General features: G+C 46.1%; 73 protein-coding genes (1 of these 73 only partly in view). 64 read left to right on the top strand and 9 right to left on the bottom strand.

Annotated elements, in window-relative coordinates; all coding sequences use genetic code 11:
• Positions 1-741 carry the 3' portion of an SDR family NAD(P)-dependent oxidoreductase gene (locus tag B4H10_RS06230; protein WP_292018441.1) on the top strand. 21 nt of this gene lie to the left of the window's left edge, so the window shows 741 of its 762 coding nt (coding positions 22-762); its start codon lies off the left edge, out of view; the stop codon is at positions 739-741.
• 37 nt (positions 742-778) lie between these two features.
• Here B4H10_RS06230 and B4H10_RS06225 read toward each other — a convergent pair whose 3' ends face one another.
• Positions 779-2,131, bottom strand: a complete 1,353-nt coding sequence (locus B4H10_RS06225) for an MFS transporter (protein ID WP_113855873.1) — start codon at positions 2,129-2,131, stop codon at positions 779-781.
• Positions 2,132-2,352: 221 nt separating this feature from the next.
• Here B4H10_RS06225 and B4H10_RS06220 point away from each other — a divergent pair, with 221 nt between their 5' ends.
• Positions 2,353-3,696: an esterase-like activity of phytase family protein gene (locus B4H10_RS06220; RefSeq protein ID WP_292018440.1), complete on the top strand. Its 1,344-nt coding sequence runs from the start codon at positions 2,353-2,355 to the stop codon at positions 3,694-3,696.
• A 115-nt stretch (positions 3,697-3,811) separates the two neighbouring features.
• Here the strand turns inward: B4H10_RS06220 and B4H10_RS06215 are convergent, their stop codons facing one another.
• Positions 3,812-4,915 (bottom strand): tyrosine-type recombinase/integrase, encoded by a 1,104-nt coding sequence (locus B4H10_RS06215; protein WP_292018439.1) that lies wholly within the window; start codon positions 4,913-4,915, stop codon positions 3,812-3,814.
• A 212-nt stretch (positions 4,916-5,127) separates the two neighbouring features.
• On the opposite strand from B4H10_RS06215, the gene B4H10_RS06210 reads away from it, so the two are divergent.
• The gene (locus B4H10_RS06210) at positions 5,128-6,057 is read left to right on the top strand and encodes a hypothetical protein (protein ID WP_292018438.1); all 930 of its coding nucleotides are present in this window, start codon (positions 5,128-5,130) and stop codon (positions 6,055-6,057) included.
• Between the two features lie 50 nt (positions 6,058-6,107).
• Here B4H10_RS06210 and B4H10_RS06205 read toward each other — a convergent pair whose 3' ends face one another.
• Genes B4H10_RS06205 through B4H10_RS06185 form a run of 5 tightly spaced genes read right to left on the bottom strand, consistent with a single transcriptional unit; the run spans position 6,108 to position 8,503 of the window.
• Entirely contained in the window at positions 6,108-6,482 is a 375-nt protein-coding gene (locus B4H10_RS06205) for a zinc ribbon domain-containing protein (protein ID WP_292018437.1), read from the bottom strand.
• Between the two features lie 24 nt (positions 6,483-6,506).
• Entirely contained in the window at positions 6,507-6,713 is a 207-nt protein-coding gene (locus tag B4H10_RS06200) for a hypothetical protein (protein WP_292018436.1), read from the bottom strand.
• 42 nt (positions 6,714-6,755) lie between these two features.
• Entirely contained in the window at positions 6,756-7,115 is a 360-nt protein-coding gene (locus B4H10_RS06195; RefSeq protein WP_292018435.1) for a hypothetical protein, read from the bottom strand.
• Between the two features lie 25 nt (positions 7,116-7,140).
• The gene (locus tag B4H10_RS06190) at positions 7,141-7,839 is read right to left on the bottom strand and encodes a hypothetical protein (protein WP_292018434.1); all 699 of its coding nucleotides are present in this window, start codon (positions 7,837-7,839) and stop codon (positions 7,141-7,143) included.
• Positions 7,840-7,852: 13 nt separating this feature from the next.
• Complete coding sequence (locus B4H10_RS06185) at positions 7,853-8,503, bottom strand: LexA family protein (protein WP_292018433.1); 651 nt, start codon at positions 8,501-8,503, stop codon at positions 7,853-7,855.
• A gap of 176 nt (positions 8,504-8,679) precedes the next feature.
• Here B4H10_RS06185 and B4H10_RS06180 point away from each other — a divergent pair, with 176 nt between their 5' ends.
• The 61 genes from B4H10_RS06180 (at position 8,680) to B4H10_RS05885 (ending at position 54,300) form a co-directional block, all read left to right on the top strand.
• Positions 8,680-8,895 (top strand): DUF739 family protein, encoded by a 216-nt coding sequence (locus B4H10_RS06180; protein WP_292018432.1) that lies wholly within the window; start codon positions 8,680-8,682, stop codon positions 8,893-8,895.
• A gap of 567 nt (positions 8,896-9,462) precedes the next feature.
• Positions 9,463-9,822, top strand: a complete 360-nt coding sequence (locus B4H10_RS06175) for a hypothetical protein (protein WP_113855883.1) — start codon at positions 9,463-9,465, stop codon at positions 9,820-9,822.
• Between the two features lie 12 nt (positions 9,823-9,834).
• Positions 9,835-10,050 (top strand): hypothetical protein, encoded by a 216-nt coding sequence (locus B4H10_RS06170; RefSeq protein ID WP_292018431.1) that lies wholly within the window; start codon positions 9,835-9,837, stop codon positions 10,048-10,050.
• Positions 10,051-10,062: 12 nt separating this feature from the next.
• Positions 10,063-10,296, top strand: coding sequence for a helix-turn-helix domain-containing protein (locus tag B4H10_RS06165; protein ID WP_292018430.1), 234 nt, complete (start codon positions 10,063-10,065; stop codon positions 10,294-10,296).
• A complete protein-coding gene (locus B4H10_RS06160; RefSeq protein ID WP_292018429.1) occupies positions 10,293-10,475 on the top strand; it encodes a hypothetical protein in 183 nt (60 codons plus the stop codon). Before B4H10_RS06165 ends, B4H10_RS06160 begins: the two co-directional genes overlap by 4 nt.
• Positions 10,476-10,544: 69 nt before the next feature.
• Positions 10,545-10,883 carry a DUF4406 domain-containing protein gene (locus B4H10_RS06155; RefSeq protein ID WP_292018428.1) on the top strand — a complete coding sequence of 113 codons (339 nt, stop codon included), beginning with the start codon at positions 10,545-10,547 and terminating at the stop codon, positions 10,881-10,883.
• A 135-nt stretch (positions 10,884-11,018) separates the two neighbouring features.
• A complete protein-coding gene (locus B4H10_RS06150) occupies positions 11,019-11,504 on the top strand; it encodes a siphovirus Gp157 family protein (protein ID WP_292018427.1) in 486 nt (161 codons plus the stop codon).
• On the top strand, positions 11,501-11,902 hold the full coding sequence (locus B4H10_RS11550) for a zinc-finger-containing protein (RefSeq protein ID WP_414674002.1): 402 nt from the start codon (positions 11,501-11,503) through the stop codon (positions 11,900-11,902). Before B4H10_RS06150 ends, B4H10_RS11550 begins: the two co-directional genes overlap by 4 nt.
• The gene (locus tag B4H10_RS06145; protein WP_292018426.1) at positions 11,903-12,529 is read left to right on the top strand and encodes a hypothetical protein; all 627 of its coding nucleotides are present in this window, start codon (positions 11,903-11,905) and stop codon (positions 12,527-12,529) included.
• A complete protein-coding gene (locus B4H10_RS06140) occupies positions 12,526-13,056 on the top strand; it encodes a hypothetical protein (RefSeq protein ID WP_292018425.1) in 531 nt (176 codons plus the stop codon). The genes B4H10_RS06145 and B4H10_RS06140 overlap by 4 nt, the downstream gene beginning before the upstream one ends.
• Positions 13,034-15,616: a DUF927 domain-containing protein gene (locus B4H10_RS06135; RefSeq protein WP_292018424.1), complete on the top strand. Its 2,583-nt coding sequence runs from the start codon at positions 13,034-13,036 to the stop codon at positions 15,614-15,616. Before B4H10_RS06140 ends, B4H10_RS06135 begins: the two co-directional genes overlap by 23 nt.
• A 279-nt stretch (positions 15,617-15,895) precedes the next feature.
• Positions 15,896-17,248, top strand: a complete 1,353-nt coding sequence (locus B4H10_RS06130) for a DEAD/DEAH box helicase (RefSeq protein WP_292018423.1) — start codon at positions 15,896-15,898, stop codon at positions 17,246-17,248.
• Positions 17,245-17,568 (top strand): VRR-NUC domain-containing protein, encoded by a 324-nt coding sequence (locus B4H10_RS06125; protein ID WP_292018422.1) that lies wholly within the window; start codon positions 17,245-17,247, stop codon positions 17,566-17,568. The genes B4H10_RS06130 and B4H10_RS06125 overlap by 4 nt, the downstream gene beginning before the upstream one ends.
• Positions 17,558-17,998, top strand: coding sequence for a hypothetical protein (locus B4H10_RS06120; protein ID WP_292018421.1), 441 nt, complete (start codon positions 17,558-17,560; stop codon positions 17,996-17,998). Before B4H10_RS06125 ends, B4H10_RS06120 begins: the two co-directional genes overlap by 11 nt.
• 268 nt (positions 17,999-18,266) lie before the next feature.
• Complete coding sequence (gene dut / locus B4H10_RS06115) at positions 18,267-18,710, top strand: dUTP diphosphatase (protein ID WP_292018420.1); 444 nt, start codon at positions 18,267-18,269, stop codon at positions 18,708-18,710.
• A 4-nt stretch (positions 18,711-18,714) separates the two neighbouring features.
• Positions 18,715-18,972: a hypothetical protein gene (locus tag B4H10_RS06110; RefSeq protein WP_292018419.1), complete on the top strand. Its 258-nt coding sequence runs from the start codon at positions 18,715-18,717 to the stop codon at positions 18,970-18,972.
• Positions 18,973-18,981: 9 nt separating this feature from the next.
• Positions 18,982-19,233, top strand: a complete 252-nt coding sequence (locus tag B4H10_RS06105) for a hypothetical protein (RefSeq protein ID WP_292018418.1) — start codon at positions 18,982-18,984, stop codon at positions 19,231-19,233.
• Positions 19,226-19,996, top strand: a complete 771-nt coding sequence (locus B4H10_RS06100) for an HNH endonuclease signature motif containing protein (protein WP_292018417.1) — start codon at positions 19,226-19,228, stop codon at positions 19,994-19,996. Before B4H10_RS06105 ends, B4H10_RS06100 begins: the two co-directional genes overlap by 8 nt.
• A 1,216-nt stretch (positions 19,997-21,212) precedes the next feature.
• Entirely contained in the window at positions 21,213-21,473 is a 261-nt protein-coding gene (locus tag B4H10_RS06095) for a hypothetical protein (RefSeq protein ID WP_292018416.1), read from the top strand.
• Position 21,474: 1 nt separating this feature from the next.
• Complete coding sequence (locus B4H10_RS06090) at positions 21,475-21,954, top strand: hypothetical protein (protein ID WP_292018415.1); 480 nt, start codon at positions 21,475-21,477, stop codon at positions 21,952-21,954.
• 1 nt (position 21,955) lies between these two features.
• Complete coding sequence (locus B4H10_RS06085) at positions 21,956-22,426, top strand: hypothetical protein (RefSeq protein WP_292018414.1); 471 nt, start codon at positions 21,956-21,958, stop codon at positions 22,424-22,426.
• A 12-nt stretch (positions 22,427-22,438) separates the two neighbouring features.
• Entirely contained in the window at positions 22,439-23,347 is a 909-nt protein-coding gene (locus B4H10_RS06080) for a DNA cytosine methyltransferase (protein ID WP_292018413.1), read from the top strand.
• Between the two features lie 22 nt (positions 23,348-23,369).
• Positions 23,370-23,633 carry a hypothetical protein gene (locus B4H10_RS06075; protein WP_292018412.1) on the top strand — a complete coding sequence of 88 codons (264 nt, stop codon included), beginning with the start codon at positions 23,370-23,372 and terminating at the stop codon, positions 23,631-23,633.
• A 2-nt stretch (positions 23,634-23,635) separates the two neighbouring features.
• Positions 23,636-23,977, top strand: a complete 342-nt coding sequence (locus tag B4H10_RS06070; protein ID WP_292018411.1) for a hypothetical protein — start codon at positions 23,636-23,638, stop codon at positions 23,975-23,977.
• A gap of 57 nt (positions 23,978-24,034) precedes the next feature.
• Positions 24,035-24,442: a hypothetical protein gene (locus tag B4H10_RS06065; protein WP_292018410.1), complete on the top strand. Its 408-nt coding sequence runs from the start codon at positions 24,035-24,037 to the stop codon at positions 24,440-24,442.
• Positions 24,439-24,660 carry a hypothetical protein gene (locus B4H10_RS06060; RefSeq protein ID WP_292018409.1) on the top strand — a complete coding sequence of 74 codons (222 nt, stop codon included), beginning with the start codon at positions 24,439-24,441 and terminating at the stop codon, positions 24,658-24,660. Before B4H10_RS06065 ends, B4H10_RS06060 begins: the two co-directional genes overlap by 4 nt.
• Before the next feature lie 15 nt (positions 24,661-24,675).
• The gene (locus B4H10_RS06055; protein ID WP_292018408.1) at positions 24,676-25,230 is read left to right on the top strand and encodes a hypothetical protein; all 555 of its coding nucleotides are present in this window, start codon (positions 24,676-24,678) and stop codon (positions 25,228-25,230) included.
• Positions 25,227-25,430: a hypothetical protein gene (locus tag B4H10_RS06050; protein ID WP_113855909.1), complete on the top strand. Its 204-nt coding sequence runs from the start codon at positions 25,227-25,229 to the stop codon at positions 25,428-25,430. Before B4H10_RS06055 ends, B4H10_RS06050 begins: the two co-directional genes overlap by 4 nt.
• Positions 25,427-25,618 (top strand): hypothetical protein, encoded by a 192-nt coding sequence (locus B4H10_RS06045; RefSeq protein ID WP_292018407.1) that lies wholly within the window; start codon positions 25,427-25,429, stop codon positions 25,616-25,618. Before B4H10_RS06050 ends, B4H10_RS06045 begins: the two co-directional genes overlap by 4 nt.
• Before the next feature lie 439 nt (positions 25,619-26,057).
• The gene (locus tag B4H10_RS06040) at positions 26,058-26,288 is read left to right on the top strand and encodes a DUF3310 domain-containing protein (protein ID WP_113855912.1); all 231 of its coding nucleotides are present in this window, start codon (positions 26,058-26,060) and stop codon (positions 26,286-26,288) included.
• Positions 26,285-26,719 carry a DUF1492 domain-containing protein gene (locus B4H10_RS06035; protein WP_292018406.1) on the top strand — a complete coding sequence of 145 codons (435 nt, stop codon included), beginning with the start codon at positions 26,285-26,287 and terminating at the stop codon, positions 26,717-26,719. The genes B4H10_RS06040 and B4H10_RS06035 overlap by 4 nt, the downstream gene beginning before the upstream one ends.
• A 126-nt stretch (positions 26,720-26,845) precedes the next feature.
• Positions 26,846-27,196: a hypothetical protein gene (locus B4H10_RS06030; protein ID WP_292018405.1), complete on the top strand. Its 351-nt coding sequence runs from the start codon at positions 26,846-26,848 to the stop codon at positions 27,194-27,196.
• Complete coding sequence (locus B4H10_RS06025; protein WP_292018404.1) at positions 27,196-27,906, top strand: HNH endonuclease; 711 nt, start codon at positions 27,196-27,198, stop codon at positions 27,904-27,906. The genes B4H10_RS06030 and B4H10_RS06025 overlap by 1 nt, the downstream gene beginning before the upstream one ends.
• Before the next feature lie 79 nt (positions 27,907-27,985).
• A complete protein-coding gene (locus B4H10_RS06020; RefSeq protein ID WP_292018403.1) occupies positions 27,986-28,300 on the top strand; it encodes a hypothetical protein in 315 nt (104 codons plus the stop codon).
• Positions 28,297-30,057 (top strand): terminase large subunit, encoded by a 1,761-nt coding sequence (locus B4H10_RS06015; protein WP_292018402.1) that lies wholly within the window; start codon positions 28,297-28,299, stop codon positions 30,055-30,057. Before B4H10_RS06020 ends, B4H10_RS06015 begins: the two co-directional genes overlap by 4 nt.
• Positions 30,051-31,313, top strand: a complete 1,263-nt coding sequence (locus tag B4H10_RS06010; protein ID WP_292018401.1) for a phage portal protein — start codon at positions 30,051-30,053, stop codon at positions 31,311-31,313. Before B4H10_RS06015 ends, B4H10_RS06010 begins: the two co-directional genes overlap by 7 nt.
• Positions 31,294-32,013: an HK97 family phage prohead protease gene (locus B4H10_RS06005; RefSeq protein ID WP_292018400.1), complete on the top strand. Its 720-nt coding sequence runs from the start codon at positions 31,294-31,296 to the stop codon at positions 32,011-32,013. The genes B4H10_RS06010 and B4H10_RS06005 overlap by 20 nt, the downstream gene beginning before the upstream one ends.
• Positions 32,003-33,286: a phage major capsid protein gene (locus B4H10_RS06000; protein WP_292018399.1), complete on the top strand. Its 1,284-nt coding sequence runs from the start codon at positions 32,003-32,005 to the stop codon at positions 33,284-33,286. The genes B4H10_RS06005 and B4H10_RS06000 overlap by 11 nt, the downstream gene beginning before the upstream one ends.
• Positions 33,287-33,303: 17 nt before the next feature.
• Entirely contained in the window at positions 33,304-33,597 is a 294-nt protein-coding gene (locus B4H10_RS05995) for a head-tail connector protein (RefSeq protein ID WP_292018398.1), read from the top strand.
• Positions 33,594-33,941 (top strand): phage head closure protein, encoded by a 348-nt coding sequence (locus tag B4H10_RS05990; RefSeq protein WP_292018397.1) that lies wholly within the window; start codon positions 33,594-33,596, stop codon positions 33,939-33,941. The genes B4H10_RS05995 and B4H10_RS05990 overlap by 4 nt, the downstream gene beginning before the upstream one ends.
• Positions 33,934-34,389, top strand: coding sequence for a hypothetical protein (locus B4H10_RS05985; protein ID WP_292018396.1), 456 nt, complete (start codon positions 33,934-33,936; stop codon positions 34,387-34,389). The genes B4H10_RS05990 and B4H10_RS05985 overlap by 8 nt, the downstream gene beginning before the upstream one ends.
• Positions 34,379-34,792, top strand: a complete 414-nt coding sequence (locus B4H10_RS05980) for a DUF3168 domain-containing protein (protein ID WP_292018395.1) — start codon at positions 34,379-34,381, stop codon at positions 34,790-34,792. Before B4H10_RS05985 ends, B4H10_RS05980 begins: the two co-directional genes overlap by 11 nt.
• A 10-nt stretch (positions 34,793-34,802) precedes the next feature.
• Entirely contained in the window at positions 34,803-35,534 is a 732-nt protein-coding gene (locus B4H10_RS05975; protein ID WP_292018394.1) for a phage tail tube protein, read from the top strand.
• 62 nt (positions 35,535-35,596) lie between these two features.
• Complete coding sequence (locus tag B4H10_RS05970; protein WP_113855926.1) at positions 35,597-35,974, top strand: hypothetical protein; 378 nt, start codon at positions 35,597-35,599, stop codon at positions 35,972-35,974.
• Complete coding sequence (locus B4H10_RS05965) at positions 35,899-36,297, top strand: hypothetical protein (RefSeq protein WP_162816251.1); 399 nt, start codon at positions 35,899-35,901, stop codon at positions 36,295-36,297. The genes B4H10_RS05970 and B4H10_RS05965 overlap by 76 nt, the downstream gene beginning before the upstream one ends.
• Positions 36,298-40,728 carry a transglycosylase SLT domain-containing protein gene (locus B4H10_RS05960; RefSeq protein WP_292018393.1) on the top strand — a complete coding sequence of 1,477 codons (4,431 nt, stop codon included), beginning with the start codon at positions 36,298-36,300 and terminating at the stop codon, positions 40,726-40,728.
• Positions 40,729-41,094 (top strand): hypothetical protein, encoded by a 366-nt coding sequence (locus B4H10_RS05955; protein ID WP_292018392.1) that lies wholly within the window; start codon positions 40,729-40,731, stop codon positions 41,092-41,094.
• Positions 41,095-41,097: 3 nt separating this feature from the next.
• Entirely contained in the window at positions 41,098-41,691 is a 594-nt protein-coding gene (locus tag B4H10_RS05950; protein WP_292018391.1) for a hypothetical protein, read from the top strand.
• The gene (locus tag B4H10_RS05945) at positions 41,684-42,085 is read left to right on the top strand and encodes a C40 family peptidase (protein ID WP_292018390.1); all 402 of its coding nucleotides are present in this window, start codon (positions 41,684-41,686) and stop codon (positions 42,083-42,085) included. Before B4H10_RS05950 ends, B4H10_RS05945 begins: the two co-directional genes overlap by 8 nt.
• A 95-nt stretch (positions 42,086-42,180) precedes the next feature.
• Entirely contained in the window at positions 42,181-46,374 is a 4,194-nt protein-coding gene (gene gpJ, locus B4H10_RS05940) for a TipJ family phage tail tip protein (protein ID WP_292018389.1), read from the top strand.
• Positions 46,375-46,521: 147 nt separating this feature from the next.
• A complete protein-coding gene (locus B4H10_RS05935; protein ID WP_292018388.1) occupies positions 46,522-46,803 on the top strand; it encodes a hypothetical protein in 282 nt (93 codons plus the stop codon).
• 4 nt (positions 46,804-46,807) lie between these two features.
• Positions 46,808-48,781, top strand: a complete 1,974-nt coding sequence (locus B4H10_RS05930; protein ID WP_292018387.1) for a hypothetical protein — start codon at positions 46,808-46,810, stop codon at positions 48,779-48,781.
• A 12-nt stretch (positions 48,782-48,793) separates the two neighbouring features.
• The gene (locus tag B4H10_RS05925; protein ID WP_292018386.1) at positions 48,794-49,924 is read left to right on the top strand and encodes a radical SAM/SPASM domain-containing protein; all 1,131 of its coding nucleotides are present in this window, start codon (positions 48,794-48,796) and stop codon (positions 49,922-49,924) included.
• 343 nt (positions 49,925-50,267) lie between these two features.
• A complete protein-coding gene (locus tag B4H10_RS05920) occupies positions 50,268-50,771 on the top strand; it encodes a hypothetical protein (RefSeq protein WP_292018385.1) in 504 nt (167 codons plus the stop codon).
• A gap of 437 nt (positions 50,772-51,208) precedes the next feature.
• Positions 51,209-51,718: a hypothetical protein gene (locus B4H10_RS05915; RefSeq protein WP_292018384.1), complete on the top strand. Its 510-nt coding sequence runs from the start codon at positions 51,209-51,211 to the stop codon at positions 51,716-51,718.
• A 234-nt stretch (positions 51,719-51,952) separates the two neighbouring features.
• Complete coding sequence (locus tag B4H10_RS05910; protein ID WP_292018383.1) at positions 51,953-52,114, top strand: hypothetical protein; 162 nt, start codon at positions 51,953-51,955, stop codon at positions 52,112-52,114.
• A 50-nt stretch (positions 52,115-52,164) separates the two neighbouring features.
• Entirely contained in the window at positions 52,165-52,404 is a 240-nt protein-coding gene (locus tag B4H10_RS05905) for a hypothetical protein (RefSeq protein ID WP_292018382.1), read from the top strand.
• A 10-nt stretch (positions 52,405-52,414) separates the two neighbouring features.
• A complete protein-coding gene (locus tag B4H10_RS05900) occupies positions 52,415-52,741 on the top strand; it encodes a hypothetical protein (RefSeq protein WP_292018381.1) in 327 nt (108 codons plus the stop codon).
• Positions 52,738-53,298, top strand: coding sequence for an N-acetylmuramoyl-L-alanine amidase family protein (locus B4H10_RS05895; protein WP_292018380.1), 561 nt, complete (start codon positions 52,738-52,740; stop codon positions 53,296-53,298). Before B4H10_RS05900 ends, B4H10_RS05895 begins: the two co-directional genes overlap by 4 nt.
• A complete protein-coding gene (locus B4H10_RS05890; RefSeq protein WP_292018379.1) occupies positions 53,276-53,869 on the top strand; it encodes a hypothetical protein in 594 nt (197 codons plus the stop codon). Before B4H10_RS05895 ends, B4H10_RS05890 begins: the two co-directional genes overlap by 23 nt.
• Before the next feature lie 149 nt (positions 53,870-54,018).
• A complete protein-coding gene (locus B4H10_RS05885) occupies positions 54,019-54,300 on the top strand; it encodes a hypothetical protein (RefSeq protein ID WP_292018378.1) in 282 nt (93 codons plus the stop codon).
• A gap of 1,016 nt (positions 54,301-55,316) precedes the next feature.
• Here B4H10_RS05885 and B4H10_RS05880 read toward each other — a convergent pair.
• On the bottom strand, positions 55,317-55,889 hold the full coding sequence (locus tag B4H10_RS05880) for a flavin reductase family protein (protein ID WP_036378875.1): 573 nt from the start codon (positions 55,887-55,889) through the stop codon (positions 55,317-55,319).
• Positions 55,890-55,910: 21 nt separating this feature from the next.
• Entirely contained in the window at positions 55,911-56,459 is a 549-nt protein-coding gene (locus B4H10_RS05875) for a flavodoxin family protein (protein ID WP_292018377.1), read from the bottom strand.
• Between the last annotated feature and the right edge of the window lie 136 nt (positions 56,460-56,595).

Here is a 56,595-nt window from a genome sequence, read left to right as displayed (position 1 = left end):
GGAGCTTCCAGTGGTCTCGGCAGGGAATATGTACGGCTTCTTGATGAACAGTCTGTCGATGAAATCTGGCTCATCAGCCGCCATCAGGAAAAACTGGAAGAGACGGCACATGCATTGAAAACAAAATCCCGCATTTTACCGCTGGACTTGCAGAAACCGGCATCGTATACGTCTTTTGCTACAGCTCTCAGGCAGGAACAGCCCGTCATTTCGTATTTCATCCATGCTGCCGGATATGGCCGTATGGGCCGGGCTGCTGCTATGACAGAAGCAGATACATCCGGTATGATTGCCGTACACTGCCAGGCCGCTGTCTCCCTGACGAAGGCGGTCATTCCCTATTGCCAGCGGGGCAGTCACATTGTTGAAATCTGTTCCTGTGCCGCTTTCCAGCCATTGCCATATCTGGCCGTATACGCTGCCTGCAAGGCCTTTCTTCTCCGGTACAGCCGGGCATTGGCAGAAGAACTGAAACCATCGGGGATTCTGGTCTCGGCAGTCTGCCCATACTGGGTCAAAGATACGGCTTTTATTGCGACGGCAAAGAAGACCGACCAAGAAAACCGGTTTACGTACTACCTATTTGCCGGAGACAAGAAGACTATCGCCCGCCGTTCTTTCCGTCAAATCCGTCAGGGACGTGTCGTCATTACTCCTGACTTGATTTCTACACTTCATCGCATCAGCTCCGGTATCCTGCCGCAATCCTTTTTCATCTGGATTAGCCGCTTTTTCCGCTGAAAATAGATATCCTGTGTGTCTGTAAAGCCGGATATTGTCAGGTTTTATTGCGTATGGCAGAGGGGATGATGCCAATGGCGCAGAGAATGGTAAAAATCAAAAATGCCAGCTGGATATGGGCTGTAAGCCATGATACCGTACCATTCTGGTTCTGCGAAAGAATCAGTGTAATAATGGCAACACTCAGGACCTGCCCGATGAGCCGGACCGTTCCGACGACGGATGAGGCAGCACCGTAATACTGGGGTGTAACGGAACCCATGATGGCATTGTTATTGGGGGCCGTGAAGAGGGAAAAACCGATACCGATGATAACCAGGGCGGCAATAATACAGATAAACAACGGATGGGTGACAGTATAGGTCAGTGTGGCAAGACCAGCTGTGATGAACACCATGCCGGATGAAGCCAGGACAGACGGGCTGATTTTATCGGAAAGTGTACCTGTCACCGGAGACAACACCGCCATGAAAACAGGCTGCATCAGCAAGATGAGTCCCGTATCGCGGGCATTCATGCCCATGACACGCTGCAGGTAAATGGACAAGAGAAAACTGATGCCAAAGGTTGCACAATAATTGAGCATGGCAGCCAGGCTGGAAAAGGAAAAGACACGGTTGCCGGAAAAAATACGTACAGGCAGAACCGGGCTGGCCGTATGCCATTCACGATACAGGAATACGCCGAATGCCAATAGTCCTGCTGTCAGCAGATATTTCCCAACGTCCCAGACGGCTAGTTCAGAAAGGCCGGTCATGACGGCTACCATAGCCAGTGCATACAAAAGACTGCCTGTACCGTCCAGACTGCCGCCAGCGTTGACGATCCATTCTTCTTTCATATAGCGCAGCGATAAAAGATAGACAATGGCACATACGAGGGCAATAAAATAAAAAATAGCCTGCCAGTTCAAATAATACGAAAAAAAGCCGCCCAGGACAGGGCCAAAAGACAGGCCGCTATATACAGCCGCTATGGTAAATCCCATAGCACGGCCCCGGCGCTGAGGATTGGTAACGAGTGAAATGATTGCCATATTGGTAGCAAAAATACAGGCGCTGGCCAGCCCCTGCAGGACGCGTATGACGAGCAATGCCATAATGGATGAAACGAAAAATACCGATAGAGAAGAACAGCAGAAGAGAAGGACGCCGATTAAGAATATGCGCCGTTTGCCCCACCGGTCTGCCATTTTGCTGACGGGCATAATCGTGATAGTGGAGACGATGAGAAACGTTTCAATGACCCAGCTCAGGGCCATTTCACTGGCTCCGTATGCAGTTCCAATGTCAGGGAGAGCTGTCGTAAGAGCACTGCTGGTGAACGGATTGATGAACGAAACCATCATCATGAGAATTAAAATCTTATTTTCATAGGAAATGCGTTCCATGCCATTATCCTTTCTGCATACATTGATAATGCTACGATTACACGGCTAAGCCGGTTTGTTGACGTATTTTATCATACGCTTTATTCCATATTCTGACAAGAAAATTTCCCTATGTATCACTAAATATATGAAATAATTTACCAAACACATCGCTGGTCTTGACAGATTGTTTACATCAGCCTGATATAGTGAATGCAGATATACAGGAGGTGTAATTTCATATGAATAAAAAATGGAAACGCTGGATAGCTCTAGGATTGGCCGTGTCTTGTCTGGGAAGTGCTGCCGTGCTGGCTGAGGGAGTCCAGACTAAATCGTATATTGTACATGCCGATTCCTATCAGCTGCCCTATAAAGGCAACGAAAAAGCCTTCAAGCATCACATTAATCCGGGATACGGGTCGGCATTGGCCCTGAAGGATATCAAAACCGATGGAACCATCGAATTTTATGCAATTACAGACCGGGGCCCTAATGGAGACATCCCGACATACATAAAAAATGGTAAAAAAGTAAGTGGAAAATTTTTCCCAACCCCCGATTTTGCCCCGTCTATCGGAGTCATTACCGTACGTCCCGGACAGAATCGTGCCGATATAACAGAATCTATCCCGCTGAAGGTACAGGGGAAAGCGATTACAGGCAAACCGGTACCGAAAGGAATGATTGGTTCTACAAAGGAAATCGCCCTCAATTTCAAAATGAAGGATTTGGGAACCGATATCAACGGTCTGGATACGGAAGGACTGGCCATAGATAAAGACGGTAATTTCTGGATCAGCGACGAATACGGCCCTTTTATCGTCAAAGCCGATAAGAATGGCAATATAGTGGAAAAATTTGCTCCTGGTGCCGGACTGCCCAGCATCCTTGCCAGCCGCGTTCCCAATAGAGGCAGTGAAGGCCTGACCATTGATGAACAAGGACATATCTTTGCTTTGATTCAGAGTCCGCTGAATGTAGATGGCAAAACGGGCAAAACATCTAAATATACACGTATTGTAGAACTCGACCCGGTAACTAAAGAAACGAAAATGTACGCTTACCCTGTCGATTCAGGCTATAAAAACACAGGAGCCGCCAAATTAGGCGATATCACCTCCATCGGTCACGGCCAGTTCCTGATGATTGAACAGGGGAAACAACATGGTGTCATGCAAAACCTGATTTATAAAGTGGATCTCAATGGTGCCACGCCCGTAGCAAATAATGGCGATCTGGAATATGGACGCCTCGACGGAAAACTGATACCAGCCAGGAAAGAACTCGTTTTAGACCTGCGTGCCAACGGCTGGAATATCGAAAAAGCCGAAGGCCTGGCACTATTGCCGGACCGCAGGACCATAGCCGTCGTAAACGACAATGACTTTGGTATGGACATTTCCGTACAGGACCCCAAAGCCCCGTCAGCCGATGTATCAGACTATACCTATGACAGCGACAAAAAAGTCATGATATATAATAAAGACAAAACAGTCCATAAAGTAAAACTCAGCCTTAAGAAAAATGCACCGTCTGAACAAGAAAGTCAGATTTGGTTTTTCACATTGCCTAAATCATTATAGAGAGAAGGTATTACTTCCGATAACGTTAATGAAACGGATAACCCGCATAAACACTGGGCTCGCGGGACTTTTTCCGCTATTTTTTCCGCTATAAATCTGAAATAGCGGAAATACCTTAAAGTATACTGTCCATTACGGAGAGAGCCTCTTTTTCGCGCTTGTCGGTTATCGTATCGTAGACATTGGCCGTGGTATAGATAGATGAGTGTCCCAGCCGCTTGCTGACGTAATCCAGCGCAAGACCATTTTCTATCAGCATCGTTGCGTGCGTATGCCGGAATGAATGGAAACTAAGCCCGCCGAACGTCTGCCGGCACCAAAGATTAAAATACCGGAGATTATTACTTGTAAGCGGCTTCCCGCAGGCTTCCGTGCAAATAAAATCCGTGCGATCATAATATTTCCCATACTGGAAACTATTTTTCTCCTGCCAGAGTTTCTGGGCCTGCAGTTCATCGGCCAGTTTCTTGCCGAACGTAATGACCCGGATAGATGATTCTGTTTTCGGCGACTGAATACAGGTTCCTGATTTATCGTATTTATTTCCCACGACTTCAATGGTCCGGGACGCAAGGTCTACGTGCTTCCAGGTAAGGGCAAGGCACTCACCAAGTCTCATGCCGGTACAATAGGACAGCATGCAGGGCATATGGAGCTGATTCCCGCGGGGGAACCGCTCGAATATTTTTCGGATCTGTGTCGGTGAGAATATTTTTACAGCGGCAATTTTAGGTTCATACCGCGGAAGCCGTACGTTATCCATGGGGTTGATCGTGATGTACCGCCGATTTGCTACGCACCAGCGCAGTGATGCACGAAGTACGGCCATGATGGCTTTCAGCGTCCCGCAGGAATATTGATTTCTGAGACCCGTAATGTAATCCTGGAGCATGGGCGTTGTAAGGTCCTTCAGCCGGATCCGCGCAAATGTCGGGGCCAGATGGTTCCGGATGATACTGCCGTATGTATCGGCTGTATTTGGCTTGCGATTAATTTCGACCTCCTTTTCCATCCATTCACTAAGAAAATCGGGAAATAACATATCGCTCGGCTCGAAAAACTTCCCCGTCCGGTCGATTTCCTGCATGGCAGCGCGGTACGCTTTAGCAGCCTCTGTCCGGGTGAATCCTCCGAAATGTTCGTGCTTATGATATTTGCCCAGGTTGTCTTTTTCGTTGATGGTGTAATACCAACGGCCGTTTATTTGACGTAGAAACATAAAAAAATCAGCCTCCTTATAGCTATAGCGGATAGCGGGCTGATTGTGGTATACTATACCTGTAAATCAGCCCTGACTGGTGGTGGATTTACTGCGTGCGAGGATGGCGCCCCGCACATCCCCTGTTATCGTGTCGCGAACGGTAACAGGGTTTTTTTAGTTATTTCTTGACAAAAGATGATATAATAAAATTAAGAGAGGAGGGATTGGCAATGAGTAAAAATATAGCTAAGGCAAGGATTGCTTATGATGGTCCAGCATTAGAGCAGGGAACTATAGATGTTCGAGAACTTGCCCCCTCCTTATTGGCATTCGCCGATTTAGTTGACAACGTAAATAAAGTTCTTGGAGGAGAACAAAAAATACAAGTCCTATTGAATCAGGATAGCATACAAAAAGGTTCTTTTGATATCACAACCATTTTACAATATTCCCTTATACAGCAGGTACAGTTGTTTGTTTCGACAGCAGATCAAAATGGCCTTAGCAGTATTATGACGGTACTTGGATGGGGAGCCATTGGTGAGGGGATTGTTGCTGGAATATTTACTTTTATAAAAAAAATACAGGGACGTAAAATTAAAGCAGTTGAAGAACAAGGAAATAAAGTAACTGTAACGTTAAGTGACGGGAAGACCATTGTTACTAGTCAAAATACATTTAATGTATATCTCAATATTAATTGCCGGCAATCTATTGATCGTGTTTTAGCGCCTTTACAGACCGAAGGAATTGATACGTTTGAATTACGAGATCCCAAGCAATCAACAAATAAACAGGCAATCGAGTCTATAGATAAAACAGATGTACCTTATTTCAAAGCCCCGCCGGCAAACTCAGCAGAATATATAGAAACGTTTCCAGAACAAGAAATGACTGTAAAAATAACGTCTGTTACTTTTGAAAAAGGAAATAAGTGGAAACTAACAGATGGGAATAATACGTTTTGGGCAACTATTAAAGATGAAAAATTTTTAGATGATGTTGATAAAGGGAACATTGCTTTTAAAAACGGGGACATGCTTCGTATTAGATATCACATCCAACAAATACAGAAAGGGAAAACGCTGTCTACTGAATATACAGTTACAAAAATTTTAGAAGTAAAAGAACGACCCGAACAAATAAAATTAGATATTTAGTCGTTATGCTTTCCGCCGTATAAATTACGGCGGATTTTTTTATTAATAATTTAGTGGATTAAGTTATGACAGCGCGGGCATTGCTCCGTTCCTTTTTCGACCATCATGCCACAAGTAGGACATTTTATCATGTTGTCTGTGTTTTGTGGTTCCGATTTTGGAAGTTCCCGGCGGCAATGAGGGCAGACAACAGCCCCGGCCTTCACCGGTTCCTTGCAATATGGGCATTCGATATAGCCAGCGTTTTTCAATTCTTTTTCTTTCTGTTCGTTCGTCTTACCAATAATCAGGGAGTGGGGAATAGCTATAATGAGCAGACACACACCGTATATATACCACAATACGAAACTACGCCCTTTATTGCTTGCGATGAACGCGGGAATCAGCGCAAGACCTAATAATATAAGAATCATATCAATTGTCATACTATACACCTCGATTCGCAATATTTATTTATCGTCGGTTTTTCCTAAAATCAACGCCGTGTAATGAATAAATGATTCTGATTCATCGCTGTCCGCACGTATTCCTGATATTGGCTTATATTGTATTTCAACTTTATACTCATCGTTTTGCATTGAATTTAAATTAGTTATGATTTCGTCAGTAAAATTTTTTTCGTTTAGTTCGTCAATAAAGACTATTTTTCTAATCATTTAAAATCTTCCTCCTTCTAATGTATTAGGGATTTTTTATTATTAAAAGATAAGATTAAATAAAGTATTCCATAGCGTTCCAGGAACGGCCTGTATATACATCAGGTCAGGAACCGTACGCATTCCTCGATACTGGCCGTTACTGTCATAGATAGCGACTTCCGGAAATTGGATGGTAGCGGCGGAACTAGAAACAAGCGCCTGCCCGATAAAAGAATGCCCATCCGCGTAGACGACTCGTACATAGACCTGGGCGAAGTCGTCCATTTTGTTTACGTGGTTATTGTCTACATACATAGATACATATTCATTGCTACCGACCCAGTACCACTGGTCCGCCGACACCGGCATGCAGACCGCAAAGATGATACATAATAATATGAGTATTTTCTTTAGTTTCATTGAAAATCAGCGTCCTTTGAAAGCATCAATGTATTTGATAAAAATTATTTTCTGCTGTTATTGCTTTTTCAATGGCATCTTTGGTTATTTCATATGATTTAATATTTCCGAACCCATCAACGAATTTAATTGTATAAGGAGCATTTAAAATAATATTTTTATGAAATGCATAAAACATTGGAGCATAACTATTTGGCATCAGTAATCTCAACGATTGTTGCATCAATGCCGGTCTTATTGTTTCATTATTTTTAACAATAACCAGACGTTGCGTTGGGACTTGTACTGCTATATCGCCACCCAGCAATGATGATCCCATCGGAACCCAGGTAACTATATAAGCCATATCGTTGCTGTTTATTACAGATTGGCTAAAATCAAATGGAACAGACAACAATCTGGAATTTGCAGAATAGGCGATATACTTTACCATCATTGATGACGTCATAAGCCCAACATAATTTCTGTCATGACCCTTTATAAGGCGATGGCAATAATTTTCGGGAGCTTCTATATTACCTGTATCTTTATGATATGCCCCTATTTGCCAAAAAGATGAATACGTTTCCGGATTGACATCTAAAAAATTTCCACTTACAGTATATTGAACCTGCGTTGCAGATGTTCCCGTCAATTCTGCGCGCAATTCATCTACCGGATTCGCCGCGAAAATAGTAGATGACATAAGCATTAAACACGAAATTGTCAATAATTGCTTTTTCATTTTTCTCATCCTTTTAATGTATTTCAGATTGTTTAATTACGGCTAATCCTAAAATACGGAAATCGTCACAATTTGTTTCGTTGAACTGCAACGGGGCGTATTTAGGATTTTCAGAAACGAGTGTAACACCATTATCTGTTTTGTAAAACCGTTTGATACAGACTTTACTGCGCTCGATTTCTACACATGCGACCTGACCATTTTCCACCTCCGGCTGTCGGCGCACAAACACAATATCACCATCGTTTATTCCTGCATTAATCATACTGTCACCACGGACCGTGATACAGAAATCTACACGGTATTTACTATCCGTTTCGACATAGTACGTATCCTGGCCATCCAGGTTTTCGAGCGGTTCGCCAGCCGCAGCATATCCGAGCATAGGGACACGTTTCAATGCCGGGCGGAACGCACCATCTGGAAGAGGAATATCGTTTTGTTTTTGTTCCATTGGAACATCATAACCCAATAACCAAGCAGGTGATACGTTAAGAGCATACGCTAACTTATATATATTATTTTGTTTAGCCTTCCACCTGCCAGAAATATATGAACTTAATGCTCCACGAGAAATACCAGTCTTTTCTGCAAGTTCTATTTGTTTCATACCTCTTAGATTCATTGCTTCTTTGAGTCTATAACTAAAATCATTGGTATCCATTATGTACCACCTCTTTTATATCTCTTGTAATTATTATACATTATATGTTCAGAAAACACAACAATTATTATAAAAAAAAGAAAAAAATGTTTAGAAAACTGATTTTTGTATATTGACATTTAACGTTCGCTGGAGTACTATATGTTTAGAAAACAAAACAAGGAGGTGAACAAACAATGAAATACAACTATTCTAAATTAATCGGCCGATTGGCCGAAATGGGAATTACAAGGGATGAATTTGCTTCAAAAATAGGCGTAAGCAGAACCGCGTTGTACAATAAAATGCAATCTGAAACAGAATTCACTCAAGACGAAATAAAAAAAAGTGTGGACGTATTAAATATCCCGTGGAACGACATTTCTTTATATTTTTTTACCCTAAAAGTTTAGAAATCAAAACATAATTTACTCGTATGGAGAAACCACTATGCACGATTTAGAAATCCGCATCATACGGTTCCTCGATAAGCAGGAGGAAACGTATGGCAGGGATATAGCCCAGATGTTCCTGTCGATTTATCTATGGGCGATATTATCCATTATTTCAATATGGATATTCTTGATAGTACAGTTTGCCAGTCTATAGCGTACAGTAACAGATTAGTTACGATTGTTCCCAAAATACTAACGAATAGCGGGACGACAAGCCTATATTTCCAATATAGCCAATGCCAATACCGGCGATGCCGGGCGAGATTAGTCGGATAGATTGTCTGGCAATCAGTCAGGTATCCATAGGAAACTAAATCGCGAATAATCGTTTCCAATTTTCCGGGATCGTAATCCCGATATAGTTCAACGAAACGGGAAGCAAAATAAACCTGGTCATCCCGATAACATTGCAAAATGGAAGTAAGGATTTTAGACTGCTCTTTATTAAGCGGGACAAATGGTCCGTAATCAGACATTTTCATACGCTATCACCTCAAACTAATTGTATCATACGGAGGCTATTTTATGGGAAATGTAGAAAAGCAGCTCTATCAGCTGTATCTCAAATCGCCGGATATCGGTAACAAAGACGCGGCCGCGGCGCTGGGATGGTCGGAGCAGATGCAGAATACGACAAAATCCCGGCTCAAGAAAAAGGGGCTGATTACCGTCACACCGCACAAAGTCATCTGCAACAAAAAGTTTCTTTTCGAGGATACGACAGAAGAGGACGCCATCAAACAGTCGGAGCGGTTCAAGCTGAAGCAGGAATACTATGAACAACTGCTTGATTTATGCATGGAGCGGCTGAAAACAAGGGAATTATCCGATTCAGCATTTACCGCCCTGGTACTCGAAATTCGTCAGATTCTGGCGCAGTTATAGGGAGGCGATATCATGACCACAAACGCACAGAAAATCATGGCACTGGCGCATTTTGAAAGCGCGCTGGCGGCAGGCGGCAAGCATTTCCAGTTAAGGCTCATCGACAATGATACCGTCGAGCTGACCGACCTGGAAGGCGGCGCAACGAAAAACATCAATATCGCACTGGATAACGTCCCGGCCATGCTCTATGACATCCTGAGACAGGGCGGAGACTGGATTATGTAAGGAGACGATATCATGGCGGAAAAAACGCAGAAACTAGAAGACCGGCTGTTATCGGTCAACGAGGCGGCTAAATGTCTGGGCATCGCCCCAGCACTGGTCGTCCGGATGGCCAAAGCCGATATCCTCCCGGCGCTCTTGTTCGGTAGGCGTCGGAAGTTCAGCACAGAAGCAATAAAAAAATTTTTCAAGGAATACGAAGGACGAGACGTTATAAAAGTCCTGAAAGAAAGGGAGGCGAAAGCATGAAGCGGCAGGAGATCACCATTGCAGAATGGATAAACAAAAAGCCCATTCCGGATATACCGGAATGGGTGAACCAGAAACAGGCCCGCGTACGGGCCGAACCGGAAGGCGATGACGCCAATGAAGGTGTTGGCTTTGCGGCGGTTATCGCCATTATGGCCATATTTGCCGGATTGTTGTAAAAAAAATCCGCCCGCTGGAAGCGGACGAATCAACCACTTATAGTATAGCACGAAACAGGAGGCTAGACAATGATTGTATATGTATCCCATCCATTCGGTGGAAAAGAATCCGCAAAGGAAGACGTCCGGCGCATCTGCCAGAACGACGCCGAAAACCTGCCGGATGTATTATTCATACCGGCGCTAACGATAACCTGCCGGGACTACGATCCGACAGAATACGCCCGGGATCTGGGACTACTGATTGAACTCGAATCCCGGTGCGACGCCGTACTGATGACAGGAAACTGGACGGCATCGGTCGGTTGCCGGGCAGAATACGAATATGCCGCCCGAAATGGCATCCCCGTTGCAGAAAACTGGCCAGAGCTACTTGCCATTTATTACGACTGGAGGAAACGTAAATGAAGAAGGAAATTCTGATAGAAGAAATTCTATCGTTGACTGAATTATTGAATAAATATACTGATGCAGAAGCCATACTATATATCGTATCTAGAATCGACGCAGTATCATACGAACTTGAAAAGGAGGTAAAAAAGAATGACGCTGTATGAAATCGACGAACAGATACGGAACTGTATCCGTATCGATGAAAAATCAGCCGTAGATACATTGACTGGGGAAGTAATTGACCTGAAACAATTGGACGAGCTTACGATGGAACGATCGCAGAAAATCAAGAATATCGCTCTGTGGTATAAAAATCTCGTTGCTGACGCAAGGGCGCTGAAAGACGAGGAAACCGCGTTTGCCATCCGCCGGAAGACAGCCGAAAACAAGGCGGAACAGCTGAAAAGCTATCTGCAGACCATCCTGAATGGCGAAAAAGTAAAAGACCTGCAGTTTGCTATCACGTGGCGTAAGTCCCAGGCTGTACAGATTGATGATGAAAAATGTATCCCTGCTGAGTTCCGAATCCCCCAGCCGGATAAAATCGATAAATCTGGCATCCGGAACGCCCTGAAAAACGGTGAATCCATTGCCGGGGCGGAACTGGTGGAACGGAATAATATACAGATTAAATGATTAATCTATATCCCCGTGTGTGTAATATATGTGGCGGCCCTGTAAGGCTGGTAGATTACAGCAGGGTTTATTCAGCCGATTACGCAAGGGAACACCCCGGAAAAGTATATTTATGTCAGCGGTGTCATGCATACGTCGGAACACATTTTCATTCCAACAAGGCATTAGGCATTCTGGCTGACAAGAAAATGCGCCGGGCGCGGATGTACTGCCACGAACTGTTTGACAGTTTCTGGCATGGTAAACGACATGCTCAAAAGAAACGAGTTAGGGCATACGAAGAGTTGGCCCGTCGTATGAACATCCCTGTTAAAGAATGCCATTTTGGGTATATGGATGTACCAACAATGCGTATTGCATACAAACACTTATTAATGATGAAGAAAGAAGGGTTCTGAATGGGTATACCGGTACTAATCCTTGGCCAGTCGGGAAGCGGGAAAACGGCCAGCCTGCGGAATTTCAGCGAGAACGAACTGGGCGTTTTCAACGTTGCCAGCAAGCCACTGCCATTCCGGAAACGGCTGCCATTAATTAATCATCCGTCATATCAGATTATCGAGGCGACGCTTAAGAAAAACAGCCTAAAAATATACGTCGTTGACGACAGTCAGTATCTGATGGCGTTCGGGCTGTTCGCCCGGGCGAAAGAAATCGGTTATCAGAAATTCACAGACTGCGCCCTGAATTTTTATAACCTGGTATCGACGGTCATTAACGAGACGTCAGATGATACGATCGTATATTTTCTACATCATATCGAACGTGCCGACGATGGCCATATCAAGGCTAAAACATCCGGAAAGATGCTGGACAACCAGCTGACGCTGGAGGGCCTGTTTTCCATCGTTTTGCTAGCGGAAACAGACGGCAAGGAGCATTATTTCCTCACTCAGTCCGACGGTACGACTACAGCGAAATCGCCGATGGATATGTTCAAGCCGAAAATCGAAAACGACCTCAAGATGGTTGATACTACCATCCGGCAGTATTACGGATTCACGAAAGGAGAAAAACAGAAATGAAACAAATCAATTGGAAAGACATCGATGAAGCACAGGAATTTGCCCGCCCAGGAGCGGGGGGATATGTATGCCGGATTGTAGACGTCGAAGACGTACCGGACAAGGAATATCTTCTTGTGTATCTGGACATCGCAGAAGGCGAATTCAAGGATTACGGGAAAAAATATGAAGAAAGCACTGGTCAGAGCTGGGGATACCAGCGCATGTACCGTTCTTACAAGGAAAAGGCGTTGAATTTCTTCGCTGCTTTTCTGGGAGACCTGGAACGGTCCAATCCCGGCAAGTTCACGAAGGCCGGATTTGATGGAGACGAACAGAAGCTTATCGGGCTTTCGCTTGGTGTTGTATTGGGGCAGGAAGAATACGAAAAACAAGATGGAAGTATCGGGGTGCGTACGGCTGTAAAACAGCTGACGACTCCCCAGAAAATCCATGACGGGGACTTTAAAATACCTGCCATGAAGAAACTGGATAGACCGGATACCCAGCAGCCGGAAGTCATCAATGATGCAGACCTTCCATTCTGACCGTTCTAGGCTGGAACTATCTGACATTTTACCGGTCCTAAACAACGTCAAACAAAAAGATAGCAATACCGCCGTTGCCGCCTGTCCGTTATGCGAGGCAGGCGACAGCCGCGGTCATCATTTGTATCTAAAAGACGATGGCAGTAAACTGCTGGCATACTGCCAGAAATGCAATGCCAAACTCCCGGACCTGCTTCCGGCATTCGAGTCTCTGGGAGCGCGGCATGACGGGCCGGTGGAACGGACGGTGACAGACGAAAAATCCTATGAATATAAAAACCCGGATGGCGAAACGGAATATTTTAAGCTCCGCCGGAAGTTTTCCGACGGAAGCAAAGTATTCGTATTTGCCTATCGGGACGAAACAGGCCGCATCATAAAGCGAAAACCGGATGGATGCGACAATCTGTACAATCTGGACAAAATGAACCGGGCTGGGGAAGCCGAGCCGCTGTATATCGTAGAAGGCGAAAAATGCGCCGACGCAATGACAGCGCATGGATTTCTTGCGACGACGGCTAATACGGGAGCGCAGAAACAGGTTAAATTGTCCGATACGGATATGGCCATGCTGAAGAAATTCCGTACAGTGTATCTCATCCCGGACAACGACGAAAAAGGCGCCGATTATGCCCATGCGTGGCCCGTTACCGTGCAGGTCATACCGATGACCGCCATATGGCCGGAATGCCCCAGAAAGGGCGATATAGCTGATTATTTCGACCATGGTGGCGATGCGGACGTTGTACGGAACTACCGGCCTGTTACGCTGGACGAGGATTATTTTTCCACGCTCAGTAAGAACGATCTCGTCAAGCCAGACGTCCTGAAACGGATATATGACATCAAAGACCAGTCCCAGCGGGAATGCATACTGGCTCTGGCCGCGAACCGGGCGCATGATCTTCAGATATCCCGGATTTTTTCCCGGGTATGGAAAACGTTCCTACAGGAAAATACCGCCCGGGGCATCACATCAGAAAATGTCACGAAATTCCCGGCTGGGTTCGGAATGACACTGAAAACGGGCGAATGGATTGCCAACGAACATGGCGTATTCCAGCTGTATGTGGACGAAAACAACCGGCCGATACGGAAAACGGCGTCGCCGGTTCCCATCGCCCCCACAGCTGTTTATGAGAATTATGAGGACGGGACGTTCCGATTCCGGATCGCGTTCTATATTGATGGAAAGTGGAAGCGCATCACCATGCCGGCATCGACCATCTCAAATGCCAGTAAAATCATCAATCTGGCAGACCAGGGTGTACCGGTAGGAACGGAAAACGCGAAACTCCTGTCATCCTATCTTATGAACGTCATTGCCCTGAATCCCGATAAGCTGAATCCTGTTCTATCATCGGGACATCTGGGATGGGTAAATGGCAGCTTCCTGCCGTACAGCCGGGAAATCATCGTAGACTGCGATACGCAGTACCGGTCATTAGTCGGAAACGTCACAGAACGTGGCGACCTTGACATGTGGTGTGCGTGGATGGACCACCTGCGGGAAAATATTCCGTTCCGGCTTACCATGGCAGCGTCATTTGCCAGTCCGCTCATTGAGAAGATAGGCGGCCTGCCGTTCGTGTTCCACCTCTGGGGCGGAACGGGTAGCGGCAAGACCGTGGCTCTCATGGCGGCGGCTAGCATCTGGGGCAATCCGTCTATGGGTGCGCTAACACGGACACTCAACAGCACACCGAACGCTCTGATGACATCAGCATATATTCTGCACAACATCCCGTTTTTCGGGGACGAACTGCAGACAATCCGGACCCGGGACGGGAATTACGACAAGCTCATCATGCAGTTGACAGAAGGTATCAACCGGGGACGCATGAACAGCGGCTCTGAAATCCAGAAACGGATGGAATGGCGCAACGCATTCCTGTTCACCGGGGAAGAACCGGCAACGAATCCACGCAGCGGCGGCGGGGTATACAACCGCACGATCGAGATAGAATGTACGACGCCACTTGTAACCGATGGGAACCGGGTCGTTGATTTTATTCGCCACAACTACGGGACGGCGGGGAAGAGATATATCGAATCTCTGCCGGAAGATGCCGAAATAAAGAAGGCATATAACACGCGGTTTGGAAACCTTCTAAGCCGGTACGATACAACGGAGAAACTGGCTATGTCTATGGCACTACTCCTGGTAGCGGACGAACTGGCAAACCGTATTTTCTGGCCCAATACGTTCCCTATCGCCACGGAAAAGGTCGCTCCGTATCTTAAGACCAAGGAGTCGGTAGATACGGCCCAGCGGGCGTACAGCTCGATTATTGATCTGGTGAATGAAAACGCGGCACGGTTCATAAGCCCGGACGAAAATCCAGGACAGGTGTGGGGCATCATCATGGCGGATGATACCGTGTTGTTCAATAAATCCGTACTAATCAGAGAAATGCAGAATATGGGATACAACTTCGATTCCGTTAAAAAGAAATGGAAGGACATGGGATTCCTGATTTTGAACAGTCAGGGAAGATTTGTCCATCAAACCACCGTATATGGTGCCAAAGGAAATTATATTAAAATCAAAATGATTTAAGGTAAGTTACGTAAGTTTTAGGTAAGTTTAGAAAAACCGCATGGTTGAGCCATTTATAAATACATATCTTACAAACTTACATATCTTACATAAAAATATATATATTATGTATCGCAATTAAAATCGCGTATCCCAATTAATTTATATATATATGTAGACACCCGGCGTAAAAAACGTAAGTTTGTAAGTTTTTTCTGAAAAACCGCTTAACCATGCGGTTTGCGGGGGGTCCGCAATGTATGTTTTTGGGTAAGAGTCTTACATAAAAAGGAAGATATTATGAAATTACGACCGTATCAGGAAGAATTAGTGCGAAAAATAAAGCTGTCGATGGTATGTGGTCATCGGCACATCGTTGCCGTACTTGGATGTGGTGGCGGTAAATCCGTCATACAAGCCGCCATTGCGAAATCCGCAACGGATAAGGGCAACCGGGTCCTATTCCTGGTACATCGCCGGGAGCTGTGCGACCAGATAGAACGTACGTTTAGCTCTATGGGTGTCAACATGGCACTCTGCCAGATTGGCATGGTCCAGACGGTAACGCGCCGGATTGCAAAAATACCGGAACCGGCGGTCATCCTGCAGGACGAAGCGCATCATGCGTTATCCCGTACGTACCGGCGTATCTATGACGCGTTTTGTGGCGCCTATCTCCTGGGATTTACGGCGACGCCGCAGCGGATGAATGAAGGCGGATTGGGTGACGTGTTCGACGATCTGATTGAATCTGTCAGCACAGAATGGCTAATCCAGAATCATTACTTGTCGCCCTATGAATATTACGGAGTAACGCTGGCAGATACCAAGGGCCTGCACACCCGGCGCGGTGATTACGTCAAAGAGGAACTGGCAGAGCTGATGGAACAGCACGTCATTTATGGTGATACCGTAAAAAACTGGAAGCGGTATGCCGATGGCAAACAAACTATCGTCTACTGCGCATCCATTGCCGCAAGCAAGGAGACAGCGGCCGCTTTCCGTTCCATCGGTATACAGGCCGTGCATCTGGACGGCGCGACACCGAAACGGGAACGAGAACAGGCGGTGCAGGCATTCCGTGATGGCACCATACAGGTTGTCTGCAACGTGGACCTGTTCGGCGAGGGATTTGATGTGCCGGACTGCGAGGCCGTCGTACTGCTCCGGCCAACGAAATCGCTGACACTACATATACAGCAGTCCATGCGATCCATGCGATTCAAACCGGGGAAAACGGCTATTATCCTGGACCACGTAGGGAACTACCTGCGTCATGGACTCCCGGACGATAAACGGGAATGGACACTAAAGACGAAGAAAAGGAAAACGAAAAACGAAATCCGGGTACGTACCTGTCCGAATTGTTACGCCGTCCTTCGTGCAACGGCAACGAGGTGCTCGCAATGCGGAGCAGAACTGAAACAGACACAAACGGAACAGGACCAGAAAGTAAAAGACATGCTGCTACAGAAAATATCGCACCAGCCATACGACAGTTACCATAAATGCCAGACATGGGACCAGCTGGAGCTGTTCCGCAAGGCGAAAAAATATAAATTCGCCTGGTCATTGCATAAAGCTGTTGAACTACAGATACCAATACCATCGAAATATATGTACATGTTGTACAGAATGGGGATGAGAGCATGACTGAAACGGATATTATGAATCAGATCCGAATGGATGTGTCCGCCGCGGGTAATCTCATATTCCGGGCGAACGTCGGAAAGGTCCGGATGAAAGACGGCCGATGGTTCGATACAGGCCTTCCCAAAGGATTCCCAGATCTGTTCGGAGTCGATACAGCAGGATATATATTTTTTATCGAGGTCAAGGCGCCGTACGGCCGCATCAGGAACGAGCAGAAACGGTTCCTGGATGCCATGACGGCACGAGGCATTCGGGCAGGAGTTGCTCACAACAGTACGGAAGCGCTTGAAATCGTGCGAGGTGAACGCCATGGATATTAGAGATGCATTCCGGGACGTACTGAACGACTGGGACCGGCAGGGTCCGCTATATAACGACAAAGAAACGCAGAGGGCCGTAAAAACGCTTGTCGAACGGGCGGAACATTTCCACAATCCGGAAAACTGGCCTGTCATGGAATATACGGACGATTTTAAACAGTTCCATCCTCGGGATTCGGCCTTATGGGAACAACTGTTCACTCTGGCGGCGCTGAAAAACCAGAACCTGGCTGATGTGTTGTGCTTCCTGCGCGGATCTGGGTGCGAATTGATCCCGGATGCAAAGTATGGATACGCCATCCGCCCGATTATCGGCGGTCATGGATTCAAGTCGCACCGGGAATACGAGGAAATGCGCAAAGGATTGGCACTATACAGTTCAACGTTGGTTGATGTGTTGAAAAAACTCGGGGAGATGAATCATGGATAAGTGGAAACGGAAAGCGGATTTAACCAGATGGGCCAGCAGGTACAGGAAGAAATCCCATTCTGAGGCGGTGGAACCATGAAGCACTGTTATTATTGCGGAAAGCCGATTGCAGGTTTCTGTCATTACGTCGTTCTGTCAGATGGCAAAGAGGTGCCCGTATGCGCCGATGACAGGACTTGCAAACCACGCGGCATGAAAACCTATGGGCACAAGCCCAAAACGTCCAAAAGCGGCAAAATTCGCGCATTAGAAAGGAGTAGAGACAAGTATGCAGGTACGGATTAAGAAATGGTTAGACAATTACGGAAAGGAAGACGTGAAGTTACCACTCATCACAGAGGGAAACGCATGTTTCGATTTTTACGCACCGGAAAAAGTAGTCGTCTATCCGGGAGAAACGGGAGTGTTAGTTGGGACCGGGGTAGCGTTTGAAATCCCAAAAGGTTATCACATGAAGCTGTTCATGCGGTCGAGCTACGGAGCGCATCGGAAATTGAGACAATCCAATTGTGTAGGCATTATAGACGCAAGTTACAGGGGAGAAGTCAAAGGGCTGTTCGACAATGTCGGCGATTTGCCGGAAATCATCGAGAAAGGCGAACGGTTTATGCAGGGACTCATAGAAAAGAACGTTGAAATCGAATTCAAGGAAGTGGATACGCTGACAGAAACACAGCGTGGAAGCGGAGGTTTTGGCAGCACAGGGAGATGATCGCATGAAATTCGGGAAATACCTGCCGCAAGTAAGCCGGTCAGACTGGGGGAACGAACGATACATTTTCCAATTTGAGAACGGCTACGGGGCAAGCGTCATCAGGAACCACCTTTCATACGGAGGGCCGGAAGGATTCTATGAACTGGCAGTCCTGAAGGACGGGAAAATTAATTATAGGACGCCGATAACAAACGACGTGATTGGCTGGCTGGACAAAAACGATGTTGCAGATACACTGAAGCAGATAGAAGAACTATAGGAGGCAGGCATGAGAAACGATTTAGGCGAACTTAATGACATTCTTTTCCAGCGATTGCGTGCGCTCGATAATCCAAACCTGACGGGAGAAAAACTGGACGAAGAAATCCGTAAAACTGATGCGGTTATTGATGTCAGTCAATCCATCATTGCAACGGGAAACCTGGTACTCAAGGCTGCCCTTGCCCGGAGCGACGGTATGTACCGAAAAGACTCCGAAGCGCCGAAGATGCTCATGACAGGAGATGACGACGATGACTAAGATCTGGCGCAAGAACAGCGCCGAGGCTCTGTGGTTGCAAGCTAACTATAAAGGCCGCTGGCCGAAAGACCTCGCCGCTGAGATGACCCAGCGCTTCGGCTACGCCATACCGCCATCCCGGGTGTCGCATTACTTATATCACCTGGGACTTAAGACAGGGGTCGGTGCCCCGCTGCTGTCGAAAGAGCAGTATCAATGGCTTAAAGACCACTGTCATGGCTTGTCTTACGAGGATCAGCAGAAACAGATACTGGAACAGTTCGGGGTCTATATGACGCTTGACCAGGTAAAGAATATGCGTAACCGGTACAAAATGAATTCCGGGCTTACCGGACAATTTAAGAAAGGAAACGTACCATGGAACAAAGGAATGAAAGGATGCTGCACCGGCGGCAGATCTACTCAGTTCCGGCCCGGCCACATGCCACATAATACGAGACCGGAAAATTATGAATCGGTTGATATAGATGGCTATGTGCATATCAAGCCGCCGGGAGAGAAATATATGATACTGAAACACCGGTGGATATGGGAGCAGGCATACGGACCAATTCCGCCTGGGTACTGCCTGATATTTTTAGACAGAAATAAACAGAACTGCTCTCTGAATAATCTGGCATTGATTACGCGGGCCGAACACGCCAGAATGTGCCAAAAACACTTGCAATTCGATAATCCGGAGTACACGAAAGCAGGTATCCAAATTGCGAAACTAATGCTGAAAAAATCAGAACAGAGCAAGAAACGGAGGAGACGAAAATGATATGTGTGGCTTGCAACAAAGAATTCGAATCAAAGAACAATGCAACAATATGTCCCGTCTGTTTCCAACGTATACTCCGCGATATTCAGAAGCCAAAAAACGGTACATGTCCTATATGTGGTATTCCATCCAAAAAGTATAAATATTGTAGTAACCGTTGCTATAACATTGCTCATTCGGTCCTGGCGCGCAAATATTACAAAGCTCACTCTGGGGAAATATTAAAGAAACAAAAAGCCGGGAGAATGCGTAAATATAAACATGGTGACCGGATAGACGCAATCGAACGAATCGGCCGGTTTATTCATATGAGTTACGGCATGACCCGAGCATTGTTACAGCGGCGGGCAGCCAGGGACGGGATATCACTCGATATGGTTATAGCGATTGTGCAACAGGAAAGGAGTATATGACGAATAGACGATGGGATAGCATAATATTTTGAAAGGTGGAAGTAAACGGAACTTAAAGATGCCACATCACAATTAGTGACATTATTGAATGTGAATACGGTAAAAGATATACCGATGCTAAAACAGCACTAAATCAACGAGAAAATATGTTGCTGGCAGAGATGCGAGATGCAACGTTGCCAGAGTTAATGTCCGGAAAAATTAAAACCGGACGGGATATAGAACAGTAGGGTAGGTGAATAGAATGATGAAGCAAGAAGAACTGATTGAGCAATTACGATTAATCCGGTTGATGACAGACCGTCTGTGTAGGGATACCGATGATGCGATATATAAAAATTTCCAGCCTGAGTGGCCTGCACACTGCTGTACGCGTACGGCCGCGATGGATAGGATACGGATACTGCGTGCCGAACTAACCAGACTGAGTAAATTAATAGAGGGGTATAACATATATGATAACTGACGTAGAGGCCAGGCACGCGGCAATGACGATCATTAGATATTGCGTAGAACACACGTGTGATACATGCGCCCTCAGCCATGCGTGCTACAAGCTGAGAGGCGAAGAAATGCCGTGTTTGTGTATTGAGGAGGAAACCATGAAAAATATGACAGCGGGCGAAGAAGAATTACTGTTATATGCTAAAAGAATCAAAATGTATTGTGATTACATGCTAAATGATACCGACGGAGGATGCCAAAACTGCATTTTTAACACGCCACATAAATGCGCATTAATGGCCGGTGAACCGTCAGCAGAACGGTGTCCGGCCGGGTGGTTGGTATAGGAGAATACAGATATGAAAATAGGTGGAGAAACGATTACAGAAGAAGAATTAAAAGATATCCATGACAGATTACTCGCGTATCTCTATTACTTAAATCGAGAAGGTACTGTTGAATCAGCAACAGAGGCGAAAGAGGTATACGACACTACAAAGTTGTTCGCGCGTCTTGTATTACATGGAAATCCTCCTGACGAGGTGGAAGCTTTCTTACATGAGATAGACGAAGCGGCCGGCAACATAGCTTATCACGTAATTAACGGCGGAGGCGAATAACATGATGGCAGAAAGATACATTTTGCAATTTCCACGGGGTATTGCGATTACGATTTTCCCGCATGATATGAGTGAATTCCATCAGTTTGAGTTTTGGGAAGGCTTCAGGGAGCAGATTAAGAAGTCGTTCAGGGATTACACAAAGGGAACAAATCCGGAATACATCGTGGAAGACAAACTTTCGTTTATTAATTTAATCCGGGAACTGAATTTTAAAATATCAGGGAGACAAATTGTAAACGAACACATACGGGAAGAGTTCGACGATAAAAACGAGGTGTATCTGGAAGATATATCAGATACCGACTCAATCGAAGAAATGATTGACGAGGGATTATACCGGTACAAAAAGGACTGGAACCGTTGGAGCGGAGATAAGCACGTTGATGAAATGGTGTGCGCACTCGTCGCCGATGCGATAAAGACCGTAATGGAATACCCAGAGCTGGAAATACAGTCTGCAAAAAAGAGAGGTGAATAGCATGTGGGAAAAAACACCGTGGTGGACATATTCCCTTGATAACGAACTGAGTTTTCTGCCTTTTCAATACGTATCAAAAGAAGATGCGCTAAAAGCGGCGATGGAAGATGCAGAAATAGATGAGACAGAACGGGTATTTATCGGACGGATTAACGAATACATACCCACCGTTGATGCAGCACAGGTTATTGACCAGATACGGCTTGATGAAGCCAATGAGGCGAAAAAAGCAGACACAAAACTCCCATTTGATTTAATTGATAACGCGACTGTTGATGATATCTATGAACTGGAAGAGATGCTTACTAACGCATACAGAAAATGGGAAGACAAGCATGGATACACATCAGGTGTTTATAAAATTACGGATATCGAAGAATTCCAGGCAAGGGCACGCAGAGCAACGAAACTATCAGATTATGAAATGGAATTCGATGGCATAGTGCATGAAACACAACATAGAGAGAAATAACAGGTGATTTGATTGCTGAAAATATTAGAATTGTTTGGCGGAATCGGCAGCCCTAGAGTTGCATTGCGGAATTTAGGTATTCCCGTAAAAGCGATAGATTACGTAGAAATCGACGAAAAAGCAGTGCGTAGCTACAATGCCATATTCAATAGCGAACTTCCATATAAAACGCAGGACGTCCGCGGATGGAACTTAAAGCCTGATATCCTTATTCACGGCAGCCCCTGTCAGGACTTCTCTATTGCAGGGCGTCAAAAAGGGGCAGACCCAGGGAGTGGCACTCGATCGTCGCTCATGTGGGAAACGCTGAATATCGTTAAAAACATGGGATTATGGCGTCCCAAGGTTATTATCTGGGAAAATGTGAAGAATGTAAGAAGTCGCTACATGGTGCATAACCATGAGCGGTACATGGATGAGCTGAAAAAGCTGGGCTACACAAGCAACTTTAGCATGTTGGATGCTAGAGACTTCGGCCTACCTCAAGCCAGACAGCGAATATTCACCATATCGGTGTTGGGCGGTCAAGATTTTGACTTTGATACACTCGAACGGAAGCCGATGCAACCCATTGCTAATTACTTAGAGAGTGGCCAGGTGGACGATTTTTATACCGTCAAGGCGCCCAGCATGTTACGAGCAATCGGGAAAAAAGGAACTATCAAGCGGCTACCTATCATTAAAGATTTCTGCTACACAATCACAGAACGACCAGACAGAGCGCCGGGAAGTGGGTGTTTCCCCATAGGTAATGGAAAATACAGATACTTGACTGAAAAAGAATGTTGGCGGCTACAAGGATACAGCGACGAAGATTTTGAAGCGGCCGCGGGCGTCAACTCCAGACGAGCGCTGTATAAGCAGGCCGGTAACTCAATACCTGTACCAATTTTCGAAAGTATATTTAATGCATTGCTATAAAATACCATGGAGGTGACAACGAATGTATCAAGTACCAATGGATGATGACTTTCAACAAATGCTGGTATCCGCTTTACGCTATGCGTTAACACGCAATAGCTATATTGTAGGACTGACAATCGAATACATAGAGCGGAAGATACCACTTATGGACAAGAAGTATCTGTCTATTATGAGCCGGGACATAGGTGAAGAAAACCGGTTTTATCATAGCTTGTATGCAGATATAGACAAGCGCTGGATACAGCTGAAAGAAAAGATTGATGAAAGACTGAAGGAGGTATAAGCATGATATACGAAGTGCAGAAACCGGAAGACGCGACGTTTGCTACACAGTATGACGGAAGCGTGAGCAGTATTGCAAGAATTATTTATATAGTCTCCGCTAAATGCGGGTATGGAATATCTGTAACCGTTGGTGGCAAGAAAAGTCGCGCTGAATGCAAGCAGAAAGAAGGTAGCCTCACAATTCGCATCGCAGGTGAGGGGTGGTATGGTATTGATGTTGCTCAACTTCTGACGTTATATAGAGACAAGTATTTACTTGCCAGTCCAAAAGGCGTATTTACAATAGCCGGACCAAATGAATTTAACGCGGCGTACGACATCATTGATTCGATGGATGGTTAAACATAATGAAAGATTTGAACTATTTCCAGAAATCGGCTAAAAGGCGAGGTGATACGTATGGACAAAACTAATCTCATCAACGCCATGCATGACGTGCTGTTAGACCACTGCATCACGACGCTGAGAACGAAAAAAGCGGCATTGGCAGGACACAAAGACGATTTCACAGCATTTGATTACGGTGCATATATTGGGGCGAAAAACATGGCCATCACGGTGCTGGAACATATCTCTAGTCAGGAAGAGACGAGAAAGTTTTTAGACAAGATATATGAAGAAGCCAGCAAGCAGGCCGAAGCCAATAGGATTTTAGGCGAAAGTATTCGGCAGTATCCGGAAGCTATGGAACAAAAATGGGTCGAAGCCATCGAAAAAACATCGAACCAGGTTATCTATCTGCCGACCGAAGCATCCGTGCCGATTACTGAAAGTGCTCGCATGGCACAGAAAAGGGGCAAAGAATGATAAAAACATACACTGCTGTGGAAATGAAAACATATAGTGAACTACGAGAAATGGCCTATGTTATGGAACAAATCAAGGAAGCGGCTGACCGGGGAGAATTCGATACCAGGATTGCGCTGGGTGGACGCCGTGAAAAAAAAATAAAGATACTAAAAGACTTGGGATATGAGGTTACGCCAACGGATCATTGCGACCCATATATCGTCAGTTGGAAATAGAAAGGAGTATATAGTATGGGATATGCCGCACGAGCAAAGAAGCGATTCAACAAACAGCCACATCCGTTATTAGGCGGCGGAATCGAAAGTGATGTATATCGGGGATTGAAAGGCCGGCATAGTGTCCGCTCGCTGGAAGATCAGGAGCAATTCAATAAATATCTGGCTACGATAAAAGACCAGATAACGGCGCAGGCACTGGATTATATGATCGTGATCGTTATGAATGCCTTACATGATGAATTCGGGTTCGGAGTCAAGCGGTGCCAGCAGGCGTTCGATAAAATCAACCGGATAGCGTCGTGCGTCAACGTAACAGTTTCATGGGACGAACTGACACGGTTTATGGCCTGTGACTTCGACGAACGAAAATACGAAAAGCTATACGGCCCGCGGTCTCAATATGATGCGGAAGAAGCTGACAAGAAGATGCGCCGCATCATACGGCTGGTAGCAACGGACGATTTATATCAGCGGCTGGATACAGTAGCCGAAAAGAAAGGCATGACGGTCAATCAGCTTGCTATTAAAGCGTTGGCAAATGTCGCAGCGGGAGAGTGGGAGCCATGAAAAATTACTATAAACCTGGCGAGTGTATTACTCGCCAAATGACACCAGAAGAAATGGAAGCGGACCGAAAGGAGCAGGCGGCCAGACGCCGGAAATTCCCCTGGCGCTACAAAGGCGCACAGGCCGAACATGACTGCAACGATTACTGCATCGAGCAGAAATATCTAAGTGTTACGGGGAAACGGAGGAAATCGAAATGAGCCAACGGAAAACCTATTATGTTGTGACAGATGCGTACGGGCATACGGTGGCAGTTACAAATAAGCTGAAGCGGGTAGCCGTTTTCATGGACGGACATCCGTTTGGTCCGGATATTACGGTCATTAGGTATACCTGTGACACGGCAGACGGGTCGGTCGTCCATTGTGAGGTGATACTTGATGAGTAAAGCATGCGTTGTTTGTGGCGCGTCCGCTATGCCAAATAGCAATCTATGTGAGCGATGCGAGAACGAAATCGCACGGCGTATCTGGAATCCCATACCCGGCAGATGCCCGGTATGCGGTTCCCGTGTACGAGGACGCAAAAAATACTGCGGCCAGGTATGCTATCATATTGGGAGTAATATTCGTCAGAAAGAAGCGTATTATCGGCAGGCAAAACAACAGCGAAAAGTTCATTCTGGTTCCAGACTAGACGAGCATATTCGCAAATCCCGTGAGCTTGGCATTTCTTACGGTATGTATATGGCAAAACTAAGAGGTGATAGCGTATGACATTAATGGTTTTTATGCTAATTGCCGGCGCGCTGTTTGCCGTCTGGTCGGCCGCAACGATATGGCTGGTATTTACCATTCGTGATTTTATGAGACACAGGGGGTGATAATATGACAGAACCAGTTCATCATCCAGACCATTATACATGGCGTGGCGAAGAATGCTTGACGATTATTAGCGCTATGACCGATGGCTCGGACGGTTATGAAGGATACTGTATTGGTAATATTATTAAATATCTGTACCGGTATCCGCGGAAAGGCGACATGGTACAAGACCTGGAAAAAGCAAGAGAATATATGGATATGCTCATCCGGTATTTCAAGGGGGACGATGAATGACAGCTACAGAATATCTGGAATCCATCCGTCGACTGGATGTACGGCTCCGGATGAAGGAAAAGGAACGTGCCTGTGTCGAGCAGGATATATGTTCTATCCAGGCTATTGACTATAGCAAGGACCACGTCAGTGGAACGCATACCGCCGATATTGCCGATAAGATTGCACGTCTTGATGATATCATAGCTGAAATCGAGCGGGAGTGGGACGAACTCATTAACCGGCGCGCAGTAGCGAGGCGGCTGATACGGACCATGCCGGATGGCATCGGGCAGGAACTGCTGATTGCTGTCTACGTCCGTGGTCGGGATATCCACGAGGTAGCAGACGATATGCATGTGTCCCGGTCTCAGTTCTATCGTATGCGTATGGCGGCTATCCAGGAGTTCACTCCGTATTATCATAAGTTGGGACAAATTGGGACTCCATGAGACGCGGAAACGTAGTATAATATAAACTAGGAAAAGATGAAAAATGAAACGCCTCCGTTTTTCTCTACCTATAAGGACATCCAATCGGATGTCCTTTTTTATATCCATCGCAGGGAGGTGATGACCATGGCAATGCCCCGGAAAGAATTCGATAAAGAACAGTTCGAAAAGCTCTGTCAGATGTTCTGTACAGAAAAAGAAATCTGTTCGTGGTTTGGAACCAGTGATAAGACGTTAAGCAACTGGTGCAAACGTACATATGGAAAAACATTCTCCGAAACTTACAAAGAAAAACGAGAAGGCGGGAAGGCCAGTCTCAGGCGTATACAGCTCCACCTGGCGGAGAAATCGGCGGCTATGGCCATTTTCCTCGGCAAGAACTATCTGGGCCAGTCGGACGCTGATACGCACAAACAGGCAGTAGATAAGGCTAATATCGAACTGCGTAAACGGGAAGTCGAGGCGAAAGAGTTCTAATGGCACAGTCATGGGCGGTACAATTCTACAAATCAGAAGCGTGGCGCGCACTGCGACGGGCTCTCATTCAGGAGCGCGGGACGGTATGTCCTGTCTGCCATAAGGATTATCTGTTCGACACCTCGAAGCTCATCGCGCATCATATCAAGGAACTAACACCGGACACGGTACACGATGCGTCTATTGCCCTTAATCCTGATAACGTCGAGCTCATCTGCTTCGACTGCCACAATGCCGCTCATAAGCGGTTTGGCAAGGGCGTCCATCGTATATATATAGTGTATGGTCCGCCATGCAGCGGCAAAACAACGTTGGTTCGGCAGATGATGCATCGCGGCGACCTCGTCGTCGATATGGACCTGTTATATCAGGCGGTGTCTGGGTGTGCGTTATATGATAAGCCGGATCAGTTAAAGGCTAATGTATTCGGCATTCGCAGACTGCTGTATGACCAGATTGCCAGGCGTGTCGGGCACTGGGGTGACGCCTACATCATCGGTGGGTTTCCGCATCAGCTGGAGCGGGACGAACTGGCAGTACGGTTAGGAGCCGAATGTATCTTGTGCTATGAGCCATATGATATATGTATCCTCAATGCTAAACGAGCGCGGGGAACACTGGCAGGCGAATGGGCTGGGTATATCCAGCGGTGGTTCGATGAATTCGATGGACCGCCCCCCGGGTCAGAAGAAAAATCGCAAAAAATCTGAACCGTGGAGGGAACTCTTTTTTCATCTGTACCAAAATTTTGACTTTTCTGATGACGTTTTGAAAATGGAGGCAAGATTGATGGAAATAGGAGAAGAGTACGAGAGAATCAAAAAACTTTTCGATGGCGTAGATGAAAATCAGCTGGCGCTGGTAGATGGAGCGATTGCAGAAGCGGCCCGTTTACGTGTCGAACTGGACCGGCTCCATGAAATTGTAGATAAAACTGGTCTGGTAAAAATAGATCCAAATAATCCGCTACGCCAGAAAGAACTGCCCGTATCTCGGATGCTCCCAAAGGTGCGGGCGAATTATACGAATATTATTTTTAAACTGGCTGGTATTCTCGGCCGGTCAGTTGAGGATGAAGACCTTGGACTTGACGAGTACGAATGAGTTATATACAGGAATACTACGAAAAAATCAAATCGGGAGATATCATTGCCGGGCGATATATTAAGGCAGAGCTAAACCTGCTTATGAATAATATACATAACAACGACGTGCGCATGGATTACGATGCATCGAATAAACGTATTGCTTTCATTGAGCACGAATTGCGACATGGCCAGGCGCCGTTTGCAGGTAAGCCGTTTAAACTTGAATTATTTCAGAAGGCCATCATTGAGGCGATTTTCGCGCCACATATCTATGACGAAGAACTTAGGCGGTGGGTGCGTAAATATCAGGATGTGCTGTTAATAGAAGCCAGAAAAAATGGTAAGACGCCACTGGCGTCAGCGATATCATTAGCTGAATGGGTGTGCGGTCCAATGGGCGGCAATATTTTGTTCGGATCTAACGATTTTGACCAGGCCGACCTGCTGTTCCAAAACACGAACGACATGCGCGAAGAATCGCCGAAACTGTCGCGGTGTACCCATAAGAATCAGAAAGGTATATTCTGGGGAAATCAGAGGCAGAAGCATGCGCGGGGAAAATTCAGCCGACAGAATAAAGGAACCATTAAAAAACTGTCGGCCCGGCAGAGCGCCAAGGAAGGGAAGAATATTTCCATCGGGGTCGTCGATGAAGTCCATGAAATGCAGGATAATACGCTGGTCATGCCTATCCGTCAGGCTTTGTCTACACAAGACGAGCCGCTTTATATTGAAATTACGACAGAAGGATTTACAGAAGATGGATATCTTGATGAACGATTGCGGCTTGCAAGACAGGTATTAACGGGCGACGTCGATATGCCCAGATGGCTGATATTCCTATATCAGCAGGATACCGAGATGGAAGTGTTCCAGGACGAACAGTCCTGGTATAAAGCGAATCCCGGGTTGGGAACAATTAAGAAATGGTCCTTCCTTCGTCAGATGGTCGATGAAGCTCGGACGAACCGGAAGACGCGGGCTTTCGTGCTGGCCAAGGATTTCAATATCAAACAGAGCGTTGCGGCGGCATGGCTTGATACGGCTACTATCCAGAATGAACAGACATTCGAGCCGGAAGAAATCGACGAACAGTATTATATCGGCTCCCTTGATTTCGCTGAAACGACCGATTTGTGCAGCGCCAAGGCGTTGTTCGTTGATCCGTGGACGCGGAAGAAACGAACGCTGTCCATGTATTTCATTCCGGAAATCAAGGCAAGTGCACTGGATACCGACAGCGAGCAGGCACTCAATCCGGAAAAACGTGATTACCGGGAATGGGCGCGTCAGGGTCTTGTTACTATCTGCCCGGGGTCGGAAGTCGATGCAAGAATGGTCGCCGATTGGTTCCTGTCGCTGTATGAACAATATCACGCTATACCGTTTAAAATCGGATACGACAACTGGCACGCTAAGGACTTCAAGAAAATCATCGGTGAATATTTCGGTGAGGAAGTCCTTGAGCGTATCATTATGGACTATTTGTCTTTGTCGAATCCCATGTCTGCATTAGAAAGCGACCTCAAACGTAAAACGTTAAACTATAATAACAACCCTATCGATAAATGGTGTTTGTCTAATACGGCATTTAAAATGAACAATCTCAGCCAGATGATGCCGGTTAAGGTATACGGCCAGTCAAAGAACCGCATTGACGGGGCGCTGGGATTTATTATTGCCTATGCCGCTTACGGACGATTTAAATCAGAATATCACGAACAACAGAAATTGATTATTCCGGAACCCGCAGGAGGTGACATCCGGTGCTGAAATTTTTTTCTACCCTGTTAACTAAATACCAGAAACACCGGAACGATCAACTCATGACATCCATCTATACCGGAAATATCGCAGTCATGAAACAATTCGGCAGGGATATCTACTTATCGGATCTTGTGAATAACTGCATCAACCGCGTAGCGAAAGAAGTAGGGAAAATCAAAATCGTATCCGTTATTGACACGAATGATGCGGTACAGCCACAGAATGATGATATTTCCCGTTTGTTCCGGTTCCGGCCGAACCCGTTGCAGACCACCAAGGATTTCCTGGAATGTGTGCAATGGCTAAAAATGAAGACCCGTCACTGCTGGATTTTCCCGGAATGGTACGAAATCACGGACAATAAAGGGGCTGTGCATCGTTATTATACAGCTATGTATCCACTGAATCCGCAGAGCGTCGAGATGGGGCCGGTAGACGATGGTACATGGTACGTCAAATTCTGGTGGCATGACGGGACGACGGATACGGTTCCGCTGGGAGACCTTATCCATCTCTGTTGGCGGCGCGGTACGAATACGATTCTTTGCGGCGGCGATGATTTAGGTCTTGCTGACGACAGGGATACCCTGCAGACGCTGTCTGTGCTTGATGAGGCGAAACAGGGTGTTGCAAAGAGCATTATTAGTGCATTGCAGATACGCGGGGTGCTTATCAACAAGACGGTTATCGCCAACGATAAATTGCAGAAATCCATGGAAGACTTTGAATCTCATATCCATCAGTCAAAAAGCGGCGTCGTGGCCATGGATCTGGCTGGCGAATATGTGCCGATTAATAATGCCGTTCCGGTCATCCCGGAAACAACGCTTAATTTTCTGAAATCGGATATCCGTGAAAAATATGGCATATCTGAGGCGGTTTTGTCCGGTGATTATACCGGCGACCAGCAGGACGCGTTTTATCAGTCTTGTGTCGAGGAATCCATTATAGAAATCGAACAGGCGTTCTCAGCGGCGCTATTTACGCAACGGGAACAGGACGTGGGGCACCGCGTACGGTGTTATTATAATCAGCTGAGTCACCTGTCAACGAATGGGAAGATCGAGCTGGCTAAAATCGCTCATGATACCGGTGTTCTGACGCTGAATCAGATAGGCGCGATGTTCGGTATGCCACCGTTCGAGGGTGGCGACCGTCGTCTGCAGAGTCTGAATTACGTCAATCAGAATCTTGTTGATAGCTATCAGTTGTATTTGAATACTAAAGGGGGAGAAAAACCAGATGGCAAATCCAAAGATTGATGAACTGAAGAAAAAGGCGTTTGAATGGCGCTGGTTCGGAATCGAGAACCTGAGAGCCGAAATCCGTTCAGGCGGCGATGGCGAGCCAGGTGAACGGATTATTGATGGTCATGCCGCTGTATATAACCGGCAGACGGATATTGGAGACTGGTTCCATGAAATTATTGAGCCGGGGGCATTTGATGGTTGTGACCTGACGGACGTACCGTTTATTGTTAATCACGACTCCCGTAAGATTCCGCTGGCGCGGAGTCGCAATAATAACGGAAACAGCACGCTGACACTTACTATTGATAACGTTGGTTTGGCATTTACCGCATCCGTCGATACTGAGAATAATCCAGAAGCACGTCAGCTCTATTCCGCTATTCAGCGCGGCGACATTGACGGAATGAGTTATTGTTTCCGTATCCAGGAAGACCGCTGGACCGACCTGGACCAGGATATGCCGACACGGCACATCCTTAAAATTTCGAAAGTGTTTGAAATAAGCGCGGTTACATTCCCCGCTTATAAAGATACCGACATCAACGCGCGGTCCGAACAGATGGTACTGGAAAGTGCCAGAGAAGCGCTGGAGAGCGCCAGGGCCAAAGCAGGGCTGGACAGCCGGGCCAATGAATCGCTGGATAGCGAACTGCGTGATGCATATAAATTGAAGAATCGTATTTTAGCAGGAGGGTATACACATGGATTTTAAACAGAAAATCACTGAATTAGAGCAGCGCATGGCAGAGCTTGTGAAACGCTCGGAAGCGTCGGAAGATGTAAACGAACTTCGCTCGATTAATCACGACATCCAGGCATGCCGCGAACAGATTGATACGCTGAGAAGTGCACAGGCAGAAGTACAGGCCGCTGAAGAACGTGCCGCTAAACAGCCGGAACCGGTCGTTGATGACCGTACTGCAGCTGTGAACGAAGAAGCCGAAAAACGCGCCAACGTTCCGGCAGGAGCTATGAAAGCTCCTGTTTCCAACGAACAGCGTGAACAGGATGCGCGGGCGGAAATGGAACAGCGCGGTGCCAACCTTAAACAGCGCGGTACGGTTGTCCGTTTTGCCGCAGAAGGTCTGTTCCCGCATGAAAAACGTTCCATCCTGACGTCTACACCGACGATTATCGTTCCTACATTCGACAGCTCTACAATCAACGAAGGATTTAATACCGTGTCGTCCTTGGTGGACCGTGTAAAACATGTCAACCTCAATGGCGGCGAATCGTATGAAGAACCGTATCGCATCGATATCCCCGATGGGGCATATACGGCTGAAGGGGCTGCGGCATCTGATACGGATGTAACGTTCGGTAAGGCTGCTATGACGAAATCGAAGATTACTGCATACAGCGAAATTTCCCGTGAAATGCTGAAACTGCCGAACGCCGATTATGCTGGTTATGTACAGAATGCTATCCGCACCTCTATCCGTGCGAAGATGACGAAAGAAATCCTGCTCGGCAGCGGTGCGACCAACTCCTTCGTCGGCATCTTCTCCAACAAGGCCACAGCTATCGACCCGAATACGGATCTTACGCTGCCTGGCATTGATGATACGACGCTTGACCAGATTATCTTTAACTACGGCGGCAAGGAAGACGTCGAAGATGCGGCTGTCCTCATCCTGAACAAGCTCGACCTTCTGGCATTTGCTTCCGTTCGTACGTCCACAAAACAGAAATTCTACGATATCAAGAGCCAGGGCAATACGGGCACTATCAACGGTATTCCGTACATTATCAACAGTGCCTGCAACCAGCTGACTGACTCTACTAAGAAGACGGCCGATTACTGCATGGCTTACGGTTCTCTCTCGAATTACACTATCGCAACGTTTGCCGACATCGAAGTTGCTCAGTCCGACCAGTATAAGTTCAAGGAAGGCATGATCTGCAACCGTGGCGATGTTTATGCTGGCGGTAACGTTACCGTTTATAACGGCTTCCTCCGTATCAAACGGAAAGCAACAACTTAGAAAGGAGGTGACGGCAGGTGGCTGATTCAACATTTCCAGCAGATGATCTGAAACGTCTGCTCCATATCGACAGCAATGAAGAATTGCAGAACGCGCAGGACCTGCAAGCGGCGGCTGAAATTTACTTGAGCAATGCAGGCGTAGAAAAAGATTATAACAACGCCCTGTATCGGCAGGTAATCATCAGTTATGTTGCTAAAATGATGGATCAGCCCGACCTGCTGACCAACCTTTCTGAAAATACAGGGCTGATGCTCAATGGGTTCATCCATCAGCTGCGGCTGAGCCAGACGGCAGGTGACACGCCATGAACTATAATAGCTATGGCGAATTACGGTCGGGCGATTTGAACCGGCGCATTACGATTCTGTCGTATCCAGAACAGGATGATGGCCAGGGCGGTACCTATATTGATCGCGGCCATCCTGTACAGGTAACGGTCTGGGCGTATATGGCTAAACCACATTTCGCTGAACAGACATCGGGAGGCGGGCCGGCATCTATCATCACGCAGGGATTTGTTATCCGTAAACGTGTCGTTAATGCCAATGATATTGTTACATACGAGGGACAGCGGTACAAAATCCTGCATATTGATATGTCCGGTACGCGAAATATGACGCTTACCTGTCAGGCGGTGGTGCATAATGGCTAAATCGTTCTGGGTCTCGACGAACATCACGGCCGAGGTCAAAAAAGCACTGGGAGATATCACGAAATACGACGCTGCTACCCGGCAACGCCTTGATGGTGTCATTCGCGACATGACAGGGCGTGTGTTCGAGGGCGCCGTATCCCGTGTACCAAAGAAAACCGGAAAACTGGCCGGTAGCATCAAACAGGAATTCCGGACAACACCGCACGGCCTGCAGGGCTACGTTAAGGCCATGGACCACATCGCCCATATCATTGAATTCGGTGCAGCCGGGTCGGTTGTAATCCCGACACGGAAAAAGGCCCTGCATCCGGGAGCAGAAGGATGGTTCGCGGCACATGCCATTATTCCGCAACGGGCGGCGCATCCGTTCATGAAACCAGCAATGGACGCCGTACGGCCAGAGCTGGAACGTGCTGTCAAGGAGGCAGTAGGCCATGATAAGTAGAATCCCGTTCAACGAAATACAAAAAGGGTTATATCAGCTCCTGCACAAGGGGCAGACGATTCCTGTCTATGACAGCATCCCTGATGGTACGGAAATCATGCCGTATATCTGGCTGGGCGAATTCCACGGCGCCCCGGCCGAAGAAAACAAAACGGTCGTAATGCATCAGGTGTCGCAACAGCTCCATATCTGGAGTGCCCAGAAGGGCAAAAAAGAAGTAAATAGTATTATGAACGACGTCGTTACCCTGCTGACGAAATATCAGCTATCCATGGATGGCTTCCGGCAGGTGGGAACGGCGATCATCTCTCTCTATCAGACGACCGGGGAACTCTATGAGAATGGCGATAAGGCCTATCATGGTGTTATCCAGGTCGAATATCTCGTAGAACAGTTGAATTAGGAGGTAGAATATGGCATTAACAGAGGAACAAATCAGCAACCTTCCCGTAATGGACGATAACATCAAAGCCGTCGCCGGGAAAGATACTCTGCTTCTGATTGGTAAATCTACCGATCAGAACGAATTCTTACTGCTGGGCGGCCAGCGTAACAACCCGCTTTCCCGTAAGGCCGATAGCATCGACGCCACTAGCAAGGACAGTGGGGACTTTTCTGACAAACTGCCCGGTATGCTGTCGTGGTCGATGAGTTACGAAGGATTATTCATCCTGAATGATAACGCATATGAAATCGTTGATTACTGCTACACACACCGTAAGCCTGTTTTCATCCGTCAGGAATATCCGGACGGCTCGTATCGTACCGGCTGGGCAACGATTACCCAGCTTGATGAAGACCATAGCTATAACGGCGTGTCGACGCTGAAAATTACGCTGGAAGGCAAGGGCGCTATCAGCGACGTACAGACAGTCGGCACGCCGACTATCGCATCGCCGACGATTACCTTTAGTTCTGCCAGCGCAAAAGACGCTACGGTCAATATTACGCCAACGAACGCATTCCCGCGTTCTATTGCAACGAGCGATGGCGATCAGCTGACACAGGATGTGGATTACACATATAGTAAGGGCACACTGACAATCAAAAAAGAATATTTGACAAAGAAGAAAGCGGCATTTACGCTTAATGTTAAGCTGACCGCCGATGTAGAAGTAGCGGTAAAAGCCACCGTTTCTGCATAAAAAACAAAATGATAAGGACGTCTATATGACGTCCTTATTTTATTATAGGAAGGAAGATATCCATGAAAGAACAGATTACGATACAGATAAAAGATAAGCAGTATCCGTTATATTTAACGATTGGCGACCTGCGTATGCTTGAACGCGGTATCGGCCATTCCGTATTATCTATCATGTCAGGCAATACGGTAGATGATGCAGTATCTTATATCATGACCGATGAACTAGTAGAACTTATCCGCTGGGGCATTCATGACGACAAACACGGCAAGCGCACTGATGACGAATGCTACGATTTTCTGCAGGCGTACTGCGACAGCGGTCATAATTACGATGAAGCTACCGCGCTCTTTATCAGAGCGGTGTGGAATACAGGCTTGTTCGTTCCGCTTCCGGGGCTGAAACCAAAAAACGCCAGAATGGCGGAACAGAAAAAGTAGTACGTTCCGCCACAGAATGGATTGAAACGGTTGAGCCAATTGCATACGGCCCGTTGGCACTTAGCCCGGACGGATTCGCCGCATTGCAGGTTGGCGAATTCAATAAACTGCTGGCCGGTTATATGCGGCGTCGGCAGGAAACCGACCGTCGGCAGTCGTATTTTACGGCCTGCTTGATGAGTGCACTGTCTACGGCACCGGTCAAGCCAGATGATATTTATTACGGACTGCATCCGGAAGAGAAACCAGACCTTGCCAGCGAACGGGACGAATTTTTAAAGGCGATGGGAATGCCGGTTATGAAAAAGGGGGACAGGCAGTAAATGTCTACGATAGCAGACTTATTAATTAAAATCGGGGCGGACAGTTCTGGACTGTCCTCTGAACTGAATAAATCAAAAGACACGATAAACAACACGTTCAGTGTCAGCCCGGTAAAAGAATTTTCAGGAAGCATCGATGATGTTACCGGTAAAGTCATCGGACTTACGTCTAGCTTTACGAAACTGGCTGGCTTTGCCGCTGGTGGTTTTGGCCTGAATGCTGTTGTCCAGAGCGCCGTAAATGCCGGTGAGGCAGTATATGAACTCAGCCAGAAATATCAGATAAGCGCCGGTCAGGCAACGGAAATGAGCCGTATTATGAGCCTTACGGGCGGCGACGTGAACACGGCGGCATCGGCCATCATGCGGTTCGATAAGACACTGACAGCATCAGGTGAAGCAGGTGAAAAGGCACGCGCCATTATGAGCCAGATGGGGCTGTCGATGACAGATGCTAACGGCCGGCTGAAGCCGATGAATGAACAGCTGTCTGAACTGGCACGGGGATATAACCGGGCAAGGGAAGCTGGTCAGGGCCAGGAATTCGTTATGAATACTCTCGGTGTCCGCGGCATGGCGCTGACGAAAACGCTGATTGAATACAACGAGGCGAAAGAACGGGCGTCTCATATCCAGTCTATTGGTCTTGATGTAAATCAAATGCATCAAGCCTATATGGATATGAAAGAAGTCAATATGCAGTTCAGCCAGCTCGGTATTGTGACCGGGGCGGCACTGGCACCACTGGTATCAGAATTACTTCCGTCCGTTGAAAAGGACCTTGCGGGTGTCGCCGGGTGGATACGAAACAATAAAGAGCTGGTCAGTGGTACGATCGTAGAAATTACGAAGCTAGCAGTGGCGTATGAGGCGATGAAAGTCGCCCGTAAGGCGATTAATACCGGCAAGGAAATTTACGATAAAGTACAAGGCACGCTAAAGCCATCTGCTGATACAGGCGAGGAAGAACGGTTGTCCCGCGAACAGGAACGGATTATCAAGAAATCCCAGGCCGACGCAGAAAAGATGTACGCCGCAAGGCGGCGGGAAGCAATCTGCACGGCTAAGCAGGAAAACCTATCAGCGCAGGAAATGCAGGCATTCCTGACGGAAAAATTCACGCAGATAGGGCAGGAGGCCGCTATTACGTCGGAACGCATCCGCACAGAAATGACGGCGGCGTTCCAGCAGGCAAATATTGCGGCCCAGGAGGCCGCAACCGGCGTGCAGGAAGCAAACGCCCGGATGCTGGCCAGCAATGCAAATGTCAGCGAATCAGAAATGCAGACTGGAACGGCGGCACAGGAATCGGCGGCCGTCAAGCAGGAAGCGAATGCCATTAAGATGGCATCTAACGAGGAAGTTATTGCCAACAACGCGGGTGTCAGTGAATCAGAAGCGCAGACCGGCGTTTCGGCGCAGGAAGGTGCGGCCTTAAAAGAAGAGGCCAGTGCGGCTAAAATCGCCAGCAATGAAAGCGTTATGGCAAGCAACGCCGAACTGGGTGCGACAGAAGTTGCCGCCGGTGAAAAATCCGTAGCCGCCAGTACCATGGCTGCTAGTGGTTTGGCTCAGGTAGAGGGGAAGGCGAAAGATACTGCTAAGGCGCATGTCGTTGCTGGAACCGAGGCAGTAAAAACTGGTGCGAAAACCGTAGGGGCAGCGGCCCAGGGATTCGGCGCTATCGGCAAAGTCACGTCTGCGCTGTCTATGATGGCCGGCGGCTGGATGGGTGTAGCACTGGCCTTGTCTTATGCTGCGTACTGGGCATTTAAATACTTTAATGCGAAATATGAAGCGGCGAAAAATAATACCTGGACTGGTGATGACGGCTATACTTATATCAGTAAAGGCGGCGAGATTTATCGTTATATTAAAGAAAACGAAAATCCCGTTGTAGACCCGATGGGTCTTGGTGATGTGGGTAATGGCGGGGCAACACTGGAAAGAGTCGATAAGAGCGATTCTGCGTACGCAGCGGCTTATTCGGGACTAAGCCAGCAAGAAGGCAGTGAAGTCTATAATTACGAACAGGCAAAAAAGGCTGCAGAAGAAGCGAAAGCCAAAGAGGATGAAGTAAATGAAAAAATTAAAGCCGCATTTAACCTCGGCGATTTAGGCGGCGGGTCTGGTGGCAGTGGAAAATCTGGCAGCTCGAAGTCTTCTGCATCAACAGCGGCATCGACCGTTACCAGGTATTCCTTTGAAGACGACCCGGAATTAGCACAATGGGCTAACCAAATCGAATACGCAGCCAATTATCATGGAATCGACCCGCGATTATTGGCGGCCGTTATCAAAAGGGAAAGCCATGGGCGGACAGGTCCGGGCAATGACTGGTCGTCAGATTATGCACATTACGGACTTGCCCAGATATCGCAGGATATTGCTGATACGTATAATGGCGGTCAGGGTTATGGCGAAGGTTCGGACCCGAATCAGAATATACTGGCGGCTGCGGCGTATTTAGCCGATTTATACAATACGTATGGCGACGTATCGCAAACGATATCTGCATATAACGCCGGTCATCCCACTGGCAGTAATCAGGCATATGTAAATGACGTCATGGGTTACATGAGTGCCATGACGGCAACGCAGGTCTCTGGGTCGTCCACGGCTAACACACAGCCTGTAGCGTATGATATCCCGGTCGGCGAATATGTCGCTTATCGGGCAATGAGTGATTATTATGACGGCGAACAGTGGCGTGGTGAGTTAGGTAATGATGTTGACGGCTGGTGTGATGATTTTACTCATGATTTGTATGAACGTGTGTTTTCGTCACTAGGCCGTCAAAATCCATTCGCTGGTGGTGGTGTCGTTAACGATGAGGATTTCAAAGCTCTCGGTGCGTATCACGAAGGTAACCTGGATGCTGTCCGTGGTGCTTTACAGCCCGGCGATCTGGTAGACACACCGGGGCATGTCGGCGTCTATATCGGCAATGGCATGGTCCGGTCCCGACAGTCGTCTGCTGGTGTCCATGACCTGTCACTGGATGAATTCAATTCGACGTTTGGCGGCATCCAGGGCTATGGATCAATAGCAGAAGCGTCTGGCAATATGCAGGTAACATCAACGCTGGTCGGGAAAACGGCATCTAATAAAGCCGCGGCGGAAGCGGCACGGAAACTGGCTAAGGCAAAACAAGATTACGCTGATATTGTTACAGGACTGCAGGCGGCACTGAACACAGAATCGGGCACAGAATACGAATCAGGCCTTGCTAAAGTACAGAAAGTCGTTGCGGATCAGATGAAAAAAATTCGTGCCGTCGATAATGTCGGTGGCGTCGATACGTCGTATGCCAAAGAATTGCTGAAACAGTATCGCACAGCCGAACTTGATAAAGTGAACCAGAAGCTGATACAGAATCAGCAGAAATTAAAGGATGAAACGGCTAAAATAAATGCTGAAGTAAAAGGTGATTATACTGCGCTGTATGACGCCGAATTAAAGGCGGCTGTTGAACGGCTGGAGAAAGAAAAGCAGGAGCGGTTCAAGGCCGTTGCTCAGCACAAGAACGATATCGAAGCTATGAAAGCCGTTGAAGAATGGTATACGGCTGAAGTAAGCAAACTAACCCAGAAACGGGAACAGGAACGGGCACAGGAATTTGATAAGGCCGTGCAGTCTGCTATATCGAATCGGAACATGTCGGAATTCAATCAGTTGTTTACCGGACAGAAGTTGAAACAGGGCCTCGCTGGTATCGACTGGGAAGGAAAAGGAAAGGCGATGACAGAGTTCTACAGCCTGTGGAAAGATGCGAATATTTCAACAATGGATATCGCGTCTGAAGCCGCAAGTTCTCTAGAATCAGGTCTATCGAATGTATTTTCTGACCTGGGCAGTAACATCGAAAATGTCGGAAAACTAGCTGAGAACATGGGCAAGGTCATTCTGACGACGATTACCAGTATTGTGGCGAAATGGTCGGCCGCAAAGATTACTATGGGCTTACTGGGCGGATTTATGGGCATAGGCGCAAGTTCAGCCGGATGGAATTATTCGAGCGGATACGGTAGCTGGTATTCCGGCAAGGGACTTCCGGAAATACCTAAATTTGCAGACGGTAGCTGGTATTCCGGCAAGGGACTTCCGAAAATACCTAAATTGGCAGACGGTGGTCGCGTTACAGCCCCAACGTTGGCCATGATTGGTGAGGGACGAGACGAAGAAGGTATTTTCCCGCTTAATAGCGATACTTATTCCCGTATTGCCAGTGGCATCGTAGCGGCCCGTGGAGGCGGTGGGAATGCTCCCGTTGTCAATATTATTAATAACAGCAGTAGTCAGGTCAGCGTTAAGGATAGTCATTACGACAACAATCTGCGTCGCTGGGTGCTGAACGCTGTTGTTGAAGACGTCAATAATAACGTCGATGGCTCTGCGACTAACCTGAAAGCCGCGCTGGGGGTGAAATAAATGAATGTTTTTCCATTGGATGAAATACCGAAACCACTGGTTCAGTCGGCATCCAACATCGGCAATACGCATGTCGAAACCATATCGCCTAGTACGATATCAACGGAAACCGATGGCGGATACAAACAGACGCGTCCGCGGAATACGCGGATGAAATCGACGTGGACGTATTCGTGGGCTAATCTGACCGATGTTCAGTACCAGACGCTTCGTACGTTCTATAAATCCGTCGGTACGGCTGATATGTTTACATTTACTGATTATTCATTAGGCGAATCGCATACCGTGCGGTTCGCCGGTGACTGGTCGGGGCAGTATTACCATCCCACCGGATGGTCCGTAACACTGCAGTTCGAGGAGGTGTAAATCGTGCTTACATGGGAAACAGCGGCTATTATGGAGAAAAACAAATTATCCAGCGATAAGCCGTTTTTACTGCTGTTACAGGTGGAACACAAGAGCTTGCCGGAAGTCGTCCGACTGGCCCGCAATACAGAAGACGTGACCTGGAATGGACATACATGGACACGGTTCCCGATTAAATTTGAATCTGTTACGGCCGACGGCAAGACTATGCCGACATGCAAGATATCCGTATCGAGTTGCGGCGGCCTTCTGATGACATATGTAAAAAAATATGAGGGCCTTACAGATGCGGCCGTAACGATTTATACCGTCCACGCTGCTATGCTGGACCATACACAGCCGCTTTTGACGCTGGAATTCGTGAATCGCGGTACGAGTTATGACGAAAACTGGATTACATTTGAACTAGGATGCGCACCGGACGTATATAACCGGTTCCCGCCGGATAAATATATGATGAACTATTGTCCGTTTGTATTTAAATCTATTCAGTGCGGATATTCCGGTACGGCGGCGTGCTGTAATAATACACTCAAGGAATGCCGTATTCCGTCCCGGTTTGGCGGGGAACAGGGGATGACGGGAACCTATGTATAACTATCAGGAGCTGGTTGGGATTCCGTTTGTCGATGGCGGCAGAAATCCGGAAACAGGATTCGATTGCTGGGGACTGGCACGGTATATCTATCATATGCGTGGTATCGACCTGCCAGAATATCCTATCGACCCGCGTGATCATCAGGCTGTCCACGCTAATATTGTAACCGCATCAGCAGACTGGGACAGCGTGGAACATCCAGAAGAAGGCGACCTTGTACTATTACAGCTGTACGAAGGGGTAGCTAATCATGTCGGCATTTATATTGGCAATGGCGATTTTATCCACGCGTATGGCACGTCTGTCGTCATTGACAGGCTTAGACGGTGGCGGTCACGGGTCGTTGGATTCTATCGGCCCAAAGGAGCAGAAATATGTTTACACTCATCATAGTAACTAATCCATTTACAATCGAGAAAACAGTACAAAAAATTAACTATACCGGACGGCCATTATCATTTTACGTCCCGGACTTAGATGCATATGATGTGTATAAAAATGGCCGCCTGATTAGCGGCCCGGCATCGTGCTATCCGCAAGACGGGGAAGAATTCGTTGTAACGCCTCACATCGGCGGCCATGGATTCAAGAAATTTTTCGGCATGGCTTTGATGATAGGACTGATGATTGCCGCTCCGCACAATATTTTCGGGCTGTCGTCTATGTTTGCCCGGTCTCTGGTATCCGGAGCGGTAATGATTCTGGGTGGCAAGCTGATTAACAGCATGTTCCACCTGAGTCAGGTCCCGTCGTCCGAAATGAGCAGTTCGCAGTCGTATGGCTGGGACCTTCCAGGTGTTCAGACGCAGGAAGGAAACGTTATCGGTGAAACATACGGTGAGTGCATCCCGGCCCCGCAGCTTCTAATGTGTCACGTAGAAACGGCGGATGAAGACACCCAGTATCTTAATGTACTGTATTGTGGCGGTTATGGCCCAATAGATAGCATTTCTGATATCCGTATCGGCTATACTCCGATTGAGAATTTTTCCAACTGCCAGATAGAAACCCGGCTTGGTACAAACGACCAGACACCGATTTCTTTCTTCCCGGATACAGTAGCCGACCAAAGCATCGACCTGACATTAAAGGAAGGAAATCCTGTTACTAGAAGTACGGACAGCAATGAAGTCAATAAAATCGAGGTCGCTGTAACATTTCCCTCTGGCATCTATTACCAGAAAGACAACGGGAATTTCGGAGACCAGACGGCAAAATTTAATATTTCGTACCGCGTAACTGGTACGCAGACATGGACAACTCATGAATATTCGCTGACACGCAAAACGAACCAGTCTATCCGCAAAGTATATACGTTTGCCGGCCTTGCTTCGAATCGGTATGACGTCATGGTGACAGCTATAGAAACACCACTTACGAATCGTCGGTGCGCACTCATGCAATGGTCTACATTGTCATCTTATATCTATACCGGAGCATTTGTCCGGCCAAATAAAGTACTCGTTGCGATGCGCGTCAAAGCAACTAGTCAGCTGAATGGCAGTGTTCCGAACGTGACCTGGAAACAGACGCGGGCACATGTCTGGGTATATGACCCGTCGGCGAAAAAATACGTACAGAAAAACGCAAATAATCCTATCTGGGCGGCGTATGACATTCTGCATCATTGCCGGCAGTTGAAGAACATCAATACGGGAGCTATGGAATTCGTTGCAGACGGAACGCCGAAAGAACGATTTACACGGTATTGGGATGAATGGAAGGATGCGGCCGCTTATGCTGACGAACAGATAGCTACAAACGACGGAACGAAAGAAACACGCTTCCAGTTTGACGCGATATTCGATACGTCGCAGAAACGGCTGGAAGCGGCCAACAAAGCGGCGTCTGTTGGACATGGTGTCATTATTCAGCATGGAACACAATTAGGTATCGCCGTTGATAAACCGGGCGTCATGCGTCAGATTTTCGGCGAGGGACGCACGATTATGTCATCGTTTAACGGGTCTTTCTCGTCACTCGACGATCGGGCGCGTTCTGTTGAAATCACATATAATGATAAAGACAACGACTATAAGAATACTGAATTTTTTATCCGTTCGGCCCGCTACGCGCAAGACGTAGAATTACAGGATAATACCGCACAACTTACGTTGTTTGGCGTAGCCAGACGCTCTCAGGCTTATCGAGAAGGTATGTACCTTCTCGCAACGAACGAACGGCAATTAGAAACGGTTACGTTTTCCGCTGACATCAATGCCATCGTCTGCGAATATGGCGATATCATCGGCGTCAGCCATAGTGTGGCCCGTATCGGACTGGCATCGGGCCGTATCGTGGCCGTAAATGGAAACACGATTACTTTGGATAAGGAAATTATATTGACAGCTAATGAGGCGTACGGGATTAAAATACAGCTGTCGAAAAATGATCAGATCGTAACGCGGGATGTTAAAACAGTATCTGCCGACACAACAACGAAAACGATTACCATTACGGAGGCGTTCGATGCCGATTCAACGCCAGTACAGTATGACTGTTACGCCCTAGGCGTCGTTGATAAAATCGTACAGCCGTTCCGCATTACAAAGGTGGAACGAGACGGAGATGAAAAAGTATCGCTTACCTGTGTGCAATATGACGAAGCAATTTATGATGTGGATTATAGTCGGTATCCCGTTATTGATTACACGGCAGAAGACCCATTACGGGCACCGATTAACTTACAGCTCGTCGAACAGGCCCAGCAGAATTATGCAGGCGTAAAAACTTGTAACATCGTAGCAAGCTGGCAAATGCCGGGCAACAGCCGATACGATAGCTTCCATGTGTATTATTCGACGGACGGTATCAGCTGGGTATCATGTGGAAATACAACAGACATGCAGATGACCATTGGCAACGTAGACCCACTGCAGGGATACCGAGTACGCGTTTGTGCTGTTCTTGATGGCGTTGAATCGGCATACGTTATGGCATCTATTAGCCTGACCGGCAACATCCAGCCTGCTGTGGAGCCGGAAAATATTACAGCTTATACCCGGTTCCGAAAACTTCTGGATGGGACCGACCGCTATGACATCGAAGTGTCCTGGGGCCCGGATAATCTTCCGGCTCGGGTCTACTATAAGCCGAACCATATACAGGCAGACCAGCTGGTATTTAATGAAGAGGTATCGGCGGATGAACTGGGCTGGCTCGGACCGTGGACGTTTGCAGGTACCGGTGTAAATCAATTTAGCATTCCGCAGTGTGTACCAGGTGATACCTATCGTGTTGCTGTGTGTACAGCCAACGAGCTGGGCGAGTATACAACGCCCGATACTTCGCCGCACATTGACGTACTATGCGCGGCCCGAACAACAACGCCGAATACGCCTGGCAAGCTGGCTGTTACATTCGGTAAATCCACGGCAACACTGACATGGGATGCCGTCACGAATGCTGATATCGCTTTTTATGAAATCCGCACTGATACCGGGGCGGGGACGAAGACTAACGACTTCCTGCTCCGTACGAACAGCCTGATAGCAGACGTTAAGCTGACAAGCCGCACGGGCAAACTGTATGTATTCGCTTGTGGTACAGACGGGAAATACAGCGCGGCGGCAGAACTGCAGTACTATAAACCGGAACCAAAGAAACCTGATGCACCAACCGTTACAGATAAGCTGGGCGGTATGAGTATCGTTACCAGGGCCATTCCGGACGACTGTAACGGGATGTACGTAAAAATTAACGATACGATCCTGTTTACGGTAAATAATGCGCTAACCTATAGTTGCCCTGCCGGGGTCTATGATGTAAGCGTTGCGTATGCTGACCTGTTCGGCGCCGGCCCGTATTCTGACGAAACGACCTGTACGGTAAAAGTAAAGGTAGACCAATCTCTGCTTGATGCAGAATCCGTGTCCATTGATAACGTCAATAAAGCACTGAAAGAGGCTATTGACAAAGGTGTTGACGCACAGGACAAGGTCATTACGATTGCCGGTAACCTGGACGATGAAAACGGCTATAAAAAATATTCCGCACTGGTCCAGCTCCAAAATTCCATGGAGGCACGCGTCGAAGATACGGAAAAGCACCTCATAAGTAAAATCAACTTGTCGCCGGAAACCATTACGATAGACGGGAAACGGATACATGTAACAGGCGATACGACGTTTGATAATAATGTCATTACGAAAGGGATGATTCAAGCTGGGGCTGTTACGGCGGAGAAAATGTCCGTATCAGAATTGTCGGCCATAACGGAAAACGTCGGCACGCTGAAAGGCGGCGAAATTATCGGGACGACACTGCGCAACAACAGCAATACATTTTCCGTCGATGCAAACGGGAATATCGTCGGGGCGTCAATAAAAAGTGGAACCATTGACGGCTCGAATGTGCGGATTAACGGATATTCTGTTAAAGCCGTGGCGTTTGTCCGCGGCTCCATATCAGACGGCGGAACGATACCGCTCCCCAGCGGGTATAGTGAAAGCGAATGCATGTGGGGTGTGTGGGCCACGGACAGTCAAACAATAGGCTCATGCTCTGGCCGGACAGCAATTTTTTATAAAGAAAGCGAAAAGACTGGAAAAATATCAACGTTCGGGGTTGTCATGAACGGGGGTACTTTAACCTCGGTAACCGCAGACGGGAAATACACATATATGGATTTGTCGCGCGGTGGTTCTGGCAGTTATTGGTGCATGGGGGTGAAACAGTATTGATGTACTATTACGGATTTAAGCAGGACGGGGCTTGTGTATTTTCGGCTGATGCCCCAGTCGAACCAGAACCAGATATAACTATCATTACGTCTGATACCCGGTACGACATCCAGGACATTGTATTACGAAATGGAGTGATAGTAGAAAATGAATAACACGATACTGATAGGAGTCATCTTGTTTGCTGTCATCGCTGTATATGCATACCGAAAGAAATCAAAAAGCAACAAAACAACATCTACGAATCCTCATTTCGAGTGGGTAGAAGTGCCGGAAAAACGGGAACTGAAAACCATTCAGACGACGGAACGGCAGTTTAAATATAATCCGAAAACTGGCCAGAACGAGTGGGTCGATGCCCCCGTGACAAAAACAGAATGGGTCGTAACAGAACCAGCACACAAAGAATACGTTTACAAGGAGGACTGATAGCATGAAACGACAGGCATTCCAGCCCGGGGAAATCCGGGACGAAAACGACGCGATTATACGTGAAGGCGCGTATGGTAAAAAGTCGGCGTTTGCTACGGCTGACAATAAAGGTATCCTGGATTACATGATTAATAACTTTGACGCGCTGTTCGATATGATAAGCGGTGCTTGCGTGTATGTAGATGAACTGCCGACAAGCGGTGATACTGATAAACTATATGTCGTCAAATCAACGGGCAAAACATATCGGTGGGACGGAAAGCAGTTTATTCTTGTATCTGAAGCCGTTAATGGATTAAGTGCCTATGAAATTGCAAAACAAAACGGATTTACCGGAACAGAAAAAGAGTGGCTTGAATCCATTCGCGGTGAAAAAGGTGAGGGTATTACAGGTGCAACTGTAGATAGCGATGGATATTTGATACTGACTTTGGGTACCGACACGACTATAAAAACAGCATTAAAGCCACTTGTAGATGCAAAGCAGTATGCGGATAATGCGGCGGCTAGTGCGACTCAGGCAGGAGAAAGCGAAGCAAATGCAGCAACTAGTTTAAGTCAAGTAAAAGCATCAGCTTTGCAGGCTTCTGACAGTGCAACAGCGGCAGCCAACAGCGCAACAGCGGCGGCTAACAGTGCAAAGGAACAGCAAGCCGACTGGAACGTTACGGATACGACAAGCAAGGCATTTATCAAGAATAAGCCGACTAAATGGAACGTTCTTGATTTAACAAAGCCCTTATACAAAAATGATACGCTTGACTACACGACCCGCCCATTAATTGATACTGTGCGGGCTAACAAGCTGGCTTTTTTGCCTGCCGAGCAAATCATCATTGAACAAACTATAGACGGCGGGCAAACATGGACGGATGCTGGTTTCCAAGATGCTGAAAAAGAAAATTTGTTTAATAAAACAATATATTCTGATATGAATATTCCCAAGATTGACGGTAAAGAAAATGCTCAATGTGGGCTGAGAGTTACCATTACTGCAATGAAATACAACGTTCCGGATGGTACGGCGGAAACGGACAAATATAAGTATTGGGGGAAAGACTATATAAAATCTACAGAAAGATACTGCTCCCTTGAAGAATTATACATTTGGTGTACGGGTGCTTCAAATAAGATAAAAGTCAAGGTTGAAAGTGCAACCGGGAATAATCCAGACGCTTGGGTTACACAATTTTCTTCTGATTCTTTTGGATTAACGGGTGGGCCAGGGGGAAATTATATAAGACTGGGCGATGGAGTGCTGTTTGGCGGGTATTACAATCAGCCGTATCAATTCTGGAATTATCGTTTTACATTTATGACAACAAGTAGAGATTTAACAGACCAAATTACTGAACACCCAGAATCCACTCAATCCATCATAAATATTAATGGATATGGGAGTAGCATGTGGGTCGCTCCTAATCGGCTTGCGTTTAATGACCATTTATATTATTGGGACAATAAGCAGAACGCCACATTCCCTGCCAACATCAACGCAAAAGGGAAACTTCTGGAAAACGGACAGTCCATAACAGATAGCATCGCGAAACAGATTACCACCAATGCGTTGACCGCCACTGATGCCACATTTACCGGGATAACTTCTGTCCCCACGGCTAATCAGGGGAACTCGTCTAATACTATTGCTTCCACAGAATTTGTGGCTAAATCTATTTCAGCTCTGGTAAATGGCGCACCAGAACAGCTGAACACATTGAATGAACTGGCAACAGCTCTGGGCAATGATAGCAATTTCTCTGCTACCGTAACAGCAGAGCTTGGTAAGAAAGCAAATGCAGCAGAAGTAGAAAGTACATACGCTAAGAAAACTGACATCAGCAATACATATATTATTTCAGCTACAGAACCAAAATCTCCACAAAATGGATGTTTATGGTTCGACACAACAAATATGTTAATTAAATTACGTGCTAGTAACGCATGGAAAACATTTGGAGCAGTTTATTTGTCTTAAATTGGAGAGCATATGAATAATAGTAAATTTTTGAACCGTAACGTTAACACCATTTTTATTATGCTTGGAAACGAGTGCAATCTTAATTGCAAATACTGTTTGCAGCATCCATTAGTGGAACATCCTATATCTCACGAAATCAATCCTGATATTTATGACTTCATAGAAGAAGTTTGTAGTGAATTAAATGATGACAACACGCTCACATTGCAGTTCTTTGGCGGTGAGCCATTGTTGTTCTGGGATAATATAAAGAAAGTCGTTACTGAAACACAGAAGCGTAAACTGCCTGTCGAATACTCGTTGATGACGAACGGAAAACTCATTACACAGGAAATGGTGGACTTCTTCAACAAGTACGAGTTTTGGATGTGTGTTTCCTGGGATGGCTTCAATGTAAAACAAACCAGAGGGTTTGACGCATTTGCTCCCGGGTCTAAACAAAGAAAATTGCTATTACAAATAAATCATTTAGGTGTATCTGCTGTATTAAGTTCATATGCCTATCCGATTGACATTTGTGATGCATTTCAGATGATTGATAATGCGTATTTACCGATTCACAAACACCATCTGTACATGAACGTAGATGAAATCATGGATACAGGTGGCATACCGCAAGATTTAACTAATTTTGATTATGACAGGCTTTACAAAGAAGTCGCATTGCTTGCTAATGAATATCTGGAAGAACGTAAAAATGGTGATGTCCCTGCTGACAAATATGCAAGGAATGTATATATCCATGACCGTTATAATCGTTTGCGTTGGTTTTATACAAACAAAGAAACTCCGGGTGAATATACCAACGTTACATGCTGTTGTGGCAACGGATATACAACTTATAACTTGGGCTTAGATGGTACACTGTATCCATGCCACAACACATCTGAAAAATCAGGCTCTATATATGATTCATATATGGATTACCTAAACAACATCATTAAAACAGACACAACAAAAGAACGGATAGACGTATGTAAAGACTGCCCTGTCGTAGCCTTTTGCTGTGGCGGATGCAAGATGATATCAAAAGATGCACGAGAAAAAACATATTGTAAATTAAAGAAAACTGTCTTTATGCCGATTTTGGAAGCCGTTCAAGAAATGGGTAGAAAGCTGGTGGAAAACGATGGCTGTTAATGGCAAGATTACAAAAACTAGTTTTACGGACGCTGATAATCTAGCAAATGGCATAGAAACGAAAGTAAAATCAGTACATATCACAGAATTACGTACAGCCATCTCAGCATTAGAAGGATATGCAAAGAATGTAGATAATTGTGGGTATACAAATTGTTGCCAGAGCTGTCAGGATACATGCGCCTGTCAGTCCTGTCAAACATCTAAATGCCAGAGCTGTCAGAACACCTGCACATGTCAGTCAAAGTCATCTAAATGTCAATCATGCCAAAGTTGTCAACCGAGCCAATGCCCTAGTAGCAATTGTGGTGCGACGTGTTTACTTGCCGGGACATTAATTTTGATGTCTGATAAAACGTGGAAGCCAATTGAAACAATTACAGTCGGTGAATCTGTATATGGCATTGGCGGTATAAATAAAGTAATTGGTGTTCAAAAAACACATTTGGGCAATAGAAGGGCCTTGTGGACATTTAATGATAGAAGTATTTACTTCTCTGGGGAACATCTTTTCTGGGTAAAGAAAAAAGGCACTGAATTTTTTGGCGTCGTAGATATGACACAGCATATTCGTGAGAAGGATGTAGAGTTATGCCCACAATTTAAGGGGTTGACGATAAACAGAGATGTAATCTGTATCGACAGACCAGTACAGTTTGCAACAATTGATGGATGGAAATTGGACGAACCGATTATTGCCAGAGAATACGGAAGTTGTACACCGCTGTATGAGCTTGTATTGGCAGGAAGCCACACAATGATTGCCAATGGATATGTTACAGGCGGAAACGCACATGATGACGATTTTGATTACGATTCTGTGCATTGGAATGGCTTAAAGGGGTGATGTAATTGGCCTATACAGATACAACTATAAATAGCTCTACCACTATAAAAAGCAAACATGTATCAGAGCTTGCTACAGAGGTAAACACTATCATAACCAATGCCAAATTAACAAGCTCTATATCCGTTGGGACAATGAGCTACGACAAAATTAACACTACGAATGTATCCAATTTACAAAAAGCAATTAACGCATTAGAGGGAAGTTTTAGTAGCAATTGTTGTGAATCTAACAAATGCCAAACTTGCCAGTCAGATAAATGTCAAACATGCCAAGGTTGTCAAAATTCGTGTACATGCCAATCAGATAAATGTCAATCATGCCAATCTTGCCAAAATAGATGTTCTTGTCAGTCTTGTCAATCCGAATGTAAGACAAATAGTTGCAATTGTAGCAATGGTTGTTCGTCCTGTTTTATTTCCGGCACTAAAATTCTTATGGCAAACGGTACGTGGAAATCTATTGAAACGATTACAGCAGGTGAATATGTACAGGGCATTAATGGCATAAATCCCGTACTAGGTGTACAAAGAGCTGTGCTTGGCCCTAGTAGATGTATTTGGACATTCAACGATAAGAGTATTTACTTCTCTGGGGAACATCTATTTTGGGTACGCAAGAAGGGTAAAGAGTTCTTCGGTGTTGCAGACATGACGCAACACCTGTTAGAGAAGGATGTAGAGTTATGCCCACAATTTGAAGGGCTGACACTCAAACAGGACGTAATCTGCATTGACAGACCTGTGGAATACGCAGTTACAGATGGATGGAAAATCGATAGGCCGATTATTGCTCGTGAATATAATGACAATACCCAGTTATATGAACTGGTATTAGGGGGAACACATACAATGATTGCCAATGGATATGTTGTTGCCGGTAATGCACATGATGACGATGTAAATTACAGTACGATTCATTGGAATGGGGTGACAAGGAATGAATAAGATAATCGAAGCAATGCATACTATACAAGAGTATTGCACTAGCCCCAATTGTGAAAATTGTATGTTTTATAGACCGCCTGGATTTTTTGCAGATAAAACCTGCATGATAAGCAATCCATGTACTTGGACAATACCGGAGGAAAATCTTGATAAAGTGAGGTGACAATATAAAGCAAGATTCGATACCGGGCGGTCAAAATATAATGTTTTTTCAATGATAAGGAGAGATGACGTATGTTTGGAGAAAATGAAGAACACAAGGCAGTAGTCAATGAAAAGATTGAACAAAGAGAACGCAGAGATCATAGCAATTTTTCTGAAAATGCAGATTATGACGCTGTATATGTAGATCAGGCTCCTGAAACACCGGAACCTGATAAACAGCAAGGACAGTAACTTAATCAGGCCAGCCACTTCCCCGTGGCTGGCTTTTTAGGAGCAACTATATGAGTGAACGCGATTTTCAAATGGAAGTTCTCGAACGGATGGCACGGCTGGAAGCGCAACTGAATGAAGCCCTGGATTCCGTGCATAAGCTGCAGGAACAATTTCAGGCTACAAAAGAACTGGCAATCATTGCAGATCAGCGTGGTCGCTCTGCTCATCACCGTATCAATTCGATGTATGTCGTCGCCGGTATTATCGGCGGTATCATATCTTTTATTGTTGATTATTTTCGGCATTAGGAGGGATGCTATGAAAAAAATTGTCCAATTTGGTCAGTGGGGCCAGAAACACTGGCTGCAGCTGATCATCATCATGAGCATTGTGATGATGATTTTTTTATGTGCTGTCATGGTGAGCTGGCTGGTAGGGTACTGGGCTAATGCATTGTATGGTATGCGTTTTGAGCTGTCGAGTTGTTGGAGCGGCATCAGCGTCGTCGTAACAGGCATGGCTGGTATTGTTGCTTTAGCTGGTGCCTGCTGGACGAAATATCACACGGACAGTAAATTCAATTCCCCGTCCGGTATCCCACCAGTTGTGAACCGCATCATAGATAAAGGAGGAAATGTAAAATGAAGGTATTTATCAATCCTGGTCATGATTTAGTATATGATTCCGGAGCAGTCAATCCGAACAGCGGACTACGTGAGTGCGATGTGGCCGCTAAGGTAGGAAATGCAGTTAAGGAATATCTGGAAGCCGCCGGATGTGAATGCCAGCTCCTGCAATCGGATAATCTGTATTGGGACAGCCAGTACGCCGACCGGAATGTGTCCGTTGTTCAGTCGGCAAACGACTGGCCGGCAGACATATTTATCAGCATTCACTGCAACGCCGCAAATGGGCAGGTACGCGGAACAGAATGCGAAGTATATCAGGGCGGCGGGTCATCAGCATTTCTGGCAAAATGTATCCAGTCTCAAATCGTATCATCGCTCGGAACGAACGATCGCGGTATCAATGAACGACCGGGGCTTGTTGTCCTGAATTCAACGACTATGCCGGCTACGCTCATTGAGATGGAATTCATTGATAACGACGATGCGGCGGAGCTATTGATGGAACAATGGGATAATTTTTCCCGTGCTATCGCAAGGGGCGTGACAGATTATGAACAAGCCATGGGATTCTGAAATTTTTCGTGAACACTGGAAACTTTGTCTTTCTATTTTGCTTGCTATCGTGTTTTTCGCCATTGGCATGATAGTTTATATGCACCACGAAGAAAAACGCGTAGAATCGCCTAAAATCGTTAAATATGAGGATTCGACCAATCCGGAAGCCTTAAGTAAAACTATTCGTGTTGGTTCCGGGGCTTCCAGGGAAATTACACAGGAAATCGAGCGAATTCACGATGGCGATGTGCGGCCGGTCGTTACATATACCGTTGAAGCGCCGACCATAGAAGACGCAGCCATGGAAACGGCAAAGAATATCGAACAGAGAGATACCCGTCTGCCGAAACAGGCCGTTGAAAAAACAGACCGCACCGTCATTACACCAGACCCAAATAAGCAGACAGTCGATGTTTACAAGATTAATCTGCGGAACAACCATAAAATAAAAGTTGGTGTTCTTCAGGTCGATGGTAAAACATACGGTGGTGCAGGGTATCAGGCAGGACGATGGGAAGGAATGGTTTATACGAGAGACGGCAGGCAGATAGACGCCGGCAGTATTATGTATACAATTAAACAGTGGTAATAATAAACCCCTGGCCACGAGGGTGGCCGGGGGATATTTTTATACTTAAATCGTTGTTTTTTGTCCTATTATTTGTAGAGGCAGGAAATATTTTGTAGAATCATTAGATTTTACTACCTGTCGCGGCTATTTAGTAGGAGGATGATAATATGAATAAAAAGGTACAAGGATTATTAGACAATGCACGTTATTTCAGGGACAAAGGGGCTATGTATATTCACAAGGCAGAAATAAGTGATACCCATTCTTTACAGTTTGACCGCTATTTGCAACGGGCCGCTTCTGCACTCGACGCGTCTACTACTTATTACAAAACGGCGTATCATGTAGCTACTGATATATATGGAGAAAACGAAGCCATTGAAATACTTCTAGATGATATTGGCAATAATAGTAAATTGCTTAATTACCTGACAAATATCACAGAATAATAAAAAACGAGCATCGAGCGCATGCGTTGACAAAAATCCCGACACGCTGATAAATTCCAGTGTGACGGGATTTTTCTTTTCCGCTATTTTTTCCGCTATAGCCCATGTTTTTATGTATAATTGTTTATGTTTGTTTGTATTTATATAATATGGTAATTCCTTATTAAATGGCATAATACTGCATGTTGGTGGTAATTGTTTATAAGAGTATATGATTGTATATTTCATTACTTCCGATAACGTTAATTTATCGGAAGTAATGAAATATACATTTATATAGTCTCATATACCATCATATTAATCGGCGTAGCTATGCTAATTATTGCGTAATAACTGCAAAATATTTTTACATCTTTTCATATACCTTTATACACTAATTTACTATCTATGACGGAAGAAATGACGGAAGCAAATATTTTTTTTAGGACGTATTAGGGTAAATAAATTTATATAGCGCCCAATACCAGGCATTTGATTAGTTATGATGCTGGATATTGGGCGCTTTTTACTTATTTGTATTTTTCGTTGACATTGGATAACTCTTTTTGTATACTTAAAAGTGAAATAGCGGTTTTATTTTGACTAGAAGGGCCCTGCGCGTTATGTGAAAGGATTCTAGCTGAATGTTCCGCTATTTTTGTTTTTATAATATTTTCAATAGATTCTGCTTTCCCCGGAAATCCTGTTTTAAACCATGTGGTCCCTTTATCGTCAATTTCGATACCTGGGGTATAATTGATGTAGAAGAACTCCCCTCTGACGGAGAAATCGTACCGTCAGTAGTAGGTACGGAACGTACGAAAGCATCCGCATCGTGGGAGTTTTTTATTTTTTCATCCAAAAAATTAGTGACTAACCACGTCTTACGGCACCACGGTTTCCGCAATCCAGAAGCTCAACCCGACACTTATCAAAAACGTCAACCTCATCCTGACCGGCTGGAAGATCAGAGTGAAATAGAATACGGGGGCGTTAACATCTTTACTGATGATAGCGCACCCGACATTTAGTTTTGCTTATTTTTTCATTAAGCTCGCTCCGGCATTCCACGCCTTTCCGACCTGTTCTCCGGAAACATAATAGCCGTGCTGGAATTGGTCAAAAATCAGTGCCTGTAGCTTAGACGGATCAACTTTTCCGTTCTCAGATAACACTCTTTCCTCGGCAGCCGTATTGATGATCTTTCCAACGATACAGTAGAAGCTCTCGGTTTCGCTCACCTCTGCCAGTTCACATTCCATGACAACGGGGAATTCATCGATGATGGGTGCATTAACGAATTCGCTCTTTACTGCTGTATAACCGGTGCGTTCAAACTTATCGTTCATTTTATTGCCTGTAGCAATTCCAAAGAAGTCAGCAACATCCATGTGCTCCTTATCGGCAAGTGCTACAGTGAAAGCCTTTGTCTTCAGAAGATTTTGCGTGGTCTTGTGCTCCTCATCAATAAACAGAGCAATTCTGTCCTCATTGCAGATCATACCCCATGCTGCGTTCATGACGTTCACTTTTCCATTCTCGTCGTATGCCGCTACCATCAAAACCGGCATCGGATACACTGCCTGTACTACACCAAGATTTTTCTTCATTATGATTGTCCACCTTTCATGTTATTGAATTGAGTTACCAAGGGCATACGCCTCTTGAAGTTCTTTTTTGCCATCTGTGTCACCGGGCTGGGTTACATATCCACAGAGAATTTTTCCGAGGCTCCTCCATCCGATATGCTTTTCAAGATGATCATACCAGTACTCGCTTTCCTCAAATCCAGCGCCCTCTGCAGCCATAATCAGGACAGATTCCTTTTTAGGATTTCTGCAGTTTGGATCACTTTCAGCAATTGCGAACAGTCGATCAAATGCGTTCTTCAAAAATCCAGAAATAAACCAGTAGTATAACGGCGAAGCAAGAACCACCATATCCGCTTCCTTATATAGTGGATATATCTTCTCCATGTCATCTCTCTGTGAACACGGCTGCTCCGAATCTTTACCACCGCCCCAGCAGCCAATGCATCCGTTGATTTTCATTCTGGATAACTGAAACTCTGTAACTTTGTTCCCAGCTTCTTCTGCACCCTTCTTAAATTCAGCTGTGAGTGCAGATGTGTTTCCTTTTGGACGCGGGCTTCCGTTAAGGATAATTATATTTTTTGCCATAGCGCACCTCCTGCATCGTTCTTGACTTCTTCAGCAAGACAATGTATATTATACAAGTACATAAATTATTTTCAAGTACCTACATATAAGTAAGGTACTTACTTCGAGGTAAGCTATTATGAAAAACGACATAGCC

It is taken from the genome of Megasphaera sp. UBA4382 (assembly GCF_002391155.1).
GTDB classification, from domain to species: Bacteria; Bacillota; Negativicutes; order Veillonellales; family Megasphaeraceae; genus Megasphaera; species Megasphaera hexanoica.
This window is presented reverse-complemented; position numbering and strand designations above follow the sequence as displayed.

Bases quoted from the DNA above. Each gene is read 5' to 3' on its own strand.
- B4H10_RS05895 (WP_292018380.1), top strand. From the start codon at position 52,738: ATGAAGGTATTTATCAATCCTGGTCATGATTTAGTATATGATTCCGGA.
- B4H10_RS05915 (WP_292018384.1), top strand. From the start codon at position 51,209: ATGGCAAACGGTACGTGGAAATCTATTGAAACGATTACAGCAGGTGAA.
- B4H10_RS06035 (WP_292018406.1), top strand. From the start codon at position 26,285: ATGACAGCTACAGAATATCTGGAATCCATCCGTCGACTGGATGTACGG.
- B4H10_RS06210 (WP_292018438.1), top strand. From the start codon at position 5,128: ATGAGTAAAAATATAGCTAAGGCAAGGATTGCTTATGATGGTCCAGCA.
- B4H10_RS06100 (WP_292018417.1), top strand. From the start codon at position 19,226: ATGACTAAGATCTGGCGCAAGAACAGCGCCGAGGCTCTGTGGTTGCAA.
- B4H10_RS06075 (WP_292018412.1), top strand. From the start codon at position 23,370: ATGTATCAAGTACCAATGGATGATGACTTTCAACAAATGCTGGTATCC.
- B4H10_RS06145 (WP_292018426.1), top strand. From the start codon at position 11,903: ATGGGTATACCGGTACTAATCCTTGGCCAGTCGGGAAGCGGGAAAACG.
- B4H10_RS05985 (WP_292018396.1), top strand. From the start codon at position 33,934: ATGGCTAAATCGTTCTGGGTCTCGACGAACATCACGGCCGAGGTCAAA.
- B4H10_RS06040 (WP_113855912.1), top strand. From the start codon at position 26,058: ATGACAGAACCAGTTCATCATCCAGACCATTATACATGGCGTGGCGAA.
- B4H10_RS06140 (WP_292018425.1), top strand. From the start codon at position 12,526: ATGAAACAAATCAATTGGAAAGACATCGATGAAGCACAGGAATTTGCC.
- B4H10_RS05990 (WP_292018397.1), top strand. From the start codon at position 33,594: ATGAACTATAATAGCTATGGCGAATTACGGTCGGGCGATTTGAACCGG.
- B4H10_RS05930 (WP_292018387.1), top strand. From the start codon at position 46,808: ATGAAACGACAGGCATTCCAGCCCGGGGAAATCCGGGACGAAAACGAC.
- B4H10_RS06155 (WP_292018428.1), top strand. From the start codon at position 10,545: ATGATTGTATATGTATCCCATCCATTCGGTGGAAAAGAATCCGCAAAG.
- B4H10_RS06070 (WP_292018411.1), top strand. From the start codon at position 23,636: ATGATATACGAAGTGCAGAAACCGGAAGACGCGACGTTTGCTACACAG.
- B4H10_RS06120 (WP_292018421.1), top strand. From the start codon at position 17,558: ATGGATATTAGAGATGCATTCCGGGACGTACTGAACGACTGGGACCGG.
- B4H10_RS05880 (WP_036378875.1), bottom strand. From the start codon at position 55,889: ATGAAGAAAAATCTTGGTGTAGTACAGGCAGTGTATCCGATGCCGGTT.
- B4H10_RS06175 (WP_113855883.1), top strand. From the start codon at position 9,463: ATGGGAAATGTAGAAAAGCAGCTCTATCAGCTGTATCTCAAATCGCCG.
- B4H10_RS05905 (WP_292018382.1), top strand. From the start codon at position 52,165: ATGAGTGAACGCGATTTTCAAATGGAAGTTCTCGAACGGATGGCACGG.
- B4H10_RS06065 (WP_292018410.1), top strand. From the start codon at position 24,035: ATGGACAAAACTAATCTCATCAACGCCATGCATGACGTGCTGTTAGAC.
- dut (WP_292018420.1), top strand. From the start codon at position 18,267: ATGCAGGTACGGATTAAGAAATGGTTAGACAATTACGGAAAGGAAGAC.
- B4H10_RS05975 (WP_292018394.1), top strand. From the start codon at position 34,803: ATGGCATTAACAGAGGAACAAATCAGCAACCTTCCCGTAATGGACGAT.
- B4H10_RS06020 (WP_292018403.1), top strand. From the start codon at position 27,986: ATGGAAATAGGAGAAGAGTACGAGAGAATCAAAAAACTTTTCGATGGC.
- B4H10_RS06165 (WP_292018430.1), top strand. From the start codon at position 10,063: ATGGCGGAAAAAACGCAGAAACTAGAAGACCGGCTGTTATCGGTCAAC.
- B4H10_RS05960 (WP_292018393.1), top strand. From the start codon at position 36,298: ATGTCTACGATAGCAGACTTATTAATTAAAATCGGGGCGGACAGTTCT.
- B4H10_RS05910 (WP_292018383.1), top strand. From the start codon at position 51,953: ATGTTTGGAGAAAATGAAGAACACAAGGCAGTAGTCAATGAAAAGATT.
- B4H10_RS05970 (WP_113855926.1), top strand. From the start codon at position 35,597: ATGAAAGAACAGATTACGATACAGATAAAAGATAAGCAGTATCCGTTA.
- B4H10_RS06185 (WP_292018433.1), bottom strand. From the start codon at position 8,503: ATGGATACCAATGATTTTAGTTATAGACTCAAAGAAGCAATGAATCTA.
- B4H10_RS06195 (WP_292018435.1), bottom strand. From the start codon at position 7,115: ATGAAACTAAAGAAAATACTCATATTATTATGTATCATCTTTGCGGTC.
- B4H10_RS06060 (WP_292018409.1), top strand. From the start codon at position 24,439: ATGATAAAAACATACACTGCTGTGGAAATGAAAACATATAGTGAACTA.
- B4H10_RS06095 (WP_292018416.1), top strand. From the start codon at position 21,213: ATGAAAATAGGTGGAGAAACGATTACAGAAGAAGAATTAAAAGATATC.
- B4H10_RS06085 (WP_292018414.1), top strand. From the start codon at position 21,956: ATGTGGGAAAAAACACCGTGGTGGACATATTCCCTTGATAACGAACTG.
- B4H10_RS06110 (WP_292018419.1), top strand. From the start codon at position 18,715: ATGAAATTCGGGAAATACCTGCCGCAAGTAAGCCGGTCAGACTGGGGG.
- B4H10_RS06025 (WP_292018404.1), top strand. From the start codon at position 27,196: ATGGCACAGTCATGGGCGGTACAATTCTACAAATCAGAAGCGTGGCGC.
- B4H10_RS05935 (WP_292018388.1), top strand. From the start codon at position 46,522: ATGAATAACACGATACTGATAGGAGTCATCTTGTTTGCTGTCATCGCT.
- B4H10_RS06005 (WP_292018400.1), top strand. From the start codon at position 31,294: ATGGCAAATCCAAAGATTGATGAACTGAAGAAAAAGGCGTTTGAATGG.
- B4H10_RS05885 (WP_292018378.1), top strand. From the start codon at position 54,019: ATGAATAAAAAGGTACAAGGATTATTAGACAATGCACGTTATTTCAGG.
- B4H10_RS06045 (WP_292018407.1), top strand. From the start codon at position 25,427: ATGAGCCAACGGAAAACCTATTATGTTGTGACAGATGCGTACGGGCAT.
- B4H10_RS11550 (WP_414674002.1), top strand. From the start codon at position 11,501: ATGATTAATCTATATCCCCGTGTGTGTAATATATGTGGCGGCCCTGTA.
- B4H10_RS05925 (WP_292018386.1), top strand. From the start codon at position 48,794: ATGAATAATAGTAAATTTTTGAACCGTAACGTTAACACCATTTTTATT.
- B4H10_RS06050 (WP_113855909.1), top strand. From the start codon at position 25,227: ATGAAAAATTACTATAAACCTGGCGAGTGTATTACTCGCCAAATGACA.
- B4H10_RS06130 (WP_292018423.1), top strand. From the start codon at position 15,896: ATGAAATTACGACCGTATCAGGAAGAATTAGTGCGAAAAATAAAGCTG.
- B4H10_RS06090 (WP_292018415.1), top strand. From the start codon at position 21,475: ATGATGGCAGAAAGATACATTTTGCAATTTCCACGGGGTATTGCGATT.
- B4H10_RS05900 (WP_292018381.1), top strand. From the start codon at position 52,415: ATGAAAAAAATTGTCCAATTTGGTCAGTGGGGCCAGAAACACTGGCTG.
- B4H10_RS06170 (WP_292018431.1), top strand. From the start codon at position 9,835: ATGACCACAAACGCACAGAAAATCATGGCACTGGCGCATTTTGAAAGC.
- B4H10_RS06055 (WP_292018408.1), top strand. From the start codon at position 24,676: ATGGGATATGCCGCACGAGCAAAGAAGCGATTCAACAAACAGCCACAT.
- B4H10_RS06205 (WP_292018437.1), bottom strand. From the start codon at position 6,482: ATGACAATTGATATGATTCTTATATTATTAGGTCTTGCGCTGATTCCC.
- B4H10_RS06220 (WP_292018440.1), top strand. From the start codon at position 2,353: ATGAATAAAAAATGGAAACGCTGGATAGCTCTAGGATTGGCCGTGTCT.
- B4H10_RS05945 (WP_292018390.1), top strand. From the start codon at position 41,684: ATGTATAACTATCAGGAGCTGGTTGGGATTCCGTTTGTCGATGGCGGC.
- B4H10_RS05980 (WP_292018395.1), top strand. From the start codon at position 34,379: ATGATAAGTAGAATCCCGTTCAACGAAATACAAAAAGGGTTATATCAG.
- B4H10_RS06125 (WP_292018422.1), top strand. From the start codon at position 17,245: ATGACTGAAACGGATATTATGAATCAGATCCGAATGGATGTGTCCGCC.
- B4H10_RS06135 (WP_292018424.1), top strand. From the start codon at position 13,034: ATGATGCAGACCTTCCATTCTGACCGTTCTAGGCTGGAACTATCTGAC.
- B4H10_RS06180 (WP_292018432.1), top strand. From the start codon at position 8,680: ATGAAATACAACTATTCTAAATTAATCGGCCGATTGGCCGAAATGGGA.
- B4H10_RS06030 (WP_292018405.1), top strand. From the start codon at position 26,846: ATGGCAATGCCCCGGAAAGAATTCGATAAAGAACAGTTCGAAAAGCTC.
- B4H10_RS05955 (WP_292018392.1), top strand. From the start codon at position 40,729: ATGAATGTTTTTCCATTGGATGAAATACCGAAACCACTGGTTCAGTCG.
- B4H10_RS06225 (WP_113855873.1), bottom strand. From the start codon at position 2,131: ATGGAACGCATTTCCTATGAAAATAAGATTTTAATTCTCATGATGATG.
- B4H10_RS06105 (WP_292018418.1), top strand. From the start codon at position 18,982: ATGAGAAACGATTTAGGCGAACTTAATGACATTCTTTTCCAGCGATTG.
- B4H10_RS06160 (WP_292018429.1), top strand. From the start codon at position 10,293: ATGAAGCGGCAGGAGATCACCATTGCAGAATGGATAAACAAAAAGCCC.
- B4H10_RS05920 (WP_292018385.1), top strand. From the start codon at position 50,268: ATGTCTGATAAAACGTGGAAGCCAATTGAAACAATTACAGTCGGTGAA.
- B4H10_RS06015 (WP_292018402.1), top strand. From the start codon at position 28,297: ATGAGTTATATACAGGAATACTACGAAAAAATCAAATCGGGAGATATC.
- B4H10_RS06215 (WP_292018439.1), bottom strand. From the start codon at position 4,915: ATGTTTCTACGTCAAATAAACGGCCGTTGGTATTACACCATCAACGAA.
- B4H10_RS06200 (WP_292018436.1), bottom strand. From the start codon at position 6,713: ATGATTAGAAAAATAGTCTTTATTGACGAACTAAACGAAAAAAATTTT.
- B4H10_RS06150 (WP_292018427.1), top strand. From the start codon at position 11,019: ATGACGCTGTATGAAATCGACGAACAGATACGGAACTGTATCCGTATC.
- B4H10_RS06190 (WP_292018434.1), bottom strand. From the start codon at position 7,839: ATGAAAAAGCAATTATTGACAATTTCGTGTTTAATGCTTATGTCATCT.
- B4H10_RS05875 (WP_292018377.1), bottom strand. From the start codon at position 56,459: ATGGCAAAAAATATAATTATCCTTAACGGAAGCCCGCGTCCAAAAGGA.
- B4H10_RS06000 (WP_292018399.1), top strand. From the start codon at position 32,003: ATGGATTTTAAACAGAAAATCACTGAATTAGAGCAGCGCATGGCAGAG.
- B4H10_RS05890 (WP_292018379.1), top strand. From the start codon at position 53,276: ATGAACAAGCCATGGGATTCTGAAATTTTTCGTGAACACTGGAAACTT.